This window comes from Nocardia sp. NPDC003693, from assembly GCF_053981095.1.
In genome coordinates this window covers 1-55,180 of record NZ_JBSFNO010000048.1, presented here as the reverse complement: position 1 = coordinate 55,180, position 55,180 = coordinate 1, and the positions used below count along the sequence as shown (strand labels likewise).

Below are 55,180 nucleotides of genomic sequence, written 5' to 3'. Positions count from 1 at the left end.
CCGCGCGGCTGCTGACCTGGCGGGCGGCCTGGATGGCGGCCAACGGGGTGCCGTTCGAACGCGGCGAGGGGTCGATGGCGAAACTGGCGGCCAGTGAGGTCGCGGTGGCCACGACCGAGCGCGCGATCCAGACCCTGGGCGGCTGGGGTTACATCACCGACCATCCGGTGGAGAAGTGGTATCGAGACGCGAAGCTGTACACCATCTTCGAGGGCACCAGCGAGATCCAGCGCATGGTGATCTCCACGGCCCTGGGCGCGGCCGAGGGCAAACCGCCGCTGCACGTCGAGCTCGAGCCCTCGGGCGGGTCGCTGAATCGCATGTTCGGCCGCGGCACCGAGATGCGGACCCGGGCGGCGTCCGCGGCGCTGGCGATGAAGGACCGCATGCCCCGGCCCGTCGTGACGGCGGCGATGCGTCTGCTGCGCCCGCCGCGCTGAGGGCCGGGTCAGCGGTTGGACGGGGGCCCGAACAGGTCCCGCACCGCCACCGGCGTCCGCGCCTCCGGGGTCGTGAGGTCGAAGTACTCCGCGGGGGTCACCCCGTGCAGGGACGCCACCGCCGCCGCGGGGATCGACTCGATCTTCGTGTTCAGCGCGCGGACGTTGGCGTTGTAGAGACGGCGGGTGGCCGCGATGCGGTCCTCCACGTCGCTCAGCTCGGTCTGCAGGGCCAGGTAGTTGCGCACCGCACCGAGGTCGGGATACTGCTCGGCGACCGCGGACAGCCGGGACAGGGCGGTGGTCAGCGCGTTCTCGGCGGTGGCGACGCCGGCGACCTCGAGCCCGGATCCGGTTGCGGCGGCGGCGTTCACGCGCGCGGCGGTCACCGCTTCGAGGGTGTCGCGCTCGAACGCGGCGGCGCGCTCGGCCGTCGCGACCAGGTTCGGCACCAGCTCGTGGCGGCGCTGCAGCTCGACGTCGACCTGTTTCCAGGACTCGGCCACGAGGTTGCGCAGCCGGACGAAATCGTTGTACACCGCGAAGTACCACAGGACGGCGATGACCGCGACGGCGATCACCAGCAGGATGGTGACGGTGGTGCTCATGCGCTGCGTCCTTCCGGGCGCGGCCCGGCGTGCGCCGGGTCCGAATGGGTGGTGCCGTAGTCGTTCCAGACGAAACGCGGAATGCCTTCGGCGAGAACGTGCATCGCGGAGAAGACGCCGGTGATCTCGTCCGGCCGGTTGCCCAGCGTGGTGATGGCGACCAACTCGGCTCCGGCGATCTCGAACTTGGTGACGGTCACCGCGCCGCTGTGCCGCCGCGCCAGGTCGACGAGCTTGTCGATGGTGCGCGGGGTGAGCACCGCGTGCGCGAACGCCGGATCCTTGCAGTAGACGTAGAACTGCCTGTTGAAGTCCGCCGATTCGAATTCCACGCGGTCCCCGATGGTGGTGTCGATCACCGCGCCCATCGTCAGCCGGGGCAGGGCGGCGGGCAGCGCCAGGGTGAACACGTTGCGATAGTGCGTGCTGACATTGACGCGATTGTTGTGCAGCCAGGTGAGGTGGAAGAAGCTCGCCGCGTAGCCCCCGACCGTGCCCGACATGTCGTCCCGCACGCGAAAACGCCGGGCCCGCCCGATGGTGAACGGCGGGAAGTTCCAGTTCGGCACCGCCCGGTCGGACGTGCGCCGATAGTCGAACCCGTTCGCCCGCGCCCACCCCGCGGTCCAGCGCTTGCGCAGCAGTTTCACGATGATCCCCGCCGGCAGGAAGGCCAGCAGCGGCGTGAGCGGCAGCAGAATCCACGAGAGCGGCCGCCCGTGCTCCTGCCACCACCGGTATTGCACGAACACCAGCACCACGAACGTGATCAGGGACAGCACGTTGAGCGCCCGCGGCCGAGACCACACCGCCCCGCGCCCACTACGCCCGGTCACATCACCCACGATTCCCCCGCTCCCCACACCACCCGTTCCGGACGGTCGCACCGATTCTCGCAGGCGCCCGCAACGGAATTTCGGGCTCACACCCCGGCGTCGGGCACTCGCCGGGGAATAGCCGGCAACCGATCGGCATTGCACGGGGCATCGATCTTTCGTGGAGGTTGGGCAGTGTCCGAGGTCAAGGTGGTTCGGGGGGACGAGCGGGGGCGGTGGCGGAACGAGTGGCTCGAGTCACGGCAGTCGTTTCCCGCGACCGGCAACTTCGACCACGCGCGGTACGCGCACGGGATGCTGCTGATCCACAACGAGGACCTCGTCGACGCCGGGGAGGGCTTCGACACCCATCAGCACCGGGACACCGAGATCATCACCTGGGTGCTGGAAGGCACCGTCGTACACCAGGATTCGCAGGGCAACTCGGGGTTGATCCACCCGGGGCTGGCGCAGCGGATGAGCGCGGGGACCGGAATTCTGCACTCGGAGAAGAACGGCGCTACCCGCGCCGAGCGCGAGCGGCTGCACGTCGTGCAGATGTGGGTGCCGCCCGATACGCCGGGGGCCGCGCCCGGGTACCAGGAGATGGACATCGGTGATGCGCTGCGGCGCAACGAATTGCTGACCGTCGCCTCGGGTATGGCGCGCTACCGCGATGACACGGCCGTCACGCTCGGCAATCGATTCGCCGCCTTCCATGCCGCGCGGCTGGACGCCGGGTCGGAGATCCAGGTCCCCGATGCCCCCTACGGGCACGTGTTCGTCGCGCGCGGGAGCGTCGAGTTCGAAGGGTCCGGCGTGCTCGAACAGGGTGATGCGGTGCGGCTCACCGCGACCGGCGGCCACCGCGTCCGCGCGCGCACCGACGCCGAGATCCTGATCTGGGAAATGCACGCGGTCGCCGTCTGATTCGCGATCGGCGGCCGCGACATCCCCCGAGCCTCCGCGATTTCGCTGGGCGCATGCGTACATTCGTGGGGATCGCGATCCGGCCGGGGGTCTCGTCCGCCCTTCGACCGACGCACGCCGCCAGTCGCCGAGGAGCCCTCCGATGCTGCCCGTGATCTACTCGATGAGCGTGTCCCTGGACGGTGTCACCGCCGGTCCGCACGACGACATCCGCTGGACCGCACCCGATCCCGAGCTCACGCGCTTCCGCGACGACCAGACACGGCAGGTGTGCGCGCACGTGTGCGGCCGCAGGATGTACGAGCGGATGCGGGCCACTCCCGCCCGGCCGGTTCCCACCGTGGTGTTCTCCCGCACGCTGAACACGGTGCGCGGCAACGCCCGGCTGGCCACCGCGGATCTGGCCACCGAACTGAACCGGCTCTGCGACGGCCCCGGTGAGGGTGTGGTCGCCCTCGGCGGCGCGCAGTTGTCCGCCGCCGCGGTCACCGCGGATCTGATCGACGAGTACCGCCTGTTCGTGTGCCCGGTGACCGTCGGCGCCGGCGCCTCGAACTTCCCCCCGCTCCCCCAGTCCCTGGATCTCCAACTGCTCGAGTCCCGGACCTTCGACTCCCACGTGGTCTACCTGCGCTATCGCCGCGTGCGCTGACCCGCTGCGGCCGCCGCCCGGTTGCCATGGGATAGCCATCGATGACGAAACATGGCTCTATCGCATGCGTCCAGCTTCGTGGAGCGCTAGCTTTACCTGCATGAGCACGCCCGAGACCGCGTCATCGGCCACAGTTGCCGGGCGGCGCCACCTGTCCTATCCGATGTTCGCGCTCGTGGTGATCGGGTACCTGGCGATCATCCAGCTCGGTGGTCTGCTGATGACCGCGCTGACCGGTGAGGACGATTTCCTGTCCACCCGCGGGGTGTTCTACGGCATGATCATCCCGCTCGGCGTCGCGCTGGTGTTCACCTACGGCGTGATCGCCTATCTCGGCTGGCTACGTCCGGTGCTGCGCGATGATCGCCCGGTTCGGTCCTGGGTGCGGGTAGTGCCGATCGTGTTCCTCGTCGCGATCGTGTTCGGCATCAACTACAGCGCCCTGTCGGACAAGGGCCTGCTGTACACGCTGGTGCTGTTGATCGCGACCCAGTTCGTCGGGTGGGGCGAGGAAGGCATGTTCCGCGGGATCGGGGTCGTGGTGTTGCGCGATCACGGACTCACCGAGGGGCGGGTCGCGCTGTGGTCGAGCATCGTGTTCGGCGCGGTCCATCTGACCAACGGAATCACCCACGGCGCGAACGCGATCCCGCAGGCGATCATGGTCAGCCTGGCGGGCTACTTCTTCTACCTGACCCGCCGCGTCACACGCGGCAACGCCGTCAACTCGGTGCTGCACGGGCTGTTCGACTTCACGCTGCTGACCGGCACGTCGATCCTGGTCGACCAGACCTTCTATGCCGGCACGCTGCTGCCGATCCTGTTGTATCCGGTGCTGGCGATCATCCTGCTGGTCAAACGCCGCACCATCGAGCCCGCCGCCGCGCAGGCCGACTGAACCGTCAACCGATCGAGCACGGAGACGCACGTGGGAACACATCAGGCCGAGGCCGGACAGGTCTTCTCCGAACGGTATTTCGACCCGGGCGACCGCTGGGTCCCGACCGATCGCCGCTGGCTCGGCATCGACAAACGAACGATCCTGCCGGCGCTGGTCGTGCTCGCCCTGGCTTTCCTGCAGGGAGTCCTGTTGCCGCGGATCAACGACTCGATCGCGGAGACGGATGTGACCGTCGCCGGAGACGTGATCGTCGTGCAGGGGCAGGTGGGCTTCACCGCCGCCGCCGGCTGGTCCCTGGTCGCCGGGGAACGACGAGGTGACGAGCCCAGCGGGCAGGGCTACCCGCCGCAGGCGGTCCTCACCCGCGGCGGCGCCCAGTTCGTGGTGCGCACCGGCACATTCGGCGGTGATGCTCCCGCGCTGCTCGAGCAGATCGAGCGCACCGACGAACTCCTCGGCGGGGCGTTGACCGCGACCGGCGACCCGGTCGCGATCGCCACCCGATCCGGTCTGAACGGAGTCATCACCCGCTACGCGGCCACCGGGATCGACGGTGTGCTCGCCGCGTTCGTCCACGACGGCACCGGAATCGAGGTCGTCGCGATCGGCCCGGCTCAGCCGGGTGGGGACATCCTCGGCGAGGTCGCCGAGATGATCGCCGGTATCGAACCGATCGGAGCACAACGTTGACCGCCACCGGTAGAGACCTGACGCAGGACCGGTTCCTGGCCATCGAGAACTCCGGCTGGGGCCGCACTTTCACCTTCTACCAGCCGCGCAACCTCGCGTTCTGGGCGTATCTGCTGATCACCGGGTCCGGGGCGATGCTGTTCATCTCGCGCATCGCCACCAGCTACCCCGCCTACGGGCGCGCCATCGCGGTCACCGCCGCGGTGTTCACCGTGTACGGGGCGCTGTTCTGGTGGTTCGTCGCCCACATCGATCGCTACGCCCGCCAGCCCACGAAGCTGCTTGTCGCCGCGTTCTGCTGGGGCGGGTTCGCCGCCACCTGGTCCATGGCTTCCTACGCCAACACCGCGCTGATCGCCATCTACGGCAAGGTCTTCGGCCATGCGTGGGCCCAGGATTGGGGCGCCGGTCTGGCGGCGCCGTTCACCGAGGAGACGGCCAAGGGATTCGGCCTGCTGCTGTTCATCGCCCTCGCGCCGCGCCTGATCCGCACCGCCTTCGACGGGTTCATCGTCGGCGCGTTCCTCGGTCTCGGCTTCGAGATCATCGAGGACATCGCCTACGGCATGAACGCCGGCGCCTCCCAGTTCGGCGCCAACCAGGTCGACGCGTCGCTGAACACCGTCGTGCTCCGTGTGCTCACCGGCGCCACCGGGCACCTGCTCTACACCGCGCTGTTCTGCGCCGGCCTGGTGTACCTGCTGGGTCGTCCCGCCGAACCCCGCAGGATCGGGCGCGGCCTCGGTCTGATCGTGACAGCGATGCTGCTGCACGGGTTCTGGGACTCGATGGCCAACTTCGCCGGCGACAGCGCCGTCGGCGCGATCGGGTTCATCGTCGGAATCATGATCATCGCCCTGTCGATCGCCGCGGGCGTCTTCGCCGCCACCGTCCGCCGCGAACGGGACTTCCTGGCCCGGATCCTGGCGCCCGAGGTCGCCAACGGCACCCTCACCGACGCCGAAGCGGCGGCGGCGTGCGCCGACGCCAAGGGCCGCAAGCGATTCCGCAGGAACGCGCCGGACCGGACCGGACGCCGGCGCAACGCGCATCTCCTCGAGGCGATCTACGACCTCGCGGACGCGCTCGCCACCGACCACGGCGGCGAAACCCCGCGCGTGGAGTTCGCGCGCTCGGAAGTCGCCCGGATCCGTGACGGACGCCCGGTTACCGAGGCGCAGCTCCCGGTTCGTATCTGACCCCGGCGTCGATCTTCGCGGGCATTCCGTCCGCCGAGGTCATCGCCGATGCCGACCGCTGCAACGCGCCGGGCTCGCGTCGTCCCTGGCCGGCTGGTCGAGTTCGCCGGTGCGGCGCGCGGGACCGGGGCGAGGGTGAAGTAGCGGACTATCCAGTGCAGTCCGGCCCAGGTGCCGATGGTGTCACCGCCCGCCGGCTAGGCGAACAGGGCAGCGGTCAGGGCGTATCCCGCGACGGCCGCGAGCAGCCCGGCGACCACGCTGACCGTGACGTAGAGAACCGCGGAACGGAGAGCGCGCTGCTCGGTCAGCCGTACCGCCTCGTAGCTGAAGGTGCTGTAGGTGGTGAACGCGCCACAGAACCCGGTGCCCGCCAGCAGCATCCACGATTGCGCGAGGCCGGCGCCGGTGAGCGCGCCCAGCAGCAGGCAGCCCGACACGTTGACCACCAGGGTGCCGAGCGGGAACCGGCCGCCGCGCCGGGACTGGATCGTGCGGTCGAGCAGGTAGCGGCAGGGCGCGCCGAACGCGGCGCCGAGGATCACCAGCAGCGCGTCCATCAGCTCGCCTCCATTCCGAGCAGGCGCGCCGCGCGGCGGGTGAGGGCCAGTGCGCAGGCGGCGGCCGTCAGCGCGGCGGCGAGGGTGCCGACCAGGTAGGCCGCCGCGACGGCGACCGTGCCGGGATCCAGCAGCGCGCGAATGTCGTTGGCGTAGGTCGAGAACGTGGTGAAGCCGCCGAGGATCCCGACGCCCAGGAACGGACGGACCAGGGGGTGCGCGGGGCGGATCTCGGTGATCACGACCATCAGCACCCCGAGCAGGAAGCTGCCCACGACGTTGATGACGAACACCGCCCACGGGAACCCGCCCACGGGGGTCGGCCAGGCGAGGGTGAGCCCGTAGCGGCCGAGCGCGCCGAGCGCGCCCCCGGCGGCGATGGCGGCGAGCACACTCGCCTGCGCCGCACCGGGTTCGGGCCGGCGACGGGTGTCGTCCGCGCCGAGATCGGGGTCGATGGGCAACGGTTCGTCGGGCACGAGTTCTCCTACTCCATGGCCGCGCGCACGCGGATGTGGGGTAGGGACCGTTGTCGGAAATTCCGCGGTTGTTCCGAATCCAGGTCCGGAGCGGCGAGCCCCACCGCCGCGCTTCGGATCCTAGACCGGACGACCGCGCCGGATGTGCGGGGCCACGCCGGTTCCGCTGCCCGGCGTTCGGAAGTCGCGTACCTGACCGGCGTTCGGGACTCGCGTCCCCGGTACCGGCGTTCACAACTCGTGTCCCTCCGACCTGCGTTCGGGAGTCGCGACGGTGTCGGAGGCGGGTTCTAGGATGGCCGGGGGCTCGGGACGATGGGCGCCCGCGAGATCGATGAGGAGCCGGTTGTGTCGGACACGTTCGTGGTTGCCGCGCGAATTCCCATGGGGCGGGAAGCTTTCGAGAAGTGGCTCGAGACGCCCGCGCCGGAGCCGGGGGTGATCGAGAACCCGGGCGCGATGTTCGACGGGCGGTTCTGGGACGGCAAAGCGGCCGACTGGGGGCAGGCGGAGGTGGGGGTCACGCCCCGGGAGTACCTCGCGGACTGTTTCGGGGAGGACACCGGCGGGCTGACCTACGTGCTCACCTATCGGGAGGGCGCGCTCGAGGCGTACCTCATGCACTTCGGCTTCTGCGAGTCGAACATCTACACCGCGCTGCTGATGCTCGCCGCCGCCGGCCGGGCGAGCACCGCCCGCAGCACCGTCCTGTTCTGGGCCGAGACCAGCGGATCGATGTTCGCCGCGGACTCGAACGGCTGGCTGGCGACGCTGTCGGTGGGCGCCGACGGCGCGCGGTTCGCGCCCGGCCTCGACCTCACGGCGACGATCGCGGACCTGCGGGTCGCCGAGGCGAGCTACTTCGATCTGCTCACGCGGCTCGCGGGGGCCGAGGAATCGGACGGTGCGACGGGCTTCGGCGCGATCGGCCGCGACCCGCGCTACGTGGACGCCGCCGTCCTGACCCGGGACTGAGCCGCGCGTGTCCCTGCATGTCATCGAGGACCTGGTCGAACAGTCGATCCGGTTGCTGCACAGCGCGTCCGCGGCCGGTGACCCGAGCGTCCGGGCGCGGATCGCGGCGCTGTACCGCTTCCAGGGCGACTACGACTGCTCCTTCACCCATTTCCGGCTGATGGAGATCCTGCTCGAGCGCGGGTACACCCACCGCTTCGAGCTGCGCCGGCATCCCGAATACAGCACCCGGGCAGCGTATTTCGACGGCCTGACCGACTTCACCGCGCTCGCGGAGATCGGCGACGAGGAAGATCCCGCCGGCTGGCTCGAACAGGGTTACATCGACCCGCCCCACCTGTATTGCGACGCCGGAACCGCGCTGTGGCACACCATGATCGAGGCCGGGCACATCGGCGGTCCCGCCGCCGAACCACTCGGCCCGGCGCCGCTGGCCGCGACGGTCCACGAGGTCGCCCGCGCCGCCGAACGCGCCGGGGACATCGACACCATCGCCCTGTGGCACGCGTTCGGGTGGAACGTCCTGGCCGAGGACGCCTGGATCCATCACCCCGCCGACGATCCCGCGCTGGCGGCGATTCGCGATATCGCGGTGCGCACCGGCGCGCTGACCCATGAGCTGCCGAGCGGATACCGCCCGCCGCCGGTGTATTACGAGGACGATCCCATCGACGCCTGGTGGTTCGGCGACGATACAGAATCGCCCTGAGCCAAAGCATGTTCCGCGCGCCCGCTCGAGCCGAAGATCAGGGTTCCAGCCGGGGGCGAAAGCGAGGCAGACGTGTACGACATCCGACGTCTCATCCTGTTGCGTGACCTCGCCGAACACACCACGATGACGGCGGTCTCGGAACTGCACGGCATCACGACCTCGGCGGTGTCGCAGCAGTTGCGCATCCTGGAGGAGGAGGTCGGGACGGTCCTGACCCGCCGCGAGGGCCGGGTACTGCGCCTGACCCCGGCCGGGCGGGTGCTGGTCGATCACACCTCGCGGGTGCTGGCCGCACTGGAGGAGGCGGAGAGCGCGGTGGCGGCCACCGCCGAGCAGATCAGCGGGGTGCTCACCCTCGCGACCTTCCGGACCGCCCAGGTCGGTCTCGCCCTGCCGGTGGTGGTGCAGATGCGCGAGGCGTATCCGCGCCTGCGCATCCGCGTGGTGGATCTGATGCCGGTGGACTCGGTGCCCGCGGTGCGCCAGCAGGAGGTGGATCTGGCGATCACCTACTCGTATTCCTTCCGCACCCGCGACCTGCCGTTGGGTATGGCCTCGGAGTTCCTGTTCAGCGACCCCCTGGTCCTGCTTGCCCCGGAAGCGTTGCGCGAGCGCGTGAGTCAGCACGGGCTGGCCGCGGTGCGGGACGCGGATTGGATCACCGCCCGCGACGGCGCGCCCTCGATCGCGTCGGTGCTCTACGCCTGCCGGGAATCGGGCTTCGCGCCGCGGATCGAACATCGCAGCGCCAGTTTCGAAGCCATGGCCGAGATGGTGGAGTACGGGCTCGGGGTGACCATCGTGCCGCAGATGTCGGTGGCCCCCGAACACCATCACCTCATCGCCTGCCCGGTGGCCGGGGGCAGCCGGCAGGTCGGGGTGACCTACCGGCGTGCCTCCCTCGAACGCCCGGCGGTGGCGGCGGCCATTCACGCGTTGCGCGCGATCGCCCAGCCGTTGCAACTGGCCGGCTGAGCGATCGCGCGCCGGGCCCGGCCACGAATCAGACCGTGCGGCGCAGCGCCGGGTCGGCCAGCGCGGGCGGGATCGCACCGCTGTCCCGCTCGTGGAAAAGCGTTCCCGGCGGCACGATCTCGTCGATACGGTCCAGGATGTCGTCGCCGAGCACGACGTCGGCCGCCTTCAGATACGCGGTCAGGTGCGCCTCGGTGCGGGGTCCGATGATCGCGGAGGTGACGTCGGGGTGCGCCAGGACGAACCCGATGGAGAGGTCGATGAGCGAGAGCCCCGACTCCTCGGCCAGCACCGACAGCGCTTCGGCGGCAGCCAGTTTGGCGGCGTTGTGGGCCGAGGCGATGTCGAACCGGCCGGGAATCAGGTCCGCGCGGAAGGATTCGGGCTGCTCGGCGCCCACCCGGTAGTTGCCCGAGAGCCAGCCCGCGGCCAGCGGACCGAAGGTGATGACCCCCAGACCGTATTCGCGGGCGATGGGCAGGGTCTCGCGCTCGATGCCGCGCACCAGCGGCGAGTACGGAACCTGTTCGGTGGCGGGGCGATTGAGTTTGCGGCGGTCGGCCACCCACTGCGCCTCGATCAGTTCCCCGGGGGAGAACACCGAGGTGCCGTAGTACCGGATCTTGCCCGCGCGCACCAGATCGTCGAGCGCGCCGACCGTTTCCTCGATCGCGGTCACCGTTTCGGGCCGGTGCACCTGGTACAGGTCCAGGTGATCGACCTCGAGCCGGCGCAGCGAATCCTCCACCGCGCGCACGATCCACCGGCGTGAATTGCCGCGGTGGGTGAGGTCGTCGTCGACCACGCCGTGGAACTTGCTGGCCAGCACGACCCGGTCGCGGCGCCCGCGCAGCGCCTTGCCGACGATGATCTCCGACTCCCCGCGCGAGTAGGTGTCGGCGGTGTCGATGGTGTTGATCCCGGCGTCCAGCGCCCGGTGGATCAGGGCGATCGATTCCTCGTGGGTGGTCTTGGCGCGGGCGCCGAAGTTCATGGCGCCCAGCGTGAACGGGCTCACGCGCATGCCGGTGCGGCCCAGGGTGCGCAGGTCGGAAAGGCTCATCGGACGGCTCCTGACAGGGTGCGGCGGCGGGTGCGGGAATCGGTCAGTGAGGGCGGCAGATAGCCCTCGTCGGCGGGGCTGATGGTGACCCCGGGTGCGACGATCTCGTCGATGCGGTCCAGCACGTCGGCGCCGAGCCGCACGGTCACCGCGTCGAGCTGGGTCTCGAGCTGGTCCAGGGTGCGCGGGCCGATGAGCACGCTGCTGACCGCGGGGTGCTGCAGCACGAACGCGAGCGCGAGCTGCACGAGCGTGAGCCCGGCCTCGTCGGCGAGTACGGCGAGCTGCTCGGCCGCGGCCCGCTTGCGCTGGTTGGCGGCCAGCGCCGGATCGTGCCGGTGCGGCTGCCGGGTCAGGCGGCTGGAGTCGGCCGCCTCCGCGCCCGGCCGGTACCGGCCCGAGAGCCAGCCGCCCGCCAGCGGACTCCAGGTCAGCACGCCCAGACCGTATTTCGCGGCGATCGGCAGCGTGGCGCGTTCGGCGCCGCGGGCCAGGATCGAGTACGGCGGCTGTTCGGTGACCGGCCGCTGCAGGTCGCGGTCCTCGGCCACCCACTGCGCGGTGACCAGCTGATGGGGTTCGAAGGTGGTGGTGCCGTAGTACCGGATCTTGCCCGCGGCGACCAGGTCGTGCAGTGCGCGCAGCGTTTCCTCCAGCGGCACATCGGGATCGGGCCGGTGCACCTGGTACAGGTCGAGGTGGTCGGTGTTCAGCCTGCGCAGGCTGTCCTCGACCGCGCGGATGATCCAGCGCCGGGAGTTGCCCCGGCTGTTCGGATCGTCCCCGATCTGGCCATGGAACTTGCTCGCCAGGAACACCTCGTCGCGCCTGCCCGCCAGGGCCTTGCCGACGATGGTCTCGTTCTCGCCCTGGGAGTACACGTCGGCGGTGTCGACGACGGTGATGCCGGCCTCGAGGGCCCGGTGCACGATGCGCACGGCGTCATCGTGGTCCCGGTTGGCCCAGGCACCGAAGTTCATGGCGCCCAGCGCGAGTGGGCTGACCAGCACGCCGGTGCGGCCGAGATAGCGCAGTGTCATGGGGTGATTCACTTTCTGCCGGTGTCCGGCGCGACGGGTGCGGACCGGGCGATGGCCGCCCGGCCCAGACCGGTGATGACGAGATCGCTCTGCGGGGAATGGATGCGCCCGACCATGGCGTCGCGATGATGGCGTTCGAGCGGATGCCGCCGATCGAGTCCGGGATTGCCGGTGAGGTCGAGCGCGGACTCGGTGACCCGGATCGCGGTGGTGGTCGCCACGTGCTTGGCCAGGCCGGGCAGCGGGGTGGCGTCGTCGTCCGCGAGCTCGGCGACGGCGCGGCGCAGCAGGGCGCGACTGGTCAGGACGGCGGCCTCGATCTCCCCGACGCGGTCGTGGAAGCGGGGCACGGTGGCCAGGGACGCGCCGAGGGCGGTCGGGACGCGGGTGTGCAGGTACCCGGTGAGCCAGTCGCGGGCGGCGATGGCGACCCCGGTGTAGTTGGCCGCCAGCAGCAGTGGGAGCGCCTGGCGTCCGGGGCGCGGCCCGGGCGCGCCGGGCGTGCGCAGTTCGAGCAATCGGCTGTTCGGCGCCACGGTGCCGTCGAAGACCACCGACTGGGTGTCCGAGGCGCGCAGTCCCAGATGATTCCAGGTGGGTTCGATACGCCAGTCGGCGGCGCCGCGGTCGAGCAGGAACGTCGCGATCCGGGGCTCGGGTTCGGCGGTGGTCGCGGTGACGGTGAACCAGGTGAGTCCGGAAACCCCTGTCGCGTACGCCTTCTCACCGTCGATGCGCCAGTCGCCCGAGGGCAGGCGGGTGGCGGTGGTCGCGGGCACACCGCCGCGGGCCAGGCTGCCCAGCTCGCGTTCGACCGCGAAGCCGTTGAACAGCGCGCCGTCGGTCGCGGCCGAGCGCAGCACCGCCTCCTTGAGTTCGGCGGGCCACGGACAGTCCTCGCGAACGAGAGCCAGGTGGTTGACGAAGTTCCACTGCAGGATGAGCCCGACAGAGGGATCGGCCGCGCCGATGCGCTCGATCACCTCGACCGCTTCGGCCAGACCCGCTCCCCTGCCGCCGTATTCGACGGGGACGGTCAGTCCCGGCACGCCGGCCTCGCGCAGCGCGGCGAACGAATCGGCCGGGAACACCGCCGCGCGGTCGTAGCGTTCGGCGTTCCCGGCGACGATCGCCAGGGCCGCGGCGAAGTCGTCCTCGTCCAATCCGGTGGCGGGGGTTGTTCTTTCGGCTACCGCGGTCATGGCGGGTCACCTTCCTTCTCGTAGTGGGGTATCAGGCCCGGACCAGCTGCGGCACGAGAGCGCCGGGCACCGCGGCGAGCAGCTCGCGGGTGTAGTCGGCGCGCGGATCGGTGAACACGTCCGCGACCGTGCCGGTTTCGACGACGCGGCCCGCACGCAGGACCGTCACCTCGTCGGCGATGAGCCGGACCACCCCCAGGTCGTGGGTGATGAACAGGTAGGTCAGGCCCTGTTCGTGCTGGAGATCGACCAGCAGTTGCAGGATCTGGGCCTGGACCGAGACGTCCAGGGCCGAGACCGCTTCGTCGAGCACGAGGATGCGCGGCGAGGCGGCCAGTGCGCGGGCGATCGCCACGCGCTGGCGTTGCCCGCCCGACAGCTCGGCGGGCTTGCGCTCGAGGAACTTTCGGTCCAGGGCCACCGCGTCGAGCAGTTCGCGCACCCGCCGTTTGCGATCGCCGCCCCCGGCCAGCCCGAGCGCCGAGAGCGGTTCGGCGATGATCTGCCCGACGTCGAAGCGTGGATCCAGCGACGAGTACGGGTTCTGGTGCACGAACTGGATCCGGGTGCGCACCGGGCGGAATCGGCGCCGGGACAGCCCGGTGACGCGCTGATCCTCGATCCAGACGTCGCCGGAGTCGGCGGTGGTGAATCCGACCGCGATCCGGGCGACGGTGGATTTGCCCGCACCCGACTCACCGACCAGGGCGTGGGTGGTGCCCGCGGTGACGTCGATGGAGACGTCTCGGACCGCGGGCACCCCGGCGAAGGATCTGTTCAGCGCACTCAGGCGCAGGATCGCCCTCGGCGACTCCTGTTCGGCGGCAAGCGCTGTCGCCGCGGGCCGGGCAGGAGCGAGCCGGGTCGTGTGCGCGGAGGGGGCCGCGTCGATGAGCCGGCGGGTGTACTCCTCGCGCGGATCGGACAGGATCTCCGCGGTCGGTCCCTGCTCCACGACGCGCCCGTCCCGCATGACGATCAGCCGGTCCGATCGCTCCGCGGCGACCCCGAGGTCGTGGGTGATGAGCAGGACGCCCAACCCGAGGCTGACCCGCAGTTCGGCCAGCCGGTCCAGGATGACCTTCTGTACGGTCACGTCCAGCGCCGAGGTCGGTTCGTCGGCGACCAGCAGCGCCGGATCGCTGGCCAGCGCGATGGCGATCAGCACACGCTGTTTCATCCCGCCGGACAGTTCGTGCGGATACTGCCGCGCGACCCGTTCGGGATCCCCGAGCCCGGCCTGGTCGAGTTTGGCGAGCACCAGCGCGCGGCCGGTCTCGGCGTCGACGCGGCGGTGCAGGCGCGCGGCCTCCACGATCTGGGCGCCGACGCGTTTGACGGGATTGAGCGAGGTGCCGGGATCCTGCGGCACGAAGCCGACGAACGGCCCGCGCAGCCGGGCGAGTTTGCGATCGCCCCAGCCGCGGGTGTCGCGGCCGTCGAGTTCGAGCGCATCGGCCCGCACCCGCGCCTCGGGGGGCAGCAGATGCAGGGCGGCGTGCACGGTGGTGCTCTTGCCGGAACCGGATTCGCCCACCACCGAGACGAATTCGCCCGGTCGCACCGCGAGCGACACCCCGTCCACGGCGGGCGCGGCGCTCGCCCCGGCGCGCGAGCGGTAGTGCACGCGCAGATTGTCGATGCGCAGCAATGGTTGTTCGCTCATCACGAGCCTCCCAGCGATCGTCCGATGCGGTTGGTGGACAGCACGACCACGGCGATCAGTACGCCGGGCAGGATGGAGATCCACGGGTAGGTGGCCAGGAAATCCCGGCCCTCGGCCACGGCCAGGCCCCATTCCGGTTGCGGCGGCGGTGCGCCGTAGCCCAGGAACCCCAGCGCCGCGACGGCCAGTACCGCCGAGCCGCATTCCAGGGCGGCCAACGCCACCACCGCGCCGACGGAATTGGGCAGCACGTGCCGCCACACCACCCGGGCGAAACCGGCGCCGGACCCGTAGGCGGCCTCCACGTAATCGCTGCCCGCGACCTTGAGCACTTCCGAGCGCATCACCCGCGCGAAGGCGGCGACCGCCGAGATACCCACCGCCACCGCGATATTGATGGTCCCGTAGCCCAGGGCGGTGACGACGGTCATGGCCAGCAGCAGGCTCGGGATCGCCAGCAGCACGTCGACGAACCGCATGATCACCGCGTCGACCCGGCCGCCGGCGAACCCGCTGAACAACCCGATCGCCGCGCCGATCACGAATCCGATCGCCACCGCGAGCAGGGTGGCGGTGACCGTGGTCGAGGTGCCGTGAATCGTGCGCGCCAGCAGATCCCGGCCCAGCCGGTCGGTGCCGAACAGATGCTCGAGACTCGGCGCGCTGAAGCTCGCGTCGGAATCGCCCTCGTTCGGGTCGTAGCCGGTGAACCACGACGGCAGCAGCGCCCACAGCACCACCACGCCGATCACGGCCCAGGAGATCGCCAATCCCAGCGGCATCCGCCGCAGCGCGCTCATGCCGCGCTCCCGGCCCGCAGCCGCGACCGCAGCCGGGGATCGAGCAGCGGATAGATCAGGTCGACCGCGAAATTGACCGTGACGAACACCAGCGCGGCGAAGACCACCACCGCCTGCACCACCGGGACATCCTGGGTGCGCACGGCGGTCTCGGTCAGCCTGCCCAGCCCCGAACGCGAGAAGATCGTCTCCACGATCACCGCCCCCGCGAGCAACTGGCCCAGGGTCACCCCGGCGATGGTCAGCGCCGGCAACCCCGCGTTCTTGAGCACGTCGCGCACCAGCACCTGGAATCGGGTGGCGCCCTTGGCCACCGAGACGGTCACGTAGCCCGCGCGCAGGCCCAGGTCCAGATTCTTGATCAGCAGCTGCGCGATCGGCGCCGAGACCGGGATGGCCAGGGTGATCGCCGGGAGCACCAGCGCGGCCGCGCCGTCGTTGCCGGTGGGCGGGAACCAGCCGAGCTGGAACGAGAACACCTGCAGCACGGCCAGTCCCACCAGGAACACCGGGACCGAGACACCCGCCGCCGGAACCGTGGCCAGCAGGTCCGCCAGCCATCGGCTCCGGGTGTAGGCCGCGGCCAGCGCCACCGCGAACGCCAGCCCCACCGCGAGCACCAGGGCGACCCCGGCCAGCAATGCCGTCTGCGGCAGCACCGACAGGATCAGCGGCCACACCTGCTCCCCGGTGCGGGTGGAGATACCGAAATCCCCACGTGCGGCATCGAGGAGGCGATTCAGGTACTGCCCGGCCAGGTTGTGATCGAGGCCGTAGTAGACGCGCGCGTCGTGCTTGTCCTCGGCGGTCATCATCTCGCCCTCGGTGGGGTTGAACAGCATGTCCACCGTGTCGTACGGCAGCACGTACAGCAGCAGGAAGGTCACCGTGTACGCGCCCCACACCACGAACACCGCCTGCCCCGCCTTGGCGAGCACATATCGGGTCATCGCACTACTTCGCCTCGATCCAGGTGTCGTAGAAGACGTTCCGGGACTGCGCCTCGTAGCCCACGTTGTGCACGCGCGGATTGGCCGCGGTCACCTGGGCCGGGTTGTAGACCGGGACGGTGAGGATCTGCTCTTCGAGCAGGAAGCGCTGGGCCGCCTCGGCGGCCGCGGCTCGCGGACCGGCCTCGAGGGTCTTGCTCAGCGCGCTCAGGACGTCGATCGCCCGCTGATAGGCCGGGTTCTCCGGGGCCAGTTTCGTCATGTTGGTGTACTGCGGGGAGTAGACCTGTTCCAGCACCGCGATATCGGCGCGACTCTGGTTGGCCACCTGGATGTTCCAGCGCTGCTGCTGGGTCGCGGCGGCGGTGTAGTCCGGGATCGGCAGCACGTTCAGCCGCACCTCGATGCCGATCTTGCGCAGGTCCTGCTGGATCAGCTCGTAGGCGGGCTTGTTGTTGACCAGATTGTTGATCCCGAGCAGATCGAGCTCGAGCCGGCGGCCCTCGCGATTCACCCGGATGCCGTCCGAGCCCTTGGTCCAGCCCGCCGCGTCCAGAATCTTCTCGGCGCGGTCGCGGTCCTGCTTCAGGCTCGCGGAGAAGTCGACCCAGCCGGGCACCCGCTGGGACACCACCGAACTCGACACGGTGTAGCTGGGGGTGAGCACGGTCTTGGCCAGCGCGTCCCGGTTCCAGCCGAGTTTGACGGCCTCGCGGACCGCGCGATCGTCGGTCGGGAAGCGGTCGGTCTTGAGATCGAGGGAGATGTCGCGGCCCGGAATCAGCTGGGGCACCAGGCGATAGCCCTCGGCCTGCAGCGGCGCCTCGTCGGTGTTGTTCACATCCAGGATGGCGTCCACGGTCCCCGCGCGCAGCGCGCCGGTGCGCACGCCCGCCTCGGGGATGACCGAGATCTCGACCGTGTCCAGGTACGCCTCACCCTGATGCTTGCGCGACCCCGGCGCCCAGTTGTAGCCCGGCCGCTTCTTCAGCACGGTCTTCTGCTGATAGACGTGCTCGGCGACGGTGAACGGGCCGGTGGCCACGATGTTCTTGGCCAGCGCCCGCTGCTCCTTGGGCAACTGCAGCGTGGAATGCCCGACGATGCCGGAGAAGTACAGCGAAAGCGCCTGCGGGAAACCGGCGTTGGGGCGGTCGAAGCGCACCTTGACGGTCACCGGGTCGATCACCGTAGTCTCGGCGTAGCCGACCCAGTAGGCGGTCACCGGAACGATGCCCAGCGCCTTGTCTCCGCGACCGAGCAGGTCGAAGTTCTCCTTGACCGAGTCTGCGGTGAACTTGCTGCCGTCGCTGAAGGTGACGTCGTCGCGCAGGTGGAAGGTGAACTCCTTCAGCGCCGGATCGATGTCCCAGGACTTGGCCAGCCAGGGTTCGATGGCCCCGGTCTCGGGATTCTGATAGGTGAGTTTGTCGGTGATATTGCTGGTGATCAACGACTCCGGATAGGAACTGCCCGAATGCGGGTCGAGATTCGCCGGAGCGTCCAGCACCGCGAATCGCAATGTCCCACCGGACACCGGCGGACCACCGTCGTCGCCGCCGGAGACCTTGTTCCCGGATGCCGCGCATCCGGTCAATACCGCCGCGACGAGTGCAGTGGCCACGGCGAGCGCGCTCGCCTTCGCGAATTTGCCTGAGGGCATGTGAGAGAACTCCTGAATGAATCGAATCTGCCGCAAGTGTGCATAGGCGGCCCGAGCGGAACAACCAAGCTGATCTACCGGATTCGTTCAGTTTTCGTGAAAGGTTCAGGCGGATAGCGCGCTTCGGACCTGCGGTTTTCACGAAACAGGCCCGGGATTCGCGGCGCGGAACAACTGGAATCGCGGCGAATTTATTTGCGCCGCGGGCGCTTCGCGCAGATCAGGAGCCATACGCGAGTTCTCGGCGCAATCGGTATTCGCGGCGCGGCCGATTTCCGGGTTGATAATCCGGATATCGATATGCCGCCGACGGTACGCACCCGGCCGCATTCTTCAGCTGAACTGAACGAAAGGTGCTCGATGACAGCGGGTAATACGGCAACCGATCCGGCCGCCGCCGTCACCGCGGCCGACGCGCATCCGCTGGTGATCCGGGCCCGGGAGTACGCCGAGACCGTGCTGCGGCCCGCCGCGCTGATCACCGACCGCGACGGGGTCCCCGCCCGGCGCATCGGCGAACTGGCCGCGCTCGGACTGCTCAATCACACCGCACCCGCGGAGTACGGCGGGGCGGGCATCGACCGCAACACCGAACGGCGGCTGCACGAGATCATCGCCGGGGCCTGCTTCAACACCTGGCTGGTCTGGGCGCAGCACGCGCCCATGGCCGGGCGCATCGCCGAATCACGCACGCCGGGAACGGTATTGCCCGAGCTGGCCGAACGCGTCCTGCGCGGCGAGGTGCTGCTGGGAGCCGGGGTCAGCGACGTGCGCCGCTATCCCGAGAACTATCTGCGCGCCCACCGATCGGCGGGCGGCTGGACGTTCGACGGCACCATCTCCTGGGTCAGCGGCTGGGGACTGCACGCGGCGCTGGCGCTGGCCGCGGTGGATCCGGACACCGAGACGGTCGTGACCGCCCTGGTCCCGGCCGGCGAACGGATCACCAGCGCGGGACCGCTGCCGCTGAGCGCGGTCACCGGCAGCCGGACCGCGCGGGCGCGGGTCGACCGGGTCTTCGTCCCGGACTCGCACGTGCTCACCACCCACACGCTGGCACATTCCCGCCACCTCGACATCGGCGTGGCCAGCGACGCGCGCGGGCACCACTTCGGGCTGGCCGAGACCGTCCTGAACGAGCTCGAGCGCACCGAGTCCGCCCGCGAGGTCGTGCGGACCTGGCGTCCGCGCGTCGCCGAGATCCGTTCCACCGCCTACGCACTCGCGGACGAGGCGACGGCCCGCGGCGGCGGCGAGCACCGGCTGCCCGAGCGGCTCGCGACCAAGGTCGCCAGCGGTGAGGCGCTCGCGGTGCTCACCCGCGCCCTGCTCATCGCCCGCGCCGGTCGCGGACTCGGCACCGACGACACCGCCCAATTGCACGCGCGCTCCGCACTTTTCGTCCTCGTCCAAGGACAGACCACCGATGTGCGCCGCGCCCAGCTGGCCCGGCTCGCCCGCTGATCGCGACGACAACTCCCTTCCCACGACAGGAACCACGCTCCGATGAGTCTCGAATTCCTCTGGTACATCCCGAATCAGGTCACCCCCGGACACCGCGGCGAACCGGTGACCGCCGCGCACAACAGTCTGGAGACGCTCACCTCCCACGCGCTGGCACTGGAGAAGCACGGCTGGCAGGGCGCGCTGCTCGGCACCGGCTGGGGCCGCCCCGACACCTTCACCACCGCCACCGCACTCGCAGCGCGCACCAGCACGTTCGAACCGCTCATCGCGATCCGGCCCGGCTACTGGCGGCCCGCGAACTTCGCTGCCGCCGCGGCCACCCTCGACCACCTCACCGGCGGGCGGGTGCGCGTCAACATCGTCTCGGGCAAGGACGACCTCGCCGCCTACGGCGACAGCGACGGCGAGCAGGCCGACCGCTACTCGCGGACGAAGGAGTTCCTGCAGCTGACCCGCAAACTGTGGACCCAGGAGCGAGTCACGTACCGGGGCGAGCACTTTCGGGTGACCGACTCGACCGTGCAGCCCCGGGTCGTGCCGCGCGCGGGCCGCCCGCATCCCAAGCTGTACTTCGGCGGGGCGTCCGAGGCCGCCGAGCGGGTCGCGGCGGCCGAGGCCGACGTGCAACTGTTCTGGGGCGAACCCCTCGAAGGCGTTCGCGAGCGCATCGAACGCCTGAAGGCGCTGAGCGCCGAACTCGGCCGCGAACACGCTCCGCTCGAATTCGGTTTGCGCATCACCACTTTCGTGCGCGACACCACCGAGCAGGCGTGGGCCGAAGCGGAGGCGAAGGTCGCCGAGATGGCCGACCGGCACGGCGAGGCCGGGCAGAATCCGCACCGTCGCACCGCGGTCGGGCAGCAGCGCCTGCTCGACCTGGCCGCGCGCGGGGAGGTACTCGACGACAACCTGTACACCACGCCCGGCCGCTACGGCGGTGGCGGCGCGGCGACCACGTGGCTCGTCGGCTCCGCCGAGGACGTCGCGAGATCGCTGCGCAAATACCGCGATCTCGGCATCACCCACTTCGTGCTCTCGGACACCCCCTACCTGCGGGAAATCGAACGCCAGGGCGATCAGCTGCTGCCGCTGCTCGCCGAATGAGCGCGGGCGACCGACCCATCGCCACCGTCCGGGACCGCGGCCCGCTGCGCCTGATCGTGGTCTTCGCGATCACCCAGACCGTCAGCTACGGCGCGATGATCCAGGCCTTCACGGTCCTGCTGCTGCCCATGTCGGACGCGCTCGGCGCCTCCCGGACCGCGATCGCGGCCGCCGCGACGATCTCCACCCTGGTGGGGGCGCTGGCGGCGGTCCCGGTCGGGCGACTGCTGGACCGCTACGGCGGACGCGCCCTGATGGCGGCCGGGTCCGGGGTGGGTGTCGTCGCGGTGCTGCTGTGGTCGCAGGCGCAGAACCTGGCCCAGCTGTACCTCGCCTTCACCCTCATCGGGGTGTCACTGGCGATGTCCACCTACGAGGCGGCCTTCGCGGTGCTGGTGGTGGCGGCCGAACCACGCCATCGCGACAACGCGATCATCGCGGTCACCATGATCTGCGGGCTGGCGACCAGCTTCTACTACTTCCTGGTCGGGCATCTCGACGCCCGATTCGGCTGGCGCACAACACTTGTGCTGCTGGCCGTGGAACTGGCGGTGATCGCCGTACCCGCCCACCTGTGGGCTGTGCCCGGGCGCGCGGCGCATCGGGGCCGCATCTCCACGCTGCCAGGCGTCTCCGAGGGCGGCGCACTGCGCGATCACCGATTCTGGCTGCTGGTCCTGGCTTTCGTGGCCCAGTCCGCGTCCACCTCGGCCTTTCTCACCATGATGGTCACCTACTTCCGCGACGCGGGCTTCGCCGCCACCACCGCGGCCACGCTGCCCATCACCATCGGCGTCGCGCAGATCGGGTCGCGGCTGGCCCTGGCTCCGCTGGCCCGCCGCTACGGGATGACCGGCGTCACCGCGGTGTCCTTCGCCTTCCAGGGCGCGGGACTGCTGGGGCTCCCCCTGGCCGGCGCCTCCCTGCCCTGGACGCTGGTGTGCGTCGTAGCCTTCGGGCTCGGCTACGGGACCAGCGTCGTGGCCCGGCCGTCGATCGTCGCCGATTCCTTCGGGGTGGCGCGGTTCGCCGGGATCGCGGCGCTGATGACCGTGCCCATCGCACTGTCCCGCGCGGGCGCGCCGCTGGCCGCCGCCTGGCTGCGCGACTGGCGCTTCCTGGTGATCATGGGCGCCGCCGCCCTCGTCGCCGCGCTGGCGCTCCTCCCGCTCTCGCGTCACCGATCGCCGGTCCCGGAACCGCCGATCGCACCGCCCGAATCCCCCGCCACCGGAACGACACCCGTGTACGTCATCGAGTCCCCGGGAGTCGCGGGCCCGGACGGCGTGATCGCGGCGGGCGCGCCCGAGCCCACCGCGGGCGCGCGCCGGGGGTAGGCGCGGCTCGTTCTCCCGGTGACGGCGAGGCCGCGACAGCTCGGTCAGACGTCGTCACCGTCCCAGATGTCGCCGGGCCCTTTGCGTCCGCCGTCGTCGTCCAGGTGCCACGGATCGTCGCTGCTCCCACCGCCACCGCTGTCGCCGCCACCGCCGCCGGAGTTCGGATTCCCGTGGTCCTGCGGCTGATCGTCCGGCCAGAAACCGGCGTCCTCCGGGAACGGCACGGCGAACGGGGAGGGGAACACGCCCTCCAGCGCGACCGCGCCGGACTCCGAGGCGCTCGCCACGGCCTCGATGGAGCCTGATTCGCTCATGATGAAGGCCACCAGGGGAAGTGAGATGATCGCGAGTTCGGGGATCTCGACCACCACGTCCCGAAGCGAACTGCTGATGGCGTCGGCCGCGGTGGTGAACATCTGCACCGCCAGCGGGCTGAGGTGGACCGTGTAGCGCAGGTGCAGGAAGCCGTGTGTATCGGCGCGCACCAGTTGATCGCTGTCGGGGTCCTGCTCGGCCTGCAGCATCCGCCGCGCGGTGGCGTCCAGGTCGAAGACCCGGCTCAGATCGAGACCGGCGAGCCGATGGTTCGCCAGGGTGGCCTCGAGCTGCGAGACCTGCTGCCGCACTTGCTGTTCGGTGAGGTTGGACATGATCAGATCCCACTTCCACGGTGCTTGCGATGCAGCGGATTGCGGTCCGGGTCGCCCTCCCACCCGCTGGTGTGCCCGAGCTGGTCCTTCAGATCCTGGTCGAGGTCGCCGCCGCCGCCGTGATCGGCGCCGGCCTGTTCCCGCACGAGCTCCCGTTCGATATCCCAGTAGCCGGCCGACTCGGGCACCGGGACGACGAACGGTGAGGGCACCGCGCCCTCGAGCCGGATCGCACCGCCCGGAGCCTCGGCGACGATCTCACCGGCGTGCGTGGCCAGGAAATCCGAGAGCGGCCGCACGACGGCCGCGATCTCGGGGAAGCTCGCGACGGCCGCGCCGAGTGCGGCGTCGAAATCCGACCGTCCAAGCGCCGCGACGGCCTGGGCGCTCAGATGTATCGAGTAGCGGAAGTCGCCGTCCATATCGACGATGATCAGTGGCGTGCCGTCGGAGTCCAGGCGCGGTTGCAGACCCGCCGTGCTCCGGGCCGCGGCCGTCAGATCCACCCCGGCGGCCGGATCGAAACCCTCGAGTTTCCACCGGCTCAGCGCGCCCTCCATATCCCCGGCCCTGGCCCGTACGACTTCGTCCGACACTTCATCCGCCATGATTCCGGCCCTTTCGTGAGTCACCTCACATCTATTGAGCCGCAACCGCTCTCGGCAGTTCGAGGCCGTTGGGCTCTAGCCGGACGCCGGTTCGTGTGCTTGGCTGGACGCTGTCGCGAGAGTTGGCACGGGCGTGAGATCCGTTGGCATGGAATGTCATTGAACAGACCGGGCGGGCGCGCACAGAGGCGGTATCGGCCGGCTCCGCACCGTGCGCGCCGGCGTCCCGTTTAATCGGTGGCGGACGGCGGCGCGGGTCGTTATCGTTGTCGCCGCGACGCGGGGAAGCTCCTGGATCTATAGCTGGGGGCCGAGTTGAGTTCCCCAGCGTCGTCCAAACTTCCCACCCCGAACGGGGATACCCGCGCGCTCAGCCGCGCCGCAGGGTCAGGATCGAGATGTCGGGGCGCGCGCCGATGCGAACCGGCGGACCCCACGCCCCGACGCCCCGGGTGGTGTAGAGCCGCATACCGGCTTCGCTGTCGAGTCCGGCCACCGTGCCGTTGACCCAGCCGACGACGTAGTTCAGCGGCCAGATCTGGCCGCCGTGGGTGTGGCCGGAGACCTGCAGATCGACCCCGTGGGCGGCGGCCTCGGGCGCCTGGCGCGGCTGGTGCGCGAGCAACATGACGAAGCGGTCGTCGCGGTGCCCGGCCAGGGCCGCGTCGATGTCCGGCCCGTACGGGTCGGGCGCGGCGAAGTCGTAGACGCCCGCGATCTCGAGCGTCGCCCCGTTCACCGGGACCTCGGCCCGCGCGTTGCGAAGGGTCTTCAGCCCCAGCCGATCCCAGTAGTCCATCCAGTCGGCGACGCCGTCCACGTACCCCTCGTGGTTGCCCGCGACCGCGAACTTCCCGTACTTGGCCGTGAGCCCCGCGATCGGCGCGATGTCGGGCCCGACGAGTTCGACGGACCCGTCGATGAGATCACCGGGCAGCACGATGACGTCGGGCCGCTGCGCGTTGACCAGGTCCACGACCCGCTGTGTGAACGCCGCCCCGCGTGCCGCCCCGACGTGGATGTCGGCGACCACCGCGACCCGGACACCATCCAGCTCGGCGGGCAGCTTCGCCGAACTCACCTCGACCTCGAGCACCGCCGGATCGTTTGCCTCCCGCACCCCGTACGCGACAGCGCCCACCGCCGCCACGACGAGCACCCCCGACAACACGCGCAGCAGCCCCTGACGGTCGGCCATCCCCGCGGTTCGGGCGATCACCAGCACGAGCCCGATCAGCAACAGCCCGAGCACGAGATAGAACAGCACCGCCGTCCACACCAGCCCGGTCCACACGATCCCCCGCACCGGTTCCGGCGAGTACAGCACCCCCGCCCCGAACGCGACGACCACCGCGGCCCACAACACTCCCAGCAGGATCGCCCCCGCCACCCGCACCCGCGCGGGAACCCCCGTGGCCCGCAACAGCCGCCGATACAACACCCAGTGCACCAGCGCGAACACGACCGCACCGACAACCATCCGCAGCACGCGCCGCCCTCTCGTTCACCCGAACGCCGGATGTGGCCGACGCGCCGGGGCGCACGGCCCACACCGGCCACTGGTGTCGAGAGTAATCCGCGATCGGCGAGCCCCGGACTGCCACGTGCGCGCGGAGGTTCGAGGGAGCATCGCGTCCGATCCGATAGGTCCCTATGCAAGACTTCCGCCCATGCGACAGCTCCGGGTCGGCGTCCTCGTCTCGCACACCGGCTCGAACCTGCGAGCGCTGCACCGGGCGTCACTGGAGGCGGACGCGGGGTACGAGATCGTCGCCGTGGTCAGTAACAACAGCGGATCGCTCGGACTCGCGTACGCGCGCGACAACGACATCCCGACGCGGCATCTCTCCGGGAGCACACATCCGAATCCGGAGGAGCTCGACGACGCGATTCGCGACATGTTCGTCGGCCACTCGGTCGACCTGTTAATAACCGCCGGCTACATGAAGAAACTCGGCCCGCGCACACGTGCCGCGTTCGCCCCTCGGATCATCAACGTCCACCCCGCCCTGCTCCCGCTCTTCGGCGGGCACGGCATGTTCGGCGCACACGTGCACCGCGCGGTGCTCGACGCGGGCGCCGGGGTCAGCGGGCCGACCGTTCATTTCGTGGCGGACGAGTACGACACCGGAAGCGTCATCGCGCAACTGGAGGTTCCGGTGCTGGCGGATGACACCGTGGAGTCCCTCGCCGCCCGCGTTCTGGTCGCGGAACACGAGCTGCTGCCGCGCGTCGTGCGGGAGATCGCTGCCGGGCAGCATCTCGGCGGCGATATCCGATTCGACTGAGCGCGAGGTCATCTCGTGAGCTCGACGTTCGAGCGGTCGGCGGAATTGGCCGATTCGAATCGGGACATACCCGGAAAGAATGTTTAGATGCGCATATTTCCATCGGCTGATTTCTATCGTTGGCGCACCCGGAGCTCTTGCGCGGCGGGCAGCGTCCAGGTCATTCGGTTGTACGTGGCATTGGCATCGCATGCGCACGCGATCCCAATGCTCGGCCGCGATCCGGGTCTTGAGCTTGAACACCCGCTGCGCGATGCCGGCCGCGTCCGCGAAACCCGCTCCGGCGGCGATCTTCTCGAGGTAGACGCCCGAGCATGCGGAGAAGCGCGCGGCCTATAGGGTTCCACCGCACGCCGCGCGGCCTGGGCAAGCACGCAGTCCGGCGTTCGTCCACCACGCCTGCGCGGTGACCGGCGTCATCGGGTCCCGGACCTATTCGCTGAAGACGGCGGTGTTTCGACGGTGCGCCCGTGCACCGCGAGGGCGTTTCAGGGGGCACGACCCGATGCCGAACGGTGCTCGGTGTCCGGCGAATCATGATGTTCGGCAACGAGTTCGGAGTAAGATCGGCGGGCAGCGCCGCCAGCGGGGGTTCGGGGACGCGCCCGAGGCTCGACGGCGGTACAGCGGAACGAGGAGTGGGCCATGGCCAACCTGCGTGCGTGTGCGGTTTTGACGGCGGTGCCGGCGGTGCTGGCCTTCGGGTCCGGGACGGCCGCGGCGCAGCCCGGAGTCGGCGGGCCGCTCGACGAAGGGCGCGGTCCGGCCGTCGGGGCGCCCGTGGCGACGACCGACACCCTGCGGGTCGGGACCGAGTACGTACAGCTGCCGATCGGGGTCGACGGGCGCATGCTGGAGCCGATCCAGAACTATCTCGACGGCGTCGGGGTGCAGATTGCGGCGACGTTCGACGGAATCGGCTACTCCCCCAACGAATCCGAACGGCGCGGGGCAGCGACCGTGGCCGGGCAGGTTGTCGGGGCGCTGATCGGCAAAGCCGCCGTATTTCCGCTGGAGATCGTCGGGTGCGGGGTGGGAGCGACCGTCGGGGCTATCGCGGGCGGTGTCATCGGCGGACTGCCGAGCGTGGGAGCCGGGGTACCGGTCGGTGCGGCGGTGGGCGGGGTCGCCGGGTGCCTTCTGGGCGGGCTGGCGGTCGCCATTCCCGTGGATATCGCCGGGCTGGCGGGTGGGGCGGCCATCGGCGGGTTCGTCGGGGGTGCGCTCGCCGGGACCGGTGCGAGCCCGGCCGAGCCCGCACCTGTTGCCGTCGATGCCGTAGCGGCCCAAAGCGTTCCGATCGAGGCCGATCCGGTAGCAGTCGATCCGATCGCCGCCGTGAGTGCCGCAGTGGGCCCGGACGCCGCCAGCGCTGTCACCTCGCTGCGTACGGCCGTGAAGTCGATGCCCAAGCTCGCACCGGACGCACTGGGCCCGCTCACCCAGTCCGCCAACGATCTGTTCGCCGCCGTCCAGGCAGCTCTCTGACCCAACTGCCTCGTCGGCCCGGAGGCAATTCGCCTCAGTCCAAGCAGAATTCGTTGCCCTCGATGTCCTGCATCACCAGGCACGACTCGTTCACCCCATCCGCCCGCAGCAGGCGCACCCGTGTGGCGCCGAGCGCGACCAACCGTGCGCATTCGGCCTCGAGCACGTCCACGCGCTCCTCCCCCACCAGTCCGGTGCCGACCCGCACGTCGATGTGCACGCGGTTCTTGACGACCTTGCCCTCGGGAACGCGCTGAAAATACAGCCGCGGACCCACACCCGACGGGTCGGCACACGATCGGCCGAGATGCTCGTATCCCAGTACCGCTGCCCAGAATTCGGCGACGCGCTCGGGTTCCGCGCAGTCGAAGGTGACTTGGATCTGACGCACCGATGCCATTGCTCCACCTTAGATCGATCTCGATGTTCGAGGGTGGGGCGAATGTGGTGACGGGTCTGACGGGCGATCCGCCAGGACGGGCGAATTGGGTACCGCAGTCACCGATCGCTCGAATCGAGATAGGCCGGCACGGAGACTTCGTCGGGGACACAATTACGTCAGAATATCGCAGTAGTTCAAAACACCGCTGGATCTGAATAGCGCTGTATCACAATGCAATTGGGGTATTCATGTTTGCTATCAAGGCGTAGAATGGAGGCATGGATTCGAGAGAGGTACCCACCATCGCGACGAGTGCCAAAGCACTCGCCGCCGCGGTGGAGAACCTGCTCGAATTACCGATGTACTCGTTGGCCAAGGACGAGGTCATCGACGTTATGCAGGAGCTCGAGACCAGCTTCCGCAAACTCGAAGCCGTCAAGCAGCGGTTCGCACTCGAATGCGGAGCACGGGACTTGGGCCCTCGGGCGGGGGTGAAGAGCCTGATCCTTTTCCTGCAACAAACACTGCGACTGTCCTACGCCGAGGCCGCTGCCCGCGTTCGTAACGCCGATCTGCTCTCGACGGTGTCGGCGGGTTCGAGCACCCGACCGCCGAAACTGCCGCTCGTCGCCGCAGCGCAACGCTCCGGAGAGATCTCCGCCGACCACGTGAAGGCCATCCACGATGCGCTCAAGCGGATCCCCGACGCCGCCGGTGCGGAAGTGAAGGATCATGCTGAGGAGCATCTGACCTCTTATGCCCGTGAGGGTGATCCGAAGGGTGTGACCAAGCTCGGGGTTCACATTTTGGCGCATGTCGATCCTGATGGGCGGTTGACCGAGGACCGGGACCGCCAGCGGGTCCGGTGCATCAAGATCGGGCATCAGGGCATCGACGGCATGTATCCGATCTCTGGATACCTGACCCCGCAGTTGGGGGCGGTCATGATCCCCATGTTCGAGAAGTTCGGACGACCCGGCATGTGCAACCCCGACGACCCCGAAAGCCCGTGGACCACCGCCGAACTCGGCCTCGATACCGAACTCGACGACGGCGACGACACCGGCGATGATGCCAGGGCCGATGACCCTTCGCTGACCCCGGCCGAACGTGCCCGCGCCGCCCTGCGCGCGAAGCTGCGCGCGGCCGCCAAGCGCGATCACCGCAACGCCGAGCAGCGCAACCACGACGCCCTGCTGGTATTCTTCCGCCCCGACATGGGACCCACGAAGCTGGGATCGCATCGCGGACTTCCGGTCTCGACCATCATCACCATGAGCATCGACGACCTCGAAAAGCGCACCGGGGTCGCCACCACCGCCACCGGTGGAACCATGTCCATCACCCAAGCACTCCAGGTGGCCAGGAACTCGACCCCGTATCTGGTGGTGCTCGATCGCAACGGCCGCCCCTTGCACCTGTCCCGCGGACAACGCCTCGCCAACCCTGCACAACGCCTGGCGCTCACCGCCACCGAACGCGGATGCACCCGGCCCGGATGCGACGCGCCAGCGAGCCGCTCGGCCGTACACCACATCCGAGAATGGGCAGATGGCGGCGAAACGGACATCGAGAACCTGACCCTGGCGTGCGATGCCTGCCACGCCCAGATCAACACCGGCCCGAACGGGTGGGAAACCGTTGTCATGGGCGAGGATTCGGAGAATCCAGGCAAAACCGGATGGATTCCTCCACCACATATCGACCGAGCTCGTCGGCCACGTGTGAACTTCCGCCACCATCCCCAGTTTCCGGGTATCCCCGCACGATGGCGCTGCTAGCCCTCGCCCGATCGCAGCTCCCCGCTCACAGCTTTCGACGCTGCCTCTTCGGCTTCCTCATGCCGGAGAGGCTTTCGCGCGCCGACCCACCCCCACCCAACCCAGCGCGACGAACCCGCCTGCATTCCACCACCACCCCAGGTACCAGGCATCCCCGCACGGCGACTCTGCCAGCGACCGCACCCCAGGGTCTCGATACCCGCCCCACTGCTCAACGCACTTACCGCTCTCGACCTCATCGGCCTTCGACCCCGAATGGGCACGCTCCGACCCGCCTTCGCCATAGCCCGGCCATCCCACCCGGACAGCCGGTGCGTCCACATGCATCAGTGTTCGCGCCCGTGGCCGACGTAGCCCGAACCCGAACCCACCCCTGCGGCTTCCAGCGGGGTTCGGGAGAGCAGGCAAAACAGATGCGGCCGTGCTGGTTACCTCGCCTGCCGTGCCCGGCCTATGGCTCCCCAGCCGGGAGCGCGTTCACCCTTCCAGCCGGGCCGGCCGGCCGTGGGAACCTTCTCGAGACTCACAGACAAAGACTCGTCATCAACACAATAAGGTGATGTCTAATGCGGCGATTGCCGCGCCCGGTCCCCGGTTCGAAACTCGGCCACGCATCCGAAGGCTTCGATCCCGTATATCGGCCCGGGAGGGCCGGAACCGCCGCCGAGGCACCCGACCCGCCCCGGCTGGTACTCCGTTATCCAGGCGTCCTTTCCCCGGCAGGGCACCCAACCGCCGCCGAGGCACTCGACGTGTCCCCCGCCGGTACTCCGTTTTCTAGTTGTCTTTCCTGCGGTAGGTCTCTCAACCGCCATCGAGGCTCCCGAAATGGCATCGCTGGTACTCCGTTGTCCAGGCTTCTCTCCCCCGGTAGGGCTCCCAACCGCCGTCGGGTCTCCCAACGTGCCCCCGCCGGAACTCCCTTGTCCTGTCTTCTTCCGCCGGTAGGGCACCAAACCACAGCCGAGGCACCCAACGTGCCCCCGCTGGTATTCCGTTGTCCTGTCTTCTTTTCGGCGGTAGAGCACCCAACCGCAGCCGAGGCACCCAACCCACCACCGCAGGTACTCCGCCTTCCTGGCTTCTCTCCCGCGGTAGGTCACCCAACCGCGATCGAGTCTCCCGACGTCCCCATGCCGGTACTCCGTTATCCAGGCAACTTTCCCCGGCAGCGCACCAAACCGCCACCAAGGAACCCAACGTGTCTCCGCCGGCCCTCCGTTCTCCTGACTTCCTTTCTGCGATTGGGCTCGACCCGTCGTCGATGCTCCCGACGCCCCCTAGGACGCCCTTTCCAGATCAAGCAGATACCGCAGCGGCGGGCTCGCGCCCCGGAAGCGGGAGACCGAAGCGCTCGCGCAGCGTGGGGGCGGTGTACTCGCGTTGGAAGAGACCGCGGTCCTGTAGGAGCGGCACCACCAGGGACGTGAACGCGGGTAGGTCCACGGCGGTCTCGGCGGGCATGATCGTGAAGCCGTCGGCGGCGCCGGCCGCGTACCACTCCGCCAGATCATCAGCGATCTGTTCGGCCGAGCCGACCAGCAAACGGTGGCCGGAACCGCCCGCACCGCCCTGAATCAATTCGCGCGGGGTGCGGGGCCCCTCGGTGATGAGAGCGCGGGTGGAGACGGCGAAGCCGGCGGAGAACGCCCCGGTGGGGATGGCTTCGGGGAGATCGGATGCGGTGATCGGATCGTCGGGGCCGAAGCTGCCGGGCGGCAGGCCCAGATCGTTGAGGAGATTGGCGGTCAGACGCTCGATCGGCAAGTGCGCGTACAGTTCTCGCTCGCGATCGCGAGCTTCCGCCTCGGTGGCGGCGACCAGCACGACTACGCCGAGGGAGATCTTCACCGAATCGGGGTGGCGCCCGGCAGCCGCCGCGCGGCGACGGATGTCCTCGCGAAATGCGATTGCCTTGCCCCGGGTTTGAGCGACCGTGAACACCACGTCCGCGAAATCGCCCGCCAGTCGCAGACCACCCTCCGACCCACCGGCCTGCACCACCACCGGACGGCCCTGCGGTCCCGGCGCCACCGGCAATGGCCCCGCCACGGAGAAGAATTCGCCCTCGTGATCGATGCGGTGAATCTTGCTCGCGTCCGCGTAGCGGCCGGTGCTCTTGTCCGCGATGAGCCAGTCCGCCTCCCAGCTGTCCCACAGCCGGGTCACCACATCCAGGAATTCCCACGCCCGCCGATAGCGGGTGGTCTTGTCCGGATGCTCGTCCAGCCCGAAATTCGCTGCGGCGGCGGGCGTTCCGGTGGTGACGATGTTCACCGCCGCGCGGCCCTTGGTCACATGGTCGAGCGCCTGGAAGCGGCGGGCCAGGTTGTAGGGCGAGTTGTAGGTGGTCGAGGCAGTGATGACCACGCCGAGCTGCTCGGTCACCGCCGCGAGGTTGCCGAGCAGTACCAGTGGATCGATACCCGTGCCCGGCGATTCCTCGATTTCCCCGCGCAGTGCGGGCCCGTCACCCAGGAATACGGCGTCGATCTTGGCCGCCTCGGCGATGCGCGCCAGTCGCTGGAAATAGTCGATATCCAGGTACGCCAGCGGATCCGCGTGCTCGGCACGCCAGGCGTGGCGGAAATGCCCCGGGGTCATCAGGGACAGGTTCAGATGGAATCCAGGCATGAAAAGTCTTTCGTGACAGAGGGTCAGGGCGCGGCCGGGGTCCAGCCCAGCGCGGGGGCGAGTTCGCGGGCGCTCGCGGCCAGCAGGCGAATGTGTTCGTCCGGTTCGGGCACCCCGGGCACGAAACTCAGCAGCAGGTCGGTGATTCCGGCCAGCGATGGGTCGGCGGCCAGCTCTCCCGCCAACTCCGGCGCGGGACCCACCAGGGCATGATCGGCGGCGAGATAGTCCGCGACGCTCAACTTGTCGATACCCCGATCGGCGGGCGCCCAGCTCTGCCAGCGTCGCACGCCCGGTTCGACCAGCCGCAACGCCGCCTCCCGATCGGGATGCGGATACACCGCTCGCGAAGCCTGGATGCGCGGGGCGGCGTCGGTGCGGGTCCACGCCCCGCGATAGGACTCGATCCACGCCGCCTGATTGCGCTGTGCCGCTTCGATACTCCCGTCGCGCCAGCTCGTGGCGCGCGAGAGCTGCAGGCCGTCCCCCGCTCGCGCCGCCGCCTCGGCCGCCGCGTGCGCGCGCCCGGGCTCACCGGTGGTGGCCTGCCAGAGACGCTGCCGCACACCGGCTCCCGGTGGATGCAGCACCTCGCCCTGGCTGTTGAGCGGTCCGCCGCCCAGCACTTCGTGCAATCGGGCGACGGCCGCTTCGTATTCCTCGTGCTTGCGGTTCAGATCCCTGCCGAAGGCTTCCCAGGCGCCCGGGAAGGGGCCGGATCCGACTCCCAGTTCCAGTCGCCCGCCGCTGATCTCGTCGAGGGTGGCGGCGTCCTCGGCGACGCGCAGCGGATCCTCCAGCGGCAGGACCAGCACCCCGGTTCCCAGCCGGATACGGGAGGTGTGCGCCGCGATGGCGGCCAGCACGACCAGCGGTGCGGACACGTGTTCGCGTCCCTGGCGGAAATGCCGCTGGATCACCCAGCCCGAGTCGTAGCCCAGGTCCTCCGCCGCCTGGAAGAGGTCGATCGCCTCCCGATAGGCGTCGGCGGGCGGGATATCGCGATCGAGGTGGAGCAGGAATCCCAGCCGGAAGTTCCTGCCGTCCTCGACACCCGCGCCGAGGGTGGTGTGCCGGACCGCTGTCATGGTGTTCTCCCGTGAATCAGCCGGACGTCAGAGTCGAAGTCCGGTGCCGTGGACGCCGTGTTCGTCGATGAGAGCCAGTTCCTCATCGGTGAAGTCGGGGAAGTTCACGGCGGCGATGTTGTGGTCGAGCTGCGCGGTGGAGCTGGCGCCGATGAGCGCGGAGGTGACCTCGGGCCGGCGCAGCACCCACTGCAGGGCCAGCTGGGCGAGGGATTGCCCGCGGGCGGCGGCGATCTTGTTCAGCTCGGCGGTGCGCTGCCGGTAGGTCTCGTCGATCACGTCCGGCGACAGGAAGGTGCTGTTGACCGCACGCGCGCCCGCCGGGATGGTCTCGAGGTACTTGTCGGTCAGCAACCCCTGTGCCAGCGGCGAATACACGATGACGCCGAAGCCGTCCCGCTCAGCGGTCTCGAGCAGGCCCTCGCGCTCGGGACGCCGATCGTAGATGGAGTAGCGGGCCTGGTGGATGAGCAGCGGGACGCCCGCGGCGCGCAGCTGTTCGGCGATCTCGTGGGTGCGGTCGGACTTGTAGTTCGAGATGCCGATGTACAGCGCCTTGCCCTGCTCCACCGCGCTCACCAGGGCGCCGACGGTCTCTTCCAGTGGAGTGTCCAGGTCCGGCGAGTGGTGGTAGAAGATGTCGACGTAGTCGGTGCCCAGATCCCGCAGGCTGTGCTCGAGGGAGGTCAGCAGCGACTTACGGGACCCGCCGCGCAGGTACGGGCTCGGCCCGATCGCGTTGCCCGCCTTGGTGGACAGGATGAGCTCGTCGCGGTACGGCGCGAGATCCCGGCCCAGCACCTTCCCGAAGTTCTGCTGTGCGGCGCGATGCGGCGGGCCGTAGCGGTCGGCGTTGTCGAAGTGCGTGATGCCGAGATCGAACGCGTGCAGGATGATGTCGCGCTGGGTGGCGAACGGGTAGTCGGTGCCGAATTTCTGCCACAGGCCGAAGGAGAAGGCCGGCAGGTCGAGTCCGGATCGACCGGTGCGCCGGTAGGGCACCTGCTCGTAGCGGTTCTCGGCCGCGGTGTAGGTCGTCTCGAAGGGGCCGTAGTTCATCGGTGTCGTTCTCTTTTCCTTGCTCGGGGTCGAAATCTCGGTGGTCAGAACAGGCCGGTGGTGGGTGGATCCTCGCCGGTGAGGTGGTAGGCGCCCGCGACGGCCTGTTTCCATTGGCGCGGATTGTGATTGGCCGCGGTGCGCGCGTTGCGCCAGTGCCGGTCGAAGCCGTGGCCGCGATCGGTGATGGAACCGCCACCGACGTCGAACAGCAGTTCGCTCGCGCGCAGCGCGGATTCGATGGCGATCACACCCGCCTGCGCGACGTGCACGGCGGCCGCGGCTCCGGCGGTGCGGGCGGCCGCGCCGATCAGGCCGCGGTTCTCCTGGAGTTGTTCGGCGGCCAGCAGCACCACCGCGCGCGCGGCCTGGGCGCGCGCGGCGATCTCGCCGATCGTCTGGCGCACATACGGGTCCTCCGCGCTGGTGGCGGCGGTGCTGTGCTTGATCGGCCGTGCCTTCTCGCGCACGTACACCACCGCGTCGTCGAGGGCACGCGCGGCGATGCCCGCCTGCACGGCGGCCAGATACAGCTGCGCGAACGACCCCGCCCACGGGTTGTCCGCCGCATTCTCGATCAGTCCGCCGGTGGTGATCTCCGATCCGGCCACGCGCACCTCGGTGAAACGCGTTGTCCCGCTGGAGGTCAGCCGCTGGCCGACGGCGTCGAAGTCGTCCAGGATCTCGATGCCCGCGCGATCCGCGGGCACGGTGAACCGCAGGAGCGTGCCGTCCTCGGTGACCGCCTGGGTGGAGAACCACGTGGCGTACACCGCGCCGGTGGAGTAGTACTTCTCGCCGTTGACGATCCAGTCCGCGCCGTCGGGCCGCGCGGTGGCGTAGGTCTGCCCGCTGGCGCCGCCGGTGCGCTCGTTGGCGGTGCCCGCGAACAGTTCCCGGTTGCGCAGGCGCTCGAGCACCAGCTCGCGCTGGGGCAGATCCGGCCGGTTCGCGACCTGGTGCGCGATGAGGAAGGTGCTGCGCAGGGCCTGCGCCACATTGGAATCCGCGCGGGCCAGATCGATGACGAGGTCGGCGACGTCGCGGACGGTGCCGCCCGCCCCGCCCTCGGCCACGGCGATGCCGGTGAGCGCGATACCGGCCGCGGCCAGCTCGCGGACATCGTCGACGGCGTAGTCCCGCACGGTTTCCCGGTGTCGCGCGGACGCGGCCAGCCGGTCGAGGGCGGGTTGGACGGCCGCGCGGATGCCCGCCACGGTCAGCAGGGTGGTGGGCTGACCGGTGCGCACGGCGGTCATCGCACCGCTCCCGCCGGAGTTCTCAGCCCGAGCGCTTCGCGCAGGGTCGGGCCCGTGACCGGGGTGGCGAGCAACGGCACCAGCGCTTGGACGGCGGCCACGATCTCGGCCGAGTCACCGGTCGGCGCGAGCGCGAGGCCGTCGAGCCCGTCGGCGGCGACCCAGGCGGTGAGTTCGTCCGCGACGGCCTGGGCGGCGGCAGGCGCGGAGACCTCGACGCCACCCAGCAGCACGATCTCGGACCGCTCGCGGCCGGTGCCCGCCAGCGCGGCGGTCAGCGCGGCGTTCGCCCCGGCGGCTCGATCCCGTTCCACGACAACCACATCGGCGATGTGCGCCACGACATCCCAGCCCAGCTCGTGCGGGTCGGCGGCGGCCAGCACCGGTCTGCCCTGGATCGAGGACGGACCGTCGAGCGGCCCCGCCACGCGGTAGTACGACCCGTCGTGGTCGATACCGGAGATCAGCTGGTCGTCCACCACGAGCGCCCGCTCCTGATCGGCGAGAAGCGCTGCACGAGGGAAGGATTCCCAGAGCCGGGTGAGCACGATGGCGTACTCCGCCCAGCGCCGCGCCGGATCGGCGGCCGTGGGATCGGGTGCGGTCGCCCGGCTCACCTCGTCGTCCGAGCCGGGCCGCAACACCACGCCCGAGCGGCCCGCGGTGGCCCGGTCGAAGGACAGGATGCGCCGCGCCGCGTTGTAGGGGGCGTTGCCGGTGGTCGGCACATCCACCAGATAGCCGATGTCCCCGGTGGTTCCGGCCAGGTACGCCGCGATGACGCTCGGGTCCAGGACGGGCCGGTCCCCCGCAGTGTCACGCACCCGCACCCCGGCCGCGCCGGCGGCCTGGGCGGCGGCCGCGATGGTCGCCGCCGCGGCGGGATCATCCGCGGCGATATCGATCAGAATCGGAAAACTCATTGTCCTGCCTCTTCTTTCGGGCGATCGCTCAGCGCGCGGCTTCGAGCGGACCGCGTTCCCAGACCCCGGTGGGAACGGGCGGCAGCCCGAGGCCGAGGTGATCGCGCAGCGTGGTCCCGTCGTAGTCGGTGCGGAACAGTCCGCGCCGGCGCAGTTCGGGTACGAGGTGGTCGGCGAAATCGTCGAAGCCCGAAGGCAATACGTCCGGCATAACGTTGAAGCCGTCGGCCGCGCCCGCCCGGAACCAGCGTTCGATGTCGTCGGCGACCTGTTCGGGGGTGCCGACCACGATGCGGTGACCGCCGCCGCCGGAGAGCTTCTTGAGCAGTTGGCGCAGGGTCGGGTTCTCGCGATCGATCAGGCCGCGCACGACGCGGTAGAAGGTCTGCGAGCCGCCGGCGGCGTCGGGTTCGACGAGCAGTTCGGGCGGGATCGGCTTGTCGTCGTCCAGTCCCTCGAGGGAGAAGCCGAGCTGTCCGGCCAGCCGCCAGCGCGCGTAGGCATCCGGGAGCAGGTCATCGAGCAGTTCGCGGCGTTCGAGCGCCTCGGCCTCGGTGCTGCCCAATACCGTCGACAGGCCCGGCAGCACGACGATCTCGTCCGGATTCCGCCCGAAGTCCGCGGCGCCGGAGCGCAATTCGTCACGGAAGGCCCGCGCCTTGTCGATGTCCTGCTCGGCGGAGAAGATCACCTCACCGACCCGCGAGGCCAGGCGCTTGCCGTCGCTGGATCCGCCCGCCTGCACCACGACCGGGCGACCCTGCGGCGAGACGAAATCGGTGCGCTCGGCCCAGGAGGCCACCACCCGCTCCACGAATTCCGCGGCCCGCCGGTACCGCAGTCCGTGATCGGGTTCCCCGTCGCGCCCGAAGTTGGCGGCCGCGACCGGGCCCGCGGTGGTGACGACGTTCCAGCCGAATCGGCCGCCGCTGACGTGATCCAGATCGCCCAGCCTGCGGGCCAATTCGACCGGATCGTTGTAGGAGGAAGACAGGGTGGCGATCAGCCCGACCCGCTCGGTCTGCGCGGCGACCCGGGCCAGCACCGTGGTGGGCTCGAGGTTGTTGCCGGTGCGGTGCTTGATGCCCGGGTCCAGCACCGGCCCGTCGGCGAGGAAGACCGCGTCGAGCTTGGCCTCCTCGGCCTTCTTCGCGATCGAGGTGTAGTGCTCGATGGAATAGGAAGCGGCGCCGTCGGTTCCGGGAAAGCGCCAGGAACCGCCGAAGACGCCGGCGTTGAGGATGTTGACGTTGAGGTGCAGCAGTCTGCTCACTGCGCGATCCTTTCCTCGGCGTCGGCGACCGACGGGCGGTTGGTGTAGTAGCCGGGAACCGGTGCGACGCCGTTGATCACGAAGTCGCCGATCACCCGCGGCTTGTAGACGACCGGATTGTGCGAGGCCAGGGTGCGGGCGTTGCGCCAGTGCCGGTCCAGGTGCGCGCTGTTGCGCACGGTCGAGGACCCGCCCGCGTCGAAGGCCCGGGTCGCGGCATCCAGTACCGCTTCGATCACGGCCACCTGGGCGGCGGAGGTGTCGAGATAGGCGGCGGTGTAGTCGGATTCGACGCCGGAGGCGTGGGCGGCCTCGAGCCGTTCGGCGGCGTGGCGCAGCAGGGTGTCGGCGGTGAGGCGGCGGGCCTGGAGCAGGCCGATCACCCCGAGCACCTCCGGATCGGCCGCGGCGTCCTGGGTCAGCGCGTGCAGGCTGGTACGGGTGCGCGCCCGCACGATCTCGGCTGTCTCGGCGACCAGACTGCGGGCGATGCCGGCGAGATTGGCCAGGTGCACGATCTGTACGAAAGAGTCCAGGCCGCGCAGCGATTCGCGAAAGCGGCCGATGTCGCCGTTCGGCTCCACCGGAACCTCGTCGAACAGCGTGGTGCCGCTGCCGGTCTGACGCTGGCCGATGCCGTCCCAGTCGTCGACGTGGGTGACGCCGGGATGGCGCGCGGGGATCACCACGAAGCCCCGCACGCCGTCCTCGCCCGCGACCGCGGCGCGAATGTAGTCCGCGAAACGCGATCCGGTGGAATAGAACTTGGTGCCCGAGACGAATCGGTTGCCGTCGGCGTCCGCGCGGACCCGGGTGGTGGTGACGCCCCAGCCGGTCGACTCCCCCGTGGCCGCGACCGCTTCGGCGACGATCGCCGACGGCTCGGACTGGGCGTTGCCGAACACCGCGCCCTGTCCCGCCACGCGCAGCCAGTGTTCGCGCACCACGGGATCGGTTTCGGCGCGCAGCACCTCGGTCGTGGTGAAATGCCCCCGCCAGATCTGCGGAATGTTGGAATCGGCCTGACCTGCCTCGGCCAGCAGCTCGAACAGGGTCGGCAGATCGACGTCGAAGCCGCCGAATTCCACCGGGACGCGCAGCCGTCCGAAACCCGCCTCGGCGAGGGCGCGGATCAACGCGTCCGGGTGTTCGAAGGCCAGGTCGCGTTCGCCCGCGCCCTTGGGGAATTCGGCCAGGACCGCGCGAATGCGCGGCAGGGCGGCGGCGAGGGTGGCCGGTTGTGCGGTGGTCATGACAAGCCTCCGGGAAGTGAGCGACGGCCGGCGATCGCGTCGAGCAGGCGGACCGTGTAGTCGTCGGCGGGATCGGTGAAAACCTCGCGCACCGTGCCCTGCTCGACGATTCGGCCCTGCCGCATGACCGCCACCCGGTCCGAGATCGCTCGGACCACGGCCAGGTCGTGGGAGATGAACAGGTAGGTGAGGTCGCGTTCGTCCTGCAGGGTGCGCAGCAGTTCCAGAATCCGGGCGGCCACCGAGACGTCCAGGGCCGAGATCGGTTCGTCCAGCACCAGCACCGACGGCTCGAGGATCAGGGCGCGGGCGATGGCCACGCGCTGGCGCTGACCGCCGGAGAGTTCGCGCGGATGCCGGTTGACGAAATCGGCGGGGAGAGCGGCGGCTTCGAGCGCGGCCACCACCCGGTCCTCGTTGGGTCGCTTGCGCCGCCGCAGCCCCCGCCGCGGCTCGAACGAGCGCAGCGGTTCGTCGACCACGTCGTAGACGTCGAAGCGCGGATCGAAGGAGGAGAACGGGTTCTGGTAGACGATCTGGACCTCGCGGCGCAGCGGCCGGAACGCGCGGGCGCTCAGGCCGGTGATGTCGGTGCCGAGCAGGTCCACGCGGCCCGCGGTGGCGGCGGTCAGTCCGGTCAGCACGCGGGCGGTGGTCGACTTGCCGCTGCCGGATTCGCCGACGATGGAGAAGGTTTCGCCGCGGCCGACCCGGAAGGAGATGTCGTCCACCGCTGTCGCGTCACCGTATTTCTTCACCAGGCCGGTGACCTCGATGACCGTGTCGCGGGCGGTCGCCGGGACGGGTGCGCCGGTGCGGGCGTACCCGATGCGGGCGGGCACGCTGTTCAGCAGATGCTTCGTGTACTCGTGCCGCGGTTGGGCGACAACGTCTTTCGTGGCACCGAACTCGACCAGCCGGCCCCGGCGCATGACGCCGATGCGGTCCGAGCGGTCGGCGGCGACGCCGAGATCGTGGGTCACCAGCACGACGCCGGTGCCGGTGCGGCGGCGGATATCGTCGATCAGATCGAGTACCTGCTGCTGCACGGTGGCGTCCAGGGCCGAGGTGGGCTCGTCGGCGATGATGAGGTCGGGTTCCGCGGCCACCGCCGCCGCGATCAGCACCCGCTGGCGCATACCGCCCGACAGCTCGTGCGGGTACTGCCGATAGCGGCGCTCCACCTCGGTGAAGCCGACCAGGTCGAACAGTTCGTGCACGCGGCGGCGGCGCGCCTCGGCGTCGAGATCGGTGTGCAGCAGCAGGACGTCCTCGACCTGGTGGCCCACCCGGCGCACCGGATCCAGCGACGAACCCGGATCCTGGGGAATCAGGCTCACCGCGCGACCGCGAATGTCGCGCCAGCCCTTGGGCGAGAGCTCGGTCAGCTCCTGATCGCGGAAGGCGATGCGCCCGCCCGACACCGAACCGTTCTCCGGCAGCAGGCCGAGGATCGCGTGCGCGGTGGTGGTCTTGCCCGAACCGGATTCACCGACCAGGGCCAGCACCTCGCCCGGGGCCAGTTCGAAGGAGACCTCGTGCACCACGGGTTCGAAGCGGCGGCGCACCCGGTAGCCGACGGTCAGGTTCGAGACGGCCAGTAGTGGAGCGCCGGTGGACTTTTCGAGACGACTCGGCTCGTGGACGACGGTCATGTCGACGCCCTCCTGGAGAGATGGTGGGAGATGTGGTTGGTCGCGAGCACGACCGCCACGACCGTGAGTCCCGGCCACAGGGTGAGCCAGCCGCGGGTGGCGATGTAGTTGCGGCCGTCCGAGACCAGGCGGCCCCATTCCGGATCCGGCGGTTGCGCGCCCAGGCCGAGGAAGCTCAGCGAGGCGATCCAGATGATCGCGATGCCGAACTGCACGGTGATGAGCGAGACGGTGGAGGCGATCGAGTTCGGGACCACGTGCCGCCGCAGGACCGCGAAAGTGGTTGCCCCGCTGGTGATCGCGGCCTCGACGTAGTTGCTGGTGCGCGCCTCGAGGACTTCCGAGCGGATCAGGCGGGCGAAGGTCGCCGCCGAGGTCAGCCCGACCGCGATACCCGCCTGCAGGACACCGAAGCCCAGCAGCACCACGAAGGTGATGGCCAGCAGGAAGCCCGGGATCGAGAGCAGGATGTCGATGACGCGCATGACCACGTTGTCGGTGACGCCGGCGAACCAGCCCGCGGTCACCCCGAGCAGCGAACCCACCGCCACGCCGACGGCCACCGCGATGGCCGAACCGGTGAGCGAGGCCCGCGCGCCGTAGACGACCCGGGCGTAGAGGTCGCGCCCGAGTTGATCGGTGCCGAACCAGTGTTCGCCGGACGGCGGCCGCAGCTTCGCGGCCGGATTCACCGCCAGCGGATCGATCGAGGTGAACAGCTGCGGCACCGCGGCCCACAGCACCACCAGCGCGACGACCGCCACGGCCGGGATCAGGCTCCAGCGCTTCATGGCATGGCCGCCTCGACCGGCAGCGGGCGCGGGGCGGGCAGTACGGTCGCGACCGCCGGCTTGCGCCGCAACGCGGCGACCGCGGTGACACGGCGGGTCTTGCCGTCCACCAGCACCCGCGGATCGATGAGCGGGTAGGCCAGATCCACGGCCAGATTGACCAGGACGTAGACCAGCGTCGACAGCAGCACCACGCCCTGCACCACCGGCAGGTCCTGGGTGTTCACCGCGCCGACGGTGAGCTGGCCGATGCCGTCGCGGGCGAATACCGATTCGGTCACCACCGCACCGGCGATGAGTTCACCGAAGGCCAGGCCCAGCAGGGTCAGCACGGGCAGCGCGGAATTGCGCAGCACGTCCTTGCGGAACACGAAGCCCTCCCCCGCGCCCTTGGCGTGCAGCACGTGCACGAAGGGCTGACGGCGGGTGGTGCGGATGGAACCGGTGAAGACCTGGGACAGCGGGGCCGCGATCAGCAGGCCCAGGGTCGCCGACGGCGCGAGCAAGGCCCGGAAGGTGCCGTCGTCGACCGAGGGGATCAGGCCGAACCGGAACGAAAGGTATTGCAGGGCAAGGATGCCGACCACGAAGGTGGGCACCGAGGCGAACAGCGCCGGTACCGAGCCGATCAGCCCGCGCAGCCAGGCCCAGGGCGCGTAATTGGCCGCCACCGCGACCACGGTGGTGAACACCAGCCCGAAGGCCAGCCCGAGCGCCGCGAGCTGCACGGTGCCCGGCAGCGCCTCGCCGATCAGTTCCTCGACCGGTTTGCCGTTGGTGAGCGAGAAGCCGAAGTCGCCGCGCCACAGCGCCGCCAGACTGTGCAGGTACTGCTGCCAGACCGGGCGGTCCAGGCCGTAGTACTCGAGCATGATCCGCCCCGCCTCGGGGGTGATCTGCGCTTCCGGATTCTGGATCCGGTTGTTGACCGAGTCGCCCGGCAGGGCGCTCAGCAGCACGAAGGACAGGGTGTAGGCGGCCCACAGCACCACCGTCGCCTGTCCCAGGCGCTTCGCGGCATAGATAAGCATTCTCGCTCCCGCCTACTCGGCGATCCAGGTGTCGTACAGCCAGGTGCGGGCCGTGGACTCGGTGCTGAAGCCGTGCACCGACGGGGCCAGGCCGAAGACCTGGGTCTCGTCGTACAGCGGAATCACGTAGCCCTCGCCGAACAGGTGATCCTCGATGGCCTGGATGGCGGCGGTGCGCTTGGCCGGATCGAATTCGAACGCCTGCGCCCGGACGAGCTCGTCGAGCTTGGCGTCGGGGGTATTGGCGTGCAGCTCGTTGGTGGCGCCACTGTCGAAGGCCGTGCGCAGCACGTCGGCTTCCGCGCGCGAGGTCTGGCCCTGCACCAGTGCCCAATTGTCCGGGCGCGCGAGCTGAGTGGCCTCGTAGTCGGTCAGCGAGGTCGCGTTGATCTTCAGTTCGACGCCGGCCTTGCGCCACTGCGACTGCAGCAGTTCCTGCACGGGCTGGGCGACCTGGTAGTACGGCGCGACCCAGATGTCGAGCTGCAGGCGCTTGCCGTCCTTGACGCGGATGCCGTCGCCGCCGGGCCGCCAGCCCGCCGCATCCAGCAGCGACTTCGCCTTGTCCAGGTCGTAGGCGAGGAAGCGGGAGGAGTCGCCGCGGTTCGGAGTGCCCTGCACCAGAATCGATTTCGGCACCGGGTAACTGGGCGACAGGACCGTCTCGTTGATCTCCTGCCGGTTGGTGGCGGCCTGCAGGGCCAGGCGCACGTTCTTGTCCAGGATCGGGGTGACCGAATCCAGTTGGAACGAGAGCTTGTTGGTCTGGCCCTGCACCGGGAACGCCTCGATGACGCCGCCGCCGGCGGTGACCGTCTCCTCGTCGTACGGGGCGATGTTGCGGGCGATGTGCGCCTCGCCGGACTTCAGCGCGCCGACGCGGGTACCGGCCTCGGGCACGGTCTTGAACACGACCTTCTCCAGGTACGCCCGGCCCTGGTGGCCCGCGCCCTCGGGCGCCCAGTTGTAGTCCTCGCGGCGCTTCAGAGTGATGCCGGTGGTGCCCTGCACCGACTCGATCACGAAGGGACCGGAGCCGATCCAATTCTTGGCCTGCCCCTGGCCGTTCAGATCCTGCGCCAGGAAAGGCTTGGCCAGAATCGACCCCGCGCGATAGAACGAAGCCACCTGCAGGAAGCCCACATTCGGTTTGGTGAACGAGACCCGCACGGTGAGCGGATCGATCACCTCGGTGGACTTGTAATCGGAGAAGAAGCGGTCCGGGGGAATTCCCAGCGCCTTGTCGCCCAGTCCGTGCTGATCGTAATTGGCCTTCACCACCGCGGCATCGACCGGATCGCCATTGCTGAAGGTCACGCCCTCGCGCAATGTGAACGTGTAGGTCAATTTGTCGTCGCTGATCGTCCACGACTTCGCCAGCCACGGCTTGATCTCACCGGTCTCGGGATCCTGCCAGGTCAGGCGCTCGGCCAGGTTGTTGGTGACCTGGCTGTTGGACCAGATCGAATTCGTCGGCAGCCAGGCCGTGTACTCGATCGGGTCGTAGAACTTCAGCGTGCCACCGAAAACCGGGTCACCGGCCGGGCCATTTCCCGACGAACCCGAGCCACCGCAGGCGGTCAGCGCCGTCGCGAGGGCAATGGCCACCGTGCCCGTTGCCATGAGCGTGCGGAATCGTTTTATCCTCATCGCGATGATGCGTCCTTCTGCCGTCCTGCGTATCTCCAAGGAGGCTAGGCGCGACCGGGCGATATTCCGCGACTTCCAATCGCCAAGAGTCCCTACACGAATACTGAAGTTTCTCTTGAGCGCATTGGATTCACGGTGAGGAAAATACGGGCGCGGCGGCGATCGCCGGACTCACTCGCGGACGACCTCGTAACGCACGCAGACCAGCTCGCCGTTCTGGGTCGCCTCGACCGTGTTGAGCTCGACCCGCCAGGGCAGCAGGGGAATTCCGGAGCCGAGGGTGACCGGGGCGTAGGAGACGATGATCTCGTCCAGCAGATCGTGGGCGGCGAACTGGGCGGCGAGGTTCCCGCCGCCGACCACCCAGATCTTGCGCCCGGCCGCGGCCTGCTCGAGTTCGGCGTAGATCTCCGGAATCGGGCCGCTGCCGAACCGGATGTCGCGGTCGCTGCGGGTCGCGAAGCGCTGGTGGGTGATGATCCACGCGGGCACGTCGTAGGGCCAGGCGGCGGGGTCGTGGTCGATCACCCACTGATAGGTGTTGGCGCCCATGACGATCGCGCCCACGTCGGCGATGAAGGCGTTGTAGCCGAGCGGGCCGTCGGGATCGGTGTCGCGGGATTCGAGCCAGTCCAGCGAGCTGTTGTCATCGGCCAGGAAGCCGTCGGCGCTGGAACCGGTGTAGTAGCTGGCGAATCCCATGTCGGCCTCTCTACGGTGCGGCGATCGCGGACGGGGCGCTCGAGGCGGCGACCGCGCGCGAGCGACCCAGCGCCAGGCTAGCAATCAATCAGCAAATATCAGCGCAGCGTGGCCCGGCGACGTAGAGCGGTTGATTCACAGAACATTTGGCGAACCCGGCAACCCCTCAGGCCGGGCCGAGGCTGTCGAGCAGGCGTTCGAGCATGCGACCGGCTTCGTCACGGGCACGGGCGGGGTCGTCCGACGCGGCCAGCACGAACGACATGTCGGTCAGGCCGCCGTAGAACATGGCGGCCACGAGCTCGGGCGAGAAGCCGGTCAGCCCTTGCTCTTTCAGCAATTCGACCTGGGCGACCAGCAGGCCCGACAGGGACAGGCGGTCGAGTTCGCGCCAGCGATCCCAGCCCAGCACCGTCGGGCCCTGCACCAGCACGATCTGGCGGTAGTCGCGCTCGGTGCAGACGTCGAGGAAGGTGTTCATCCCGGCGATGGTTTTCTCGCGCAGGCCCGGCGGCGCGCTCATGGCGGCGGCGATGCGTTCGGCGGCGGCGTTCTCCAGATCCGCGAACACCGCCGCGAACAGGCCCTGCTTGCCGCCGAAGTGGTGATAGAGCGCGCCCCGGCTCAACCCCGCCGCGGCGACGAGTTCCTCGGCGGACACGTCCGCGAACGGCCGATCGGCGAACAGCGCCGCGCCCGAACGCACCAGCGCTTCCCGGGTGCTCTGCGCGTATTCCTCGCGCCTGCTCTTGACAGCACTCATACGTCATGGATATCACATACAGTGTGTATGCGAGATACACTCTGTATGTGAGAGGTGGTCCCCCATGGATATGCGAGTGATCGAGACGGACGCGGTGGTCGTCGGCGCGGGGGTGTCCGGGCTCGTGGCCGCACGAGATCTGGTGGCGGCCGGGCGCGAGACGGTGGTGCTGGAGGCGCGCGACCGCGTCGGCGGCCGGTTGCTCAACGCACGACTACCCGGCGGATCACCCATCGAAGTGGGCGGGCAGTGGATCGGCCCCACCCAGCATCGCGCGCTGGCGCTGGTGGCCGAGCTGGGACTGACCACCCACCCCACCTACGACCGGGGCCGCAACATCGTCGAATTGTGCGGTGCGCGAACCACATACACCGGGCGCATTCCGCGGTTGAGTCCGTTCACGCTCGCCGATCTCGCGCTGGGACAGCACCGGATCGCACGCGCCGCCGCGGCGATCGACCCGGCCCGGCCCTGGGACGCCAAACACGCCGAGGAACTCGACGCGCAGACCTTCGGGGGCTGGATTCGGGCTCACTTCCACACCGCGCGCGGGCGCGGATTCATGCGGATTCTCACCCTGGCGGTGTTCGCCACCGAACCGGAGGACCTCTCCGCGCTGTGGGCCCTGTCGTACATCTCGGCGGCGGGCGGCCTGGACGCCCTCATCGAGACGCGCGGTGGCGCGCAACAGGATCGCGTGGTCGGCGGCACCGAACGCATCGCCGTCGAACTCGCCGCGCGCCTGGGCGATCGGGTGCGGCTCGCCCAGCCGGTCGAGCGGATCGAGTGGAGCGACGACGGCGTGCGGGTGACCGCCGACGGGATCGAGGTGCGGGCCCGGCACGCGATCGTCGCGGTGCCGCAGGCGCTCAACGATCGCGTGCGCTACACACCGGCTCTGCCCACGGACCGTGTGATGCTGATGCAGCGCATGCCCGCCGGGCGGGTCATCAAGACCAATACCGTATACGCGACGCCGTTCTGGCGCGCCGACGGGTTCAGCGGACAGGCCAACAGCGACCTGCGCTTGATCAGCACGGTGTTCGACAACACGCCCCCGGACGGGACCCCCGGGGTGCTGGTCGGGTTCTTCGAGGGCCGCGCCGCCGACGTCGCCGCCCGCATGTCGCCCGCCGAACGGAGACAGCAGGTGATCGACGACCTGACGGGGTACTTCGGGCCGGCCGCCGCCGACCCCATCGACTACATCGAACAGGATTGGGCCGCAGAGGAATACACCCGTGGCTGCTACGGGGCGTTCACCACACCCCAGGCCCTGACCAGCTTCGGCCGGGCGCTGCGCACACCGGTCGGCCCCCTGCACTGGGCCGGATCCGAGACCGCGGTGACCTGGACGGGCTACATAGACGGCGCGATCGAGGCCGGGCAACGCGCGGCCGCGGAGGTAGTGACCGCATCGGCGGCGAACCTACCCGTCGCACACTGAGGAAACCGGCCTCAGGCTCGGCCCGCTGTCATTCCGCCGTCGACCACGAACTCCGCCCCGTTGCAGTAGCTCGACTCCTCGCTCGCCAGGAACACGACCATCGGGGTCACCTCGGCGGGAGAACCCAAGCGGGCGAGGGGATTCGCGGCGCGATCGACAGGGGCGTCCTCGGGCGCGCCGAGCATCGGGGTCAGGATGCCGCCGGGGTGCACGGAATTCACGCGGACGCCGTGCGGGGCCAACTCCAGGGCGGCCGACTTGGTGAGCCCGCGCACGCCGAACTTCGACGCGGTGTAGCCGTGCACTCCGGGGACGCCCTGGATCCCGGCGGCCGAGGAGATGTTCACGACCGACGCCGGGGCCGCGGCCACGAGGGCATCCCGCGCCGCGGTCAGGCCCAGGAACGGGCCGGTGAGATTGATGGCGATGATGTTGTTCCACTGTTTTTCGGTGTACGTGCCGAGCGGGCCGCCGTCGAGAATGCCCGCGTTGTTGACCAGCACGTTGAGCGCGCCGAAGCGGTCCACGGTGGCCGCGACCGCCGCCTCCCAGTCGGCGAGGCGGGTGACGTCCAGGTGCACGGACGCGGCGCGGTCGCCGAGTTCGGCGGCCAGCCGGGCCGCGGCGTCATCGGCGATATCGCCCAGCATCACCGCGGCGCCCTCGGCGATGAAGGCCCGCGCGTGCGAGGCGCCCATCCCCGACGCCGCTCCGCTGATCAGGGCCACCCGTCCGGTCAATCGTCCGGTCATCGTTCAGTTCTCCTTCGACGTCGAGATGCCAACGGCGGCTTCCCGATCGGACAGAAGTAGAACATGTTTCAATCGGTAGTTCAATCATTGATTGAACGAAGGCGGGCGGCTAGCGGCCGAAGGGCCACAGCTTGCGCCCGGGCCGTTCGGCCGCGCACGCGCAGCGGCCCGCCTTCGGCACGTCGCCCAGGACCTGCTCGACGTGGTTTCCGCACCCGGTGAAACCGGGTTTGCCGCAGGTGCGGCAGGTGATTCGCTGACACATGGGGGTTCGTCTCCTGATTGGTCGATATCGTTCGGGAACGCGGCCGCTGATCGGTTGCGGCCGTCCGGCTTTCGCGCCGCGGAAATCACCCGGCGGTGCCGGCGTGCCAGGTGCGGTAGCCGCCGTCGAGATTCACCGCGTCCCGGCCCAGCTGGGTGAGCAGCCGGGTGGCGCTGTTGCCGCGCTGCCCGACCTGACAGAACGCGAGCACGGGACCGGCGGGGATCTCGTCCGCGCGCTCGCGCAGCTCGTCCAGCGGGATGTTGCGGGCACCCGGAATCGAGCCACCCTCGAACTCCCCCGGCGAGCGCACGTCGACCAGCTGTGCGCCGTTCGCGACGGCCTTGTCGACCTCGTGCCACTGCGCGGTGCGCACGCCGCCGGTGCGCAGGTTGTCGGCCATGTACCCGAGCATGTTCACCGGATCCTTGGCCGAGCCGAACTGCGGCGCGTACGCGAGTTCGAGATCGAGCAGGCGCGAGGCGCGGATGCCGCCGGCCATCGCGGTGGCCAGCACGTCGATCCGCTTGTCGACACCGTCGCCGCCGACCGCCTGCGCGCCCAGGATCTCATCGGTCTCGGGATCGACCAGCAGTTTGATCGACAGTGCCCGGGCGCCCGGGTAGTACCCGGCGTGCGCCATCGGATGGGCGTGCAGCGCACGGTAGGGCCGACCGGCCGCCACCAGGCGCTTCTCGCTCCAGCCCGTCATGGCCGCGGTGAGCTCGAAGACGCCGACGATGGCGGTGCCCCGGGCGGGCGGGTCGGTCACGGGCAGCCCGGCGATGATGTCGGCGACCGAACGACCCTGGCGATTCGCCGTGTTGGCCAACGGAATCAGCGCGCCCTGGCCGCTCACCGCGTCCCGCTTCTCGACCACGTCGCCGACCGCGTAGACGTGGGGCGCGGACGTACGCAGCCGATCGTCGACGACGATGCCGCCGCCGGAACCGATCTCCAGCCCGGCCGCGCGCGCCAGGGCGCTCTCCGGGCGCACCCCGATCGCCATGACCACCAGCTCGGCCGGCACCACGCGCTGATCGGACAGCGTCACGCTGTCGGCGTCGATACGCTCGAGTTCGACGCCCGTCTCCAATCGGATTCCGCGCCCGCGCATCTCGGCCGCGACCGGGGCCGCCATCTCCGGATCCAGCGGGCCGAGCACCTGATCGCCGCGCTCGACCACGGTGGTCGAAATGCCACGGCGGGTGAGGTTCTCGGCCATTTCGACGCCGATGAATCCCGCGCCGACGACGACGGCGGTCCGCGCCCGCCCGGCCGCGTCGGCCAGGCGATCCACGTCCGCGACATCGCGCAGGACCAGGGCGCGCTCCACGCCGGGCAGGGGCGGCACGATCGCCGAGGCGCCGGTGCTGAGCACCAGCTCGTCATAGGACTCGGTCGACTCCCGGCCCGAATCCAGGTCCCGCACCCGCACGATGCGCGCGGCCGGGTCGATCGCGACGGCCTCGTGCCGCACCCGCACATCCAGGCGGAAGCGCGCGGCGAGCAACTCGGGGGTCTGCAAAAGCAGCGCCTCGCGCTCCTCGATCACCCCGCCGACGTAGTACGGCAGTCCGCAATTGGCGAACGACACGTGCGCGCCGCGCTCGAGCACCACGATCTCCGCGGTCTCGTCGAGCCGCCGCAGTCGCGTCGCAGCCGACATGCCACCGGCCACACCACCGACGATCACAACCTTCATCTCGCACCTCCTCGCGGGGAAGACCCGCGCTGTTCATACCCCCTGGGGTATCCGACTCGACTTCGACCATACCCCCGGGGGTATACTTCGAGTACGTGATCCCCGCCTCCCCCGAGCCTTACCCGGCCGGTGAGTTCCGACACGGAGGAGGTCGTTGGCATACCCCTAGGGGTATCTTTATTCGATAGTCGGGCTGGCCGGAACAGCCCGGATCCACTGCTCAGGAGGCAGAGATGGTCGGCGACGAACAAGCCACCGCCGCGGTTCTCAATCGGCTGCGCCGCGCACAGGGTCAGCTCGCCGGGGTCATCACCATGATCGAACAGGGGCGCGACTGCAAGGACGTGGTCACCCAGCTCGCGGCGGTCTCGCGCGCCCTCGACCGCGCGGGGTTCAAGATCGTGGCCAGCGGCCTGCGCGAATGCCTCACGGGCGAGGGCGCCGAGGGGCGCGAGCCGCTGACCGAGGCCGAACTGGAGAAGCTTTTCCTCGCACTGGCCTAGCGCGCCGCCGCTCGACACGGTGGAGTGAATCCACAACGGCCGGAAGCCGACCCGGACCGGCTCGGACGGAAGTCAGTGCACGGCAGCAAGATCCGGGTGCACCGCCGCGGACGTCAGCGAGCGACCACCCGGGTCAGAGCATCGGCAAGTCGGGCGGGAGTTGCAGAGCGACGGTCAGCAGCGACTGCACCCGGGCCGCGATAATGCTGAGCAGCCCGTTCATCTCGCTGGGGGCGACCTCGGCGGCGGTTTGCAGCGACTTGAGGTCGGTGTCTATGCGGGCCAGCATCTCGGCGACGTCGTCGGGCTGGGAATTGAGCGCCTTGGCGATCTCCTCGAGCGAGATGCCCTGCGCCTCCAGGGTCTGGATGAGGTGGATGCGCTCGACGTCGGCCGGATCGTACATCCGGTAGTTGCCCGCGGTGCGTTCGGCGGGAACGAGCAGTCCCAGGCTGGTGTAGTAGTCGATGGTGCGGGAGCTGACCTCGGCACGGGTGGCGAGTTCTCCGATTCTGACCAGGCCCTCCGGCATCAGCACCTCCATCCTCGAAAGATCTCAACCATACAGCGATCCGAGTCACCGTCCGGCGTCCGAACCACGATCACGGGCCCGTGCGGGCGCCGTTCGCACCCGGACAACCTTACAGTGCCGCGTGCTACTGTGGCCTGCAGGTGGGGCGCGGCATGTCCGATCGGCCTGTGTGGTCGCCGCGCGGGGGTCTCACCGGCAGGGCATCGACCCTGTTCTCGGCGTAATGAAACATCCGAAGGAGACCAAGCACGTGGCAATCGACCACACCCGGCCCGCCCGATCGACGAGCACCGAACGGCGGAGCAGATGACGACGATTACCACCGCGATGGATTCGACCACCACGAATCTCGCACTGCTACCGGGCTTCCTGGACCCGGTGAACCTGCTCAACTCCTTCGGCACCTGGATGCTGGTCGGCCTGCTCGCGGTCGTCTTCATCGAATCCGGCCTGCTGTTCCCGCTGCTGCCCGGTGACTCGCTGCTGTTCACCGCCGGATTGATCGCGGCCTCCAAATCGACCGAGATCGAGCCCTTCGCGCCGATCGAGGTGCTGCTCATCCTGATTCCGCTCGCCGCCATCGCGGGCGATCAGGTCGGATATCTCATCGGCGCGCGCGGCGGCACCGCGCTGTTCAAGAGCGACGACGCCCGCTTCTTCAAGAAGTCCTACATCGACGAATCGCACGCGTTCTTCGTCAAACACGGGCCCATCACCATCGTGCTGGCGCGCTTCGTGCCCATCGTGCGCACCTTCGCGCCGGTCGTGGCCGGCGCGGCCAAGATGAAGTACCGGGTCTTCGTGACCTACAACATCATCGGCGGCGTGCTGTGGGGCTCGGGCCTGACCTACCTGGGCTACCTGCTCGGTCAGATCGCCGCGGTGCGCGACAACATCGACCTGATCTTCCTGGTGATCGTGGCCATATCGGTGCTGCCGATCGTGTACGAGGTGGTCAAGCGCTCGATCGCCACCCGCAAGGCCCGGGCGGCGGCCGAATCTGAGTCGGTGCACTGACGATCGACCCCGAAAGGCCCTGCCCGCGAGCGAGATCGGCGGGCAGGGCCTTTGCGCGTCTCCGGGCTACTGCAGGGCGAAGCGCAGCAGGGCCTGCATGTCACCCTGCTTGATCTTGCCCTTGCGATCGACGACCTCGAGCTGCCAGGCCGGGCCGTTGCGGAACGCGCGGGCGATGGCGTTGGCGTTGTCCCCGCCCAGCAGCGACGGCCAGATGTCGGCCACCTGCTGGGTGCCGCCGCCGGTCGCGTCGTAGATCTTGAACGAGACGTTGTTCGCCTTCTCGAAGCTCGAGCCCTTCTTGAACGCGGCCGCGACGAACACGATCGAGTCGATGCCGCCGGGCACGTCGGCGAAGGTCACGTGCACGGTCTCGTCGTCACCCGCGGCCGCGCCGGTCTGCTCGTCGCCGCTGTGCAGCACCGACCCGTTGCCCAGCGGATCCAGCGAATCCAGGCCCGCGAACCGCACCGGTTCGCTGCCCTGCATCAGAATCGCGATCAGATCCAGATCCACGCCCTTCTTCCGCCGGGCGATGCCGAGCAGCCCGCCGCTGGCGCCGGCCGAGGGGTCCCAGCTGACGCCGACACTCATCTTGCTGATGCCCGCGAGATCGGCGGCACCGTCTTCTTTTCTGAGCGTGATCACGAACTCAACCTGTCTTCTCGTCGAAATATCTTGTGGAACAGTGGATATGGACTTGTCAGACCGCCGCCGCGGGGAGCAGCCGCTCGAGCACGTCGGTGAGGGTGACGAGCCCGATCAGGCCGCCGGGTCCAGCGACGACGCCGATGTGACCGCGGGTCTCGCGCATGACGCCCAGGGCCTCGTAGACCGGCAGAGCCGCGTCGAAGCGCAGCACCGGGCGCATGAGATCACGCGCCACGGTGGTGTCGGGCACGCCCAGACTGTCGCGCACGTGCAGCACGCCGATCAGTTCGTCGCCTTCGCGCACGAACAGGCGCAGATGCCCCGTCGAGCGCGAGACCCGCTGGATCGTGCGCGCGTCCGCATCCGGCGCCACGGCGCTCGGGTCGGTGTTCGGGCGCACGATGTCACCGACGGTCAGCGCTTCGAGTTCGAGTGCCGCGGTGAGGTTTCCGCGATAGCGCTCGTCGAGCGTGCCCGCGGTGGCGGAGTGCTCGATCAGATGCCGTAGCGCGGCGGGGTCCTGACCCGCGTCGACCTCGTCGACCGGGGTGACGCCCACGCGCACCAGGCACCAGTTCGCGAGCCGGTTGAGCGCGGACAGCAGCGGCCGGGTGAGCCACATGAACGCGCGCATCGGCAGCGCCAGCAGAATGGCCGATCGCTCGGGATGCGCGATCGCCCACGACTTGGGCGCCATCTCCCCCACCACCAGGTGCAGGAACGTCACGACGATCAGGGCGAGCACGAAACCGGCGACGTCCGCCAGCCACAGCGGCGCGCCCAGCGTCTCGATGAGCGGGGTGATCCAGTGGTGCACGGCGGGTTTGGTGATGGCGCCGAGCGCCAGCGTGCACACCGTGATGCCCAGCTGCGACCCCGCCAGCAGCACCGACAGTTCCGAGGCGCTGCGCAGCGCGGCCCGCGCCGGAGCGCTGGTCGCGGCCGCGTCCTCGAGCCGATGCTTGCGCGCCGCGATGAGCGCGAATTCCACCGCGACGAAGAACGCGCTGGCGCTGATCAATCCGATGGTGATGACCACCACGACCCAGGGATTACTCATCGCCACTCACCTCCGCGTCGACCGCCGGGGTGATCAGCACGCGCGAGGGCACCCGCTTGTGCACCTGCCGCACCCGCGCCAGCACCGTCCGCCGGCGCGGATGTTCGGCCAGGAGTTCGGACGCCTCGGGTTCGAGCTCGATCTCCACGGTGTCGCCGACCTCGGGCAGGCCGCCGAAACGCGTGATCACCAATCCGGCCAGGGTTTCGTAATCCCCCTCGGGCAGTTCGAGGTTCAACAGCCTCGACACCTCGTCCAGGTGCAGGTCGCCGGCGACGAGCCAGCCGCCGTCGACCGGCACCACGTCGTCGTTGACTTCCGGATCGTGTTCGTCGTCGATCTCGCCGACCAGTTCCTCGGCGATGTCCTCGATGGTGACCACGCCCGCGAAGCCGCCGTACTCGTCGATGACCAGGGCCATTTCCTTTTTCGCGGCGGTGATCGCGGTGACGACATCGGGCAGCGACAGCGACTCGGGCACCATGACCGCCTCGCGGCAGTGCTGACCCGCGCGCTCGTCCGGGTCGACGTCCAGCAGGTCGTGCAGATGAATGATGCCGCGCAGGTCGTCGCTGGTCTCCCCGGTCACCGGGTAGCGGGTGTGGCCGGTGCTCATGCGATCGCGCACCGCGCCCACCGTGTCCCCGGCCGCGACGACATCCACCCGGGCGCGGGGGATCATCGCGTGCTCGGCGGTGCGCGTGGGGAAGTCGAGTATGCGGTCCAGCAGCGTCGACAACTCCGGGGGCAATTCGCCCGCGTTGCGCGAGGCCGCGACGATGTGTTCGAGATCCCTCGGGGTCGCCGAATGCTCGACATCGTGGACCGGTTCGATGCGCAGCGCGCGCAGCAGCACGTTGGCCGACTGGTCGAAAAGCTTGATGAGCCAGCCGAAGACCTTCAGGTACATGGTCGTCGACAGCGCCAGGGCCCGGGCCACCGGTTCGGGACGAGCGATGGCGAGGTTCTTCGGGAACAGCTCGCCGAAGACCATCTGCACGACGGTCGAGAACAGCACGGCCAGGATCGCGCCCACCGCGATGCCGACGCCGGTCGGCACGCCCACCCCGCCCAGCAGTTCGCCGAGGCCGCGACCGATGAGCGGTTCGGCGACGTAACCGACCAGCAGACCGGTCACGGTGATGCCGAGTTGCGCGCCGGACAGCATGAACGAGGTCCGTCTGGTCACCGCCAGGGCGCGGCCGGACGCCGCGTCCCCGGCTTCGGCGCGGGCCTTGAGCCGCGAGCGGTCCACGGCCATGTACGCGAATTCCTGGGCCACGAAGTAGCCGGTCAGCGCGGTAATCGCCAGGACGACGAGAACACCGAGTCCAACACTCAGCGCGGTGAGCACGGCGTCACCCCCGTGGAGGGAAAGCCGCGATCAGCTCGGGGCGGGTTGGGTAATCGGTATTTGCGCTTCGCGCGTCTCATCTGCTCGCTTCTGTGAGATGTCCGTATTGCCGGGTGTATCCGACGCTAACACGGACGATCGAACTGTTCGGGACATGAAACCGCTTGTCACGCCCCATTTCCGCACCGGCCGAGCGGCGAGCGCCACGCGGGTTGACCGCGCTCGCCGCCGGCCGGGTGTCAGGACCGAATCCTCAGAGCCCGACGCCGAAGTCGCGGGCGATGCCCTCGAGGCCGGAGGCGTAGCCCTGGCCGATGGCGCGGAACTTCCACTCGGCGCCGTTGCGGTACAGCTCGCCGAAGACCATGGCGGTCTCGGTCGAGGC

54 protein-coding genes (1 of these 54 cut by a window edge) are annotated in these 55,180 nt (G+C 69.5%); 18 read left to right on the top strand and 36 right to left on the bottom strand.

What is annotated here, in order from left to right; genetic code table 11:
• Positions 1–440, top strand: the 3' end of a protein-coding gene (locus tag ACWDOP_RS34425) for an acyl-CoA dehydrogenase family protein (RefSeq protein WP_456348403.1). 940 nt of this gene lie to the left of the window's left edge; the window shows 440 of its 1,380 coding nt (coding positions 941–1,380); its start codon lies off the left edge, out of view; it ends in the stop codon at positions 438–440.
• A gap of 8 nt (positions 441–448) precedes the next feature.
• Here ACWDOP_RS34425 and ACWDOP_RS34420 read toward each other — a convergent pair whose 3' ends face one another.
• Together ACWDOP_RS34420 and ACWDOP_RS34415 are read right to left on the bottom strand one after the other, a co-directional pair.
• Complete coding sequence (locus ACWDOP_RS34420; protein ID WP_456348402.1) at positions 449–1,048, bottom strand: LemA family protein; 600 nt, start codon at positions 1,046–1,048, stop codon at positions 449–451.
• The gene (locus ACWDOP_RS34415; RefSeq protein WP_456348401.1) at positions 1,045–1,884 is read right to left on the bottom strand and encodes a DUF3137 domain-containing protein; all 840 of its coding nucleotides are present in this window, start codon (positions 1,882–1,884) and stop codon (positions 1,045–1,047) included. Before ACWDOP_RS34415 ends, ACWDOP_RS34420 begins: the two co-directional genes overlap by 4 nt.
• A gap of 174 nt (positions 1,885–2,058) precedes the next feature.
• On the opposite strand from ACWDOP_RS34415, the gene ACWDOP_RS34410 reads away from it, so the two are divergent.
• From ACWDOP_RS34410 to ACWDOP_RS34390, 5 genes are all read left to right on the top strand, one after another.
• On the top strand, positions 2,059–2,793 hold the full coding sequence (locus ACWDOP_RS34410; protein ID WP_454205159.1) for a pirin family protein: 735 nt from the start codon (positions 2,059–2,061) through the stop codon (positions 2,791–2,793).
• Positions 2,794–2,935: 142 nt separating this feature from the next.
• Positions 2,936–3,445, top strand: a complete 510-nt coding sequence (locus ACWDOP_RS34405) for a dihydrofolate reductase family protein (protein WP_456348400.1) — start codon at positions 2,936–2,938, stop codon at positions 3,443–3,445.
• 100 nt (positions 3,446–3,545) lie between these two features.
• A complete protein-coding gene (locus tag ACWDOP_RS34400; RefSeq protein WP_456348399.1) occupies positions 3,546–4,343 on the top strand; it encodes a CPBP family intramembrane glutamic endopeptidase in 798 nt (265 codons plus the stop codon).
• A 30-nt stretch (positions 4,344–4,373) separates the two neighbouring features.
• Positions 4,374–5,036 carry a hypothetical protein gene (locus tag ACWDOP_RS34395; RefSeq protein ID WP_456348398.1) on the top strand — a complete coding sequence of 221 codons (663 nt, stop codon included), beginning with the start codon at positions 4,374–4,376 and terminating at the stop codon, positions 5,034–5,036.
• Complete coding sequence (locus tag ACWDOP_RS34390) at positions 5,033–6,235, top strand: PrsW family intramembrane metalloprotease (protein ID WP_456348397.1); 1,203 nt, start codon at positions 5,033–5,035, stop codon at positions 6,233–6,235. The genes ACWDOP_RS34395 and ACWDOP_RS34390 overlap by 4 nt, the downstream gene beginning before the upstream one ends.
• Before the next feature lie 197 nt (positions 6,236–6,432).
• On the opposite strand, the gene crcB is transcribed toward ACWDOP_RS34390, so the two are convergent.
• Positions 6,433–6,795 carry a fluoride efflux transporter CrcB gene (gene crcB / locus ACWDOP_RS34385; RefSeq protein WP_456348396.1) on the bottom strand — a complete coding sequence of 121 codons (363 nt, stop codon included), beginning with the start codon at positions 6,793–6,795 and terminating at the stop codon, positions 6,433–6,435.
• The gene (locus ACWDOP_RS34380; protein ID WP_456348395.1) at positions 6,795–7,274 is read right to left on the bottom strand and encodes a FluC/FEX family fluoride channel; all 480 of its coding nucleotides are present in this window, start codon (positions 7,272–7,274) and stop codon (positions 6,795–6,797) included. Before ACWDOP_RS34380 ends, crcB begins: the two co-directional genes overlap by 1 nt.
• A gap of 348 nt (positions 7,275–7,622) precedes the next feature.
• Between ACWDOP_RS34380 and ACWDOP_RS34375 the strand changes: the two genes are divergently transcribed.
• The 3 genes from ACWDOP_RS34375 (at position 7,623) to ACWDOP_RS34365 (ending at position 9,936) form a co-directional block, all read left to right on the top strand.
• On the top strand, positions 7,623–8,249 hold the full coding sequence (locus ACWDOP_RS34375) for a hypothetical protein (protein ID WP_456348394.1): 627 nt from the start codon (positions 7,623–7,625) through the stop codon (positions 8,247–8,249).
• A gap of 7 nt (positions 8,250–8,256) precedes the next feature.
• Entirely contained in the window at positions 8,257–8,958 is a 702-nt protein-coding gene (locus ACWDOP_RS34370) for a hypothetical protein (RefSeq protein WP_456348393.1), read from the top strand.
• Positions 8,959–9,030: 72 nt separating this feature from the next.
• Entirely contained in the window at positions 9,031–9,936 is a 906-nt protein-coding gene (locus tag ACWDOP_RS34365; protein ID WP_456348392.1) for a LysR family transcriptional regulator, read from the top strand.
• 28 nt (positions 9,937–9,964) lie between these two features.
• Here the strand turns inward: ACWDOP_RS34365 and ACWDOP_RS34360 are convergent, their stop codons facing one another.
• The 7 genes from ACWDOP_RS34360 to ACWDOP_RS34330 are packed head-to-tail and all read right to left on the bottom strand — an operon-like array spanning position 9,965 to position 18,320.
• Positions 9,965–10,999 (bottom strand): aldo/keto reductase, encoded by a 1,035-nt coding sequence (locus ACWDOP_RS34360; protein ID WP_456348391.1) that lies wholly within the window; start codon positions 10,997–10,999, stop codon positions 9,965–9,967.
• A complete protein-coding gene (locus ACWDOP_RS34355; protein WP_456348390.1) occupies positions 10,996–12,039 on the bottom strand; it encodes an aldo/keto reductase in 1,044 nt (347 codons plus the stop codon). The genes ACWDOP_RS34360 and ACWDOP_RS34355 overlap by 4 nt, the downstream gene beginning before the upstream one ends.
• A gap of 8 nt (positions 12,040–12,047) precedes the next feature.
• A complete protein-coding gene (locus tag ACWDOP_RS34350; RefSeq protein WP_456348389.1) occupies positions 12,048–13,241 on the bottom strand; it encodes an acyl-CoA dehydrogenase family protein in 1,194 nt (397 codons plus the stop codon).
• 31 nt (positions 13,242–13,272) lie between these two features.
• The gene (locus ACWDOP_RS34345; RefSeq protein WP_456348388.1) at positions 13,273–14,907 is read right to left on the bottom strand and encodes a dipeptide ABC transporter ATP-binding protein; all 1,635 of its coding nucleotides are present in this window, start codon (positions 14,905–14,907) and stop codon (positions 13,273–13,275) included.
• Complete coding sequence (locus tag ACWDOP_RS34340) at positions 14,907–15,707, bottom strand: ABC transporter permease (protein ID WP_456348387.1); 801 nt, start codon at positions 15,705–15,707, stop codon at positions 14,907–14,909. Before ACWDOP_RS34340 ends, ACWDOP_RS34345 begins: the two co-directional genes overlap by 1 nt.
• On the bottom strand, positions 15,704–16,657 hold the full coding sequence (locus ACWDOP_RS34335) for an ABC transporter permease (RefSeq protein WP_456348386.1): 954 nt from the start codon (positions 16,655–16,657) through the stop codon (positions 15,704–15,706). Before ACWDOP_RS34335 ends, ACWDOP_RS34340 begins: the two co-directional genes overlap by 4 nt.
• A 4-nt stretch (positions 16,658–16,661) precedes the next feature.
• Positions 16,662–18,320, bottom strand: coding sequence for an ABC transporter substrate-binding protein (locus tag ACWDOP_RS34330; RefSeq protein ID WP_456348385.1), 1,659 nt, complete (start codon positions 18,318–18,320; stop codon positions 16,662–16,664).
• Between the two features lie 360 nt (positions 18,321–18,680).
• Here ACWDOP_RS34330 and ACWDOP_RS34325 point away from each other — a divergent pair, with 360 nt between their 5' ends.
• Genes ACWDOP_RS34325 through ACWDOP_RS34315 form a run of 3 tightly spaced genes read left to right on the top strand, consistent with a single transcriptional unit; the run spans position 18,681 to position 22,228 of the window.
• A complete protein-coding gene (locus ACWDOP_RS34325) occupies positions 18,681–19,784 on the top strand; it encodes an acyl-CoA dehydrogenase family protein (RefSeq protein WP_456348384.1) in 1,104 nt (367 codons plus the stop codon).
• A 42-nt stretch (positions 19,785–19,826) separates the two neighbouring features.
• Entirely contained in the window at positions 19,827–20,891 is a 1,065-nt protein-coding gene (locus ACWDOP_RS34320; RefSeq protein WP_456348383.1) for an LLM class flavin-dependent oxidoreductase, read from the top strand.
• Entirely contained in the window at positions 20,888–22,228 is a 1,341-nt protein-coding gene (locus ACWDOP_RS34315; protein ID WP_456348382.1) for an MFS transporter, read from the top strand. The genes ACWDOP_RS34320 and ACWDOP_RS34315 overlap by 4 nt, the downstream gene beginning before the upstream one ends.
• A 44-nt stretch (positions 22,229–22,272) precedes the next feature.
• Here the strand turns inward: ACWDOP_RS34315 and ACWDOP_RS34310 are convergent, their stop codons facing one another.
• The 3 genes from ACWDOP_RS34310 to ACWDOP_RS34300 form a co-directional block, all read right to left on the bottom strand.
• Positions 22,273–22,881, bottom strand: coding sequence for a hypothetical protein (locus tag ACWDOP_RS34310; protein ID WP_456348381.1), 609 nt, complete (start codon positions 22,879–22,881; stop codon positions 22,273–22,275).
• Between the two features lie 2 nt (positions 22,882–22,883).
• Complete coding sequence (locus tag ACWDOP_RS34305; protein ID WP_456348380.1) at positions 22,884–23,489, bottom strand: hypothetical protein; 606 nt, start codon at positions 23,487–23,489, stop codon at positions 22,884–22,886.
• A gap of 370 nt (positions 23,490–23,859) precedes the next feature.
• Entirely contained in the window at positions 23,860–24,969 is a 1,110-nt protein-coding gene (locus tag ACWDOP_RS34300) for a metallophosphoesterase (RefSeq protein ID WP_456348412.1), read from the bottom strand.
• Positions 24,970–25,159: 190 nt separating this feature from the next.
• Here ACWDOP_RS34300 and purN point away from each other — a divergent pair, with 190 nt between their 5' ends.
• Entirely contained in the window at positions 25,160–25,777 is a 618-nt protein-coding gene (purN, locus tag ACWDOP_RS34295) for a phosphoribosylglycinamide formyltransferase (RefSeq protein WP_456348379.1), read from the top strand.
• A gap of 645 nt (positions 25,778–26,422) precedes the next feature.
• On the top strand, positions 26,423–27,265 hold the full coding sequence (locus ACWDOP_RS34290; RefSeq protein ID WP_456348378.1) for a hypothetical protein: 843 nt from the start codon (positions 26,423–26,425) through the stop codon (positions 27,263–27,265).
• Positions 27,266–27,299: 34 nt separating this feature from the next.
• On the opposite strand, the gene ACWDOP_RS34285 is transcribed toward ACWDOP_RS34290, so the two are convergent.
• Positions 27,300–27,665: a VOC family protein gene (locus tag ACWDOP_RS34285; RefSeq protein ID WP_456348377.1), complete on the bottom strand. Its 366-nt coding sequence runs from the start codon at positions 27,663–27,665 to the stop codon at positions 27,300–27,302.
• A gap of 260 nt (positions 27,666–27,925) precedes the next feature.
• On the opposite strand from ACWDOP_RS34285, the gene ACWDOP_RS34280 reads away from it, so the two are divergent.
• A complete protein-coding gene (locus tag ACWDOP_RS34280; protein ID WP_456348376.1) occupies positions 27,926–29,428 on the top strand; it encodes a DUF222 domain-containing protein in 1,503 nt (500 codons plus the stop codon).
• Between the two features lie 1,299 nt (positions 29,429–30,727).
• Here ACWDOP_RS34280 and ACWDOP_RS34275 read toward each other — a convergent pair.
• The 13 genes from ACWDOP_RS34275 to ACWDOP_RS34215 form a co-directional block, all read right to left on the bottom strand.
• The gene (locus ACWDOP_RS34275) at positions 30,728–32,062 is read right to left on the bottom strand and encodes an NtaA/DmoA family FMN-dependent monooxygenase (RefSeq protein WP_456348375.1); all 1,335 of its coding nucleotides are present in this window, start codon (positions 32,060–32,062) and stop codon (positions 30,728–30,730) included.
• 23 nt (positions 32,063–32,085) lie between these two features.
• Entirely contained in the window at positions 32,086–33,150 is a 1,065-nt protein-coding gene (locus tag ACWDOP_RS34270) for an LLM class flavin-dependent oxidoreductase (RefSeq protein ID WP_456348374.1), read from the bottom strand.
• A gap of 27 nt (positions 33,151–33,177) precedes the next feature.
• Positions 33,178–34,209 carry an aldo/keto reductase gene (locus ACWDOP_RS34265; RefSeq protein ID WP_454205130.1) on the bottom strand — a complete coding sequence of 344 codons (1,032 nt, stop codon included), beginning with the start codon at positions 34,207–34,209 and terminating at the stop codon, positions 33,178–33,180.
• A gap of 44 nt (positions 34,210–34,253) precedes the next feature.
• Entirely contained in the window at positions 34,254–35,468 is a 1,215-nt protein-coding gene (locus ACWDOP_RS34260; RefSeq protein ID WP_456348373.1) for an acyl-CoA dehydrogenase family protein, read from the bottom strand.
• Positions 35,465–36,391: an LLM class flavin-dependent oxidoreductase gene (locus tag ACWDOP_RS34255; RefSeq protein ID WP_456348372.1), complete on the bottom strand. Its 927-nt coding sequence runs from the start codon at positions 36,389–36,391 to the stop codon at positions 35,465–35,467. The genes ACWDOP_RS34260 and ACWDOP_RS34255 overlap by 4 nt, the downstream gene beginning before the upstream one ends.
• A gap of 28 nt (positions 36,392–36,419) precedes the next feature.
• The gene (locus ACWDOP_RS34250; protein WP_456348371.1) at positions 36,420–37,664 is read right to left on the bottom strand and encodes an LLM class flavin-dependent oxidoreductase; all 1,245 of its coding nucleotides are present in this window, start codon (positions 37,662–37,664) and stop codon (positions 36,420–36,422) included.
• Complete coding sequence (locus ACWDOP_RS34245) at positions 37,661–38,917, bottom strand: acyl-CoA dehydrogenase family protein (protein WP_456348370.1); 1,257 nt, start codon at positions 38,915–38,917, stop codon at positions 37,661–37,663. Before ACWDOP_RS34245 ends, ACWDOP_RS34250 begins: the two co-directional genes overlap by 4 nt.
• Positions 38,914–40,572, bottom strand: a complete 1,659-nt coding sequence (locus tag ACWDOP_RS34240) for a dipeptide ABC transporter ATP-binding protein (RefSeq protein WP_456348369.1) — start codon at positions 40,570–40,572, stop codon at positions 38,914–38,916. The genes ACWDOP_RS34245 and ACWDOP_RS34240 overlap by 4 nt, the downstream gene beginning before the upstream one ends.
• Complete coding sequence (locus ACWDOP_RS34235; protein WP_456348368.1) at positions 40,569–41,363, bottom strand: ABC transporter permease; 795 nt, start codon at positions 41,361–41,363, stop codon at positions 40,569–40,571. Before ACWDOP_RS34235 ends, ACWDOP_RS34240 begins: the two co-directional genes overlap by 4 nt.
• A complete protein-coding gene (locus tag ACWDOP_RS34230) occupies positions 41,360–42,394 on the bottom strand; it encodes an ABC transporter permease (RefSeq protein WP_456348367.1) in 1,035 nt (344 codons plus the stop codon). The genes ACWDOP_RS34235 and ACWDOP_RS34230 overlap by 4 nt, the downstream gene beginning before the upstream one ends.
• A gap of 12 nt (positions 42,395–42,406) precedes the next feature.
• Entirely contained in the window at positions 42,407–44,044 is a 1,638-nt protein-coding gene (locus tag ACWDOP_RS34225) for an ABC transporter substrate-binding protein (protein WP_456348366.1), read from the bottom strand.
• A gap of 171 nt (positions 44,045–44,215) precedes the next feature.
• Entirely contained in the window at positions 44,216–44,746 is a 531-nt protein-coding gene (locus ACWDOP_RS34220; RefSeq protein WP_454205121.1) for a dihydrofolate reductase family protein, read from the bottom strand.
• Positions 44,747–44,912: 166 nt separating this feature from the next.
• Positions 44,913–45,509, bottom strand: a complete 597-nt coding sequence (locus ACWDOP_RS34215) for a TetR/AcrR family transcriptional regulator (protein WP_454205120.1) — start codon at positions 45,507–45,509, stop codon at positions 44,913–44,915.
• A gap of 64 nt (positions 45,510–45,573) precedes the next feature.
• On the opposite strand from ACWDOP_RS34215, the gene ACWDOP_RS34210 reads away from it, so the two are divergent.
• On the top strand, positions 45,574–46,956 hold the full coding sequence (locus ACWDOP_RS34210) for a flavin monoamine oxidase family protein (RefSeq protein WP_456348365.1): 1,383 nt from the start codon (positions 45,574–45,576) through the stop codon (positions 46,954–46,956).
• Between the two features lie 11 nt (positions 46,957–46,967).
• Here ACWDOP_RS34210 and ACWDOP_RS34205 read toward each other — a convergent pair whose 3' ends face one another.
• From ACWDOP_RS34205 to ACWDOP_RS34195, 3 genes are all read right to left on the bottom strand, one after another.
• Complete coding sequence (locus tag ACWDOP_RS34205) at positions 46,968–47,708, bottom strand: SDR family oxidoreductase (RefSeq protein ID WP_456348364.1); 741 nt, start codon at positions 47,706–47,708, stop codon at positions 46,968–46,970.
• Positions 47,709–47,817: 109 nt separating this feature from the next.
• Positions 47,818–47,973 (bottom strand): hypothetical protein, encoded by a 156-nt coding sequence (locus tag ACWDOP_RS34200; protein WP_456348363.1) that lies wholly within the window; start codon positions 47,971–47,973, stop codon positions 47,818–47,820.
• Positions 47,974–48,058: 85 nt separating this feature from the next.
• Positions 48,059–49,678 carry an FAD-dependent oxidoreductase gene (locus ACWDOP_RS34195; protein WP_456348362.1) on the bottom strand — a complete coding sequence of 540 codons (1,620 nt, stop codon included), beginning with the start codon at positions 49,676–49,678 and terminating at the stop codon, positions 48,059–48,061.
• A gap of 233 nt (positions 49,679–49,911) precedes the next feature.
• On the opposite strand from ACWDOP_RS34195, the gene ACWDOP_RS34190 reads away from it, so the two are divergent.
• Positions 49,912–50,181 carry a metal-sensitive transcriptional regulator gene (locus ACWDOP_RS34190; protein ID WP_354986153.1) on the top strand — a complete coding sequence of 90 codons (270 nt, stop codon included), beginning with the start codon at positions 49,912–49,914 and terminating at the stop codon, positions 50,179–50,181.
• Positions 50,182–50,314: 133 nt separating this feature from the next.
• Here ACWDOP_RS34190 and ACWDOP_RS34185 read toward each other — a convergent pair whose 3' ends face one another.
• Positions 50,315–50,725: a MerR family transcriptional regulator gene (locus tag ACWDOP_RS34185; RefSeq protein ID WP_456348361.1), complete on the bottom strand. Its 411-nt coding sequence runs from the start codon at positions 50,723–50,725 to the stop codon at positions 50,315–50,317.
• Positions 50,726–51,019: 294 nt separating this feature from the next.
• Between ACWDOP_RS34185 and ACWDOP_RS34180 the strand changes: the two genes are divergently transcribed.
• Positions 51,020–51,730, top strand: coding sequence for a VTT domain-containing protein (locus ACWDOP_RS34180; protein ID WP_456348360.1), 711 nt, complete (start codon positions 51,020–51,022; stop codon positions 51,728–51,730).
• 66 nt (positions 51,731–51,796) lie between these two features.
• On the opposite strand, the gene ACWDOP_RS34175 is transcribed toward ACWDOP_RS34180, so the two are convergent.
• The 4 genes from ACWDOP_RS34175 to ACWDOP_RS34160 form a co-directional block, all read right to left on the bottom strand.
• Positions 51,797–52,378 carry a TerD family protein gene (locus ACWDOP_RS34175; RefSeq protein ID WP_454205113.1) on the bottom strand — a complete coding sequence of 194 codons (582 nt, stop codon included), beginning with the start codon at positions 52,376–52,378 and terminating at the stop codon, positions 51,797–51,799.
• Between the two features lie 55 nt (positions 52,379–52,433).
• Positions 52,434–53,441, bottom strand: a complete 1,008-nt coding sequence (locus ACWDOP_RS34170; protein ID WP_454205112.1) for a hemolysin family protein — start codon at positions 53,439–53,441, stop codon at positions 52,434–52,436.
• Positions 53,434–54,795: a hemolysin family protein gene (locus ACWDOP_RS34165; RefSeq protein WP_456348359.1), complete on the bottom strand. Its 1,362-nt coding sequence runs from the start codon at positions 54,793–54,795 to the stop codon at positions 53,434–53,436. The genes ACWDOP_RS34170 and ACWDOP_RS34165 overlap by 8 nt, the downstream gene beginning before the upstream one ends.
• 253 nt (positions 54,796–55,048) lie before the next feature.
• On the bottom strand, positions 55,049–55,180 hold a 132-nt coding region (locus tag ACWDOP_RS34160), incomplete at its 5' end, for a TerD family protein (RefSeq protein WP_456348411.1).

What these genes read in the sequence shown, in the direction of transcription:
- ACWDOP_RS34270 (WP_456348374.1), bottom strand. Translation starts at nt 33,150, where the DNA reads ATGACAGCGGTCCGGCACACCACCCTCGGCGCGGGTGTCGAGGACGGC.
- ACWDOP_RS34400 (WP_456348399.1), top strand. Translation starts at nt 3,546, where the DNA reads ATGAGCACGCCCGAGACCGCGTCATCGGCCACAGTTGCCGGGCGGCGC.
- ACWDOP_RS34200 (WP_456348363.1), bottom strand. Translation starts at nt 47,973, where the DNA reads ATGTGTCAGCGAATCACCTGCCGCACCTGCGGCAAACCCGGTTTCACC.
- ACWDOP_RS34300 (WP_456348412.1), bottom strand. Translation starts at nt 24,969, where the DNA reads ATGGTTGTCGGTGCGGTCGTGTTCGCGCTGGTGCACTGGGTGTTGTAT.
- ACWDOP_RS34310 (WP_456348381.1), bottom strand. Translation starts at nt 22,881, where the DNA reads ATGTCCAACCTCACCGAACAGCAAGTGCGGCAGCAGGTCTCGCAGCTC.
- ACWDOP_RS34180 (WP_456348360.1), top strand. Translation starts at nt 51,020, where the DNA reads ATGACGACGATTACCACCGCGATGGATTCGACCACCACGAATCTCGCA.
- ACWDOP_RS34220 (WP_454205121.1), bottom strand. Translation starts at nt 44,746, where the DNA reads ATGGGATTCGCCAGCTACTACACCGGTTCCAGCGCCGACGGCTTCCTG.
- ACWDOP_RS34360 (WP_456348391.1), bottom strand. Translation starts at nt 10,999, where the DNA reads ATGAGCCTTTCCGACCTGCGCACCCTGGGCCGCACCGGCATGCGCGTG.
- ACWDOP_RS34260 (WP_456348373.1), bottom strand. Translation starts at nt 35,468, where the DNA reads ATGACCGCCGTGCGCACCGGTCAGCCCACCACCCTGCTGACCGTGGCG.
- ACWDOP_RS34305 (WP_456348380.1), bottom strand. Translation starts at nt 23,489, where the DNA reads ATGGCGGATGAAGTGTCGGACGAAGTCGTACGGGCCAGGGCCGGGGAT.
- ACWDOP_RS34265 (WP_454205130.1), bottom strand. Translation starts at nt 34,209, where the DNA reads ATGAACTACGGCCCCTTCGAGACGACCTACACCGCGGCCGAGAACCGC.
- ACWDOP_RS34215 (WP_454205120.1), bottom strand. Translation starts at nt 45,509, where the DNA reads ATGAGTGCTGTCAAGAGCAGGCGCGAGGAATACGCGCAGAGCACCCGG.
- ACWDOP_RS34255 (WP_456348372.1), bottom strand. Translation starts at nt 36,391, where the DNA reads ATGAGTTTTCCGATTCTGATCGATATCGCCGCGGATGATCCCGCCGCG.
- ACWDOP_RS34335 (WP_456348386.1), bottom strand. Translation starts at nt 16,657, where the DNA reads ATGACCCGATATGTGCTCGCCAAGGCGGGGCAGGCGGTGTTCGTGGTG.
- crcB (WP_456348396.1), bottom strand. Translation starts at nt 6,795, where the DNA reads ATGGACGCGCTGCTGGTGATCCTCGGCGCCGCGTTCGGCGCGCCCTGC.
- ACWDOP_RS34330 (WP_456348385.1), bottom strand. Translation starts at nt 18,320, where the DNA reads ATGCCCTCAGGCAAATTCGCGAAGGCGAGCGCGCTCGCCGTGGCCACT.
- ACWDOP_RS34285 (WP_456348377.1), bottom strand. Translation starts at nt 27,665, where the DNA reads ATGGCATCGGTGCGTCAGATCCAAGTCACCTTCGACTGCGCGGAACCC.
- ACWDOP_RS34205 (WP_456348364.1), bottom strand. Translation starts at nt 47,708, where the DNA reads ATGACCGGACGATTGACCGGACGGGTGGCCCTGATCAGCGGAGCGGCG.
- ACWDOP_RS34405 (WP_456348400.1), top strand. Translation starts at nt 2,936, where the DNA reads ATGCTGCCCGTGATCTACTCGATGAGCGTGTCCCTGGACGGTGTCACC.
- ACWDOP_RS34325 (WP_456348384.1), top strand. Translation starts at nt 18,681, where the DNA reads ATGACAGCGGGTAATACGGCAACCGATCCGGCCGCCGCCGTCACCGCG.
- ACWDOP_RS34235 (WP_456348368.1), bottom strand. Translation starts at nt 41,363, where the DNA reads ATGAAGCGCTGGAGCCTGATCCCGGCCGTGGCGGTCGTCGCGCTGGTG.
- ACWDOP_RS34190 (WP_354986153.1), top strand. Translation starts at nt 49,912, where the DNA reads ATGGTCGGCGACGAACAAGCCACCGCCGCGGTTCTCAATCGGCTGCGC.
- ACWDOP_RS34340 (WP_456348387.1), bottom strand. Translation starts at nt 15,707, where the DNA reads ATGAGCGCGCTGCGGCGGATGCCGCTGGGATTGGCGATCTCCTGGGCC.
- ACWDOP_RS34240 (WP_456348369.1), bottom strand. Translation starts at nt 40,572, where the DNA reads ATGACCGTCGTCCACGAGCCGAGTCGTCTCGAAAAGTCCACCGGCGCT.
- ACWDOP_RS34275 (WP_456348375.1), bottom strand. Translation starts at nt 32,062, where the DNA reads ATGCCTGGATTCCATCTGAACCTGTCCCTGATGACCCCGGGGCATTTC.
- ACWDOP_RS34355 (WP_456348390.1), bottom strand. Translation starts at nt 12,039, where the DNA reads ATGACACTGCGCTATCTCGGCCGCACCGGCGTGCTGGTCAGCCCACTC.
- ACWDOP_RS34280 (WP_456348376.1), top strand. Translation starts at nt 27,926, where the DNA reads ATGGATTCGAGAGAGGTACCCACCATCGCGACGAGTGCCAAAGCACTC.
- ACWDOP_RS34345 (WP_456348388.1), bottom strand. Translation starts at nt 14,907, where the DNA reads ATGAGCGAACAACCATTGCTGCGCATCGACAATCTGCGCGTGCACTAC.
- ACWDOP_RS34320 (WP_456348383.1), top strand. Translation starts at nt 19,827, where the DNA reads ATGAGTCTCGAATTCCTCTGGTACATCCCGAATCAGGTCACCCCCGGA.
- ACWDOP_RS34170 (WP_454205112.1), bottom strand. Translation starts at nt 53,441, where the DNA reads ATGAGTAATCCCTGGGTCGTGGTGGTCATCACCATCGGATTGATCAGC.
- ACWDOP_RS34420 (WP_456348402.1), bottom strand. Translation starts at nt 1,048, where the DNA reads ATGAGCACCACCGTCACCATCCTGCTGGTGATCGCCGTCGCGGTCATC.
- ACWDOP_RS34245 (WP_456348370.1), bottom strand. Translation starts at nt 38,917, where the DNA reads ATGACCACCGCACAACCGGCCACCCTCGCCGCCGCCCTGCCGCGCATT.
- ACWDOP_RS34225 (WP_456348366.1), bottom strand. Translation starts at nt 44,044, where the DNA reads ATGAGGATAAAACGATTCCGCACGCTCATGGCAACGGGCACGGTGGCC.
- ACWDOP_RS34350 (WP_456348389.1), bottom strand. Translation starts at nt 13,241, where the DNA reads ATGACCGCGGTAGCCGAAAGAACAACCCCCGCCACCGGATTGGACGAG.
- ACWDOP_RS34315 (WP_456348382.1), top strand. Translation starts at nt 20,888, where the DNA reads ATGAGCGCGGGCGACCGACCCATCGCCACCGTCCGGGACCGCGGCCCG.
- ACWDOP_RS34185 (WP_456348361.1), bottom strand. Translation starts at nt 50,725, where the DNA reads ATGGAGGTGCTGATGCCGGAGGGCCTGGTCAGAATCGGAGAACTCGCC.
- ACWDOP_RS34230 (WP_456348367.1), bottom strand. Translation starts at nt 42,394, where the DNA reads ATGCTTATCTATGCCGCGAAGCGCCTGGGACAGGCGACGGTGGTGCTG.
- purN (WP_456348379.1), top strand. Translation starts at nt 25,160, where the DNA reads ATGCGACAGCTCCGGGTCGGCGTCCTCGTCTCGCACACCGGCTCGAAC.
- ACWDOP_RS34290 (WP_456348378.1), top strand. Translation starts at nt 26,423, where the DNA reads ATGGCCAACCTGCGTGCGTGTGCGGTTTTGACGGCGGTGCCGGCGGTG.
- ACWDOP_RS34195 (WP_456348362.1), bottom strand. Translation starts at nt 49,678, where the DNA reads ATGAAGGTTGTGATCGTCGGTGGTGTGGCCGGTGGCATGTCGGCTGCG.
- ACWDOP_RS34210 (WP_456348365.1), top strand. Translation starts at nt 45,574, where the DNA reads ATGGATATGCGAGTGATCGAGACGGACGCGGTGGTCGTCGGCGCGGGG.